This window comes from Caulobacter sp. 05T431, assembly GCF_056665975.1.
Genome location: NZ_JBFTKU010000008.1, coordinates 1 through 56,138, shown reverse-complemented (window position 1 = coordinate 56,138; position 56,138 = coordinate 1). Strand labels below are relative to the sequence as shown.

The window sequence follows — 56,138 nt, the reverse complement described above, 5'->3', positions numbered from 1 at the left end:
AGGTGCTGGCGCGCCTGAGCCGAGAGGGGCGGATAAGGTCTCGCGTTTTCAGTAACTTATGGCGAAATGACAACGATGTCACGAGTTACTTGACAATTTACCTGACCAATGGCTCATTTTGGCCTTACCAAATTGAGCGCTCATAATTGACCGGATGAACCGGCTGGGCGCAGGCGAGGAAGCGAGGGGAGAGACCATGAGAACCATTCAACGCGCCCTGTTGGCGTCGACCGCCATGTTCGCCGTGGTGGCGGGCGCGGGCGTCGCCCAGGCCCAGTCCGATCCGTCGGTCCAGCTGGAAGAGATCATCGTCACCTCGACCAAGCGCGCCGAGCGCCTGCAGGACGTGCCGGTGTCGGTGACCGCCCTGACCCAGGACGTCATCGATCGCAACAACGTCCGCGAACTGGGCGACGTGGTGAAGCTGTCGCCGGCCATCTCGATCGACTACGGCAGCCAGCCTGGCAACTTCAGCATCAAGATGCGCGGCATCGGCACCTTCTCGAACGGCATCGCCGTCGAGTCCGATGTCGCGGTGGTCATCGACGACGTGCCGATCGGCTTCCAGGCCGCGGCCTTCAAGGACCTGATCGACGTCGAGCGGGTGGAAGTGCTGCGCGGCCCGCAGTCGACCCTGTTCGGCAAGAGCGCCATCGCCGGCGTGCTGAACATCGTCACCGCCGCGCCTTCCAGCACCTTCGGCGGCAAGGCCATGGCCCTGACCACCGACGACGGTGAAAAGCGCCTGGGCTTCACGGTCACCGGTCCGGTCAGCGACACCGTGCGGGCCCGCCTGACGGTGTCCAAGAGCGACTACGACGGCAACCTCAAGAACCTGACCACCGGCAAGAACGTCAACGGCAGCTCGGGCCTGACCGTCACGGCCAAGGTCGAGTGGACCCCGACCGAGAACCTCAAGTTCAGCCTGGCGCCGCGCTTCAACCACAACGTCTCCAGCTGCTGCGCCAGCGCGATCACGGAGCTGACGCCGGGCCTCAACTACCAGGGCGAGCCGGCCTTCCCGGCGACCCTGACCCTGCGCGGCATCACCATCGACAAGAACAACCACTTCATCCGGGCCGACGACCGCATCGGCGGCGGCAATTCCGAGGTGTTCGGCACGACCGCCCGCATGGACTACGACTTCGGCGAAGGCTCGATCCTGAAGGGCCACACCTTCTCGTCGATCACCTCGCACGACCGCTGGAAGATGCGCGACTTCCAGGACATCGACGGCACCGACCAGCCGTTCCTGCTGGGCTTCCCGGTCGCCAGCCCCTCGGGCATCAACAGCGGCGCGGTGATCAACGGCTACTTCCACGCCTCGTCCTGGACGCAGGAGTTCCGCCTGACCTCGCCGGGCAGCGGCCCGCTGCGCTACGTGGCCGGCCTGTGGTACGCCAAGAACGACCTGGACCGGTTCCTGGACCGCGGCCCGGTGCTGCAGCTGGCCCGCTACCTGGCCGAAAGCACCAACGAGAACTACTCGGCCTACGCCAACGCCACCTACGACATCACCGACAAGCTCAGCCTGACCGGCGGCGCGCGTCTGAACCGTCAGAAGATCAGCTACAACTTCGACAAGACGATCTTCGCCAGCACCGCCCCCGGCGCGGCCACCACCCACCAGTACTTCGGCCAGTCCGACCAGGACGACGCCGTGACCGGCAAGATCGGTGTCCAGTACAAGGTCACGCCGGACATCATGACCTTCGCCACCTATTCGACGGGCTACAAGGGTCAGGCCTACGACCTGGTCAGCACCTTCGACGCCAAGATCGCGGCGAACATGCCGGTGCCGCCCGAGACGGCCAAGAACTACGAACTGGGCTTCAAGAGCAGCCTCTTGGACCGCCGCGTCTACTTCAACGCCACCCTGTTCAAGGCCGACTACCACGGCTTCCAGACCTCGGTGACGTCGTTCCTGCCGGACGGCACGTTCCTGACCTTCCTCAACAGCATCGGCCACCTGCGCACCCAGGGGCTGGAGCTGGACGCCGTGGCGCGGATCACCTCGAACTTCCGCCTGAACGGCGCCTTCGCCTACACCGACGCCACCGTCGTCGATTTCCCGAACGGCCCCTGCTACTCGGGCCAGCCGACCCTGGCCGGTTCGCCGCTGCCCGTCGGCGAGGTGGGGGCTCCCGGAACCTGCTACACCCAGCTGCAGCCCATCGTGGCCGGCAAGCCGCAGACCGTCAGCGGCCGCCAGCAGAACCTGCACGGCGCGCGCCTGAACAACGTGCCCAAATACAAGTTCAGCATCGGCGGCCAGTACGACATCGACTTCCCCGACAGCGTGCCGTTCAAGGGCTTCATCGGCGCCAACGTCCGCTGGCAGGACGACATCAACTTCGCCCTCAGCCAGGACCCGCGCACGATCCAGAAGGCCTACAGCATCACGGACCTGAACGTCGGCATCACCGATCGTGAGGGCAAGTACAAGCTGACCGCCTTCGCCAACAACCTGTTCGACAAGCGCTACGCCCAGGGCCTGGGCAACGGCACCTCGGGCTACAGCAACCCGGCGATCCCGACAGCCCAGGGCAAGACCTGGTTCCCCGGCCGCGACGCGTTCCGCTACTTCGGCGCGCGCCTGGACGTGAACTTCTAGACCTCCCCGTATTCATCCCCACTGTTGGCCGGTCCCGTTCGCGGGCCCGGCCAATTTTTTTGCGTGCTGCGACGCCTGGGGCGCGCCACGGGGGCGATCGGCTGTGCTATTGGCGCGCTCTTGCCGGCGAACTTCCGCCTGAACGAGTGCGACCCGAATGTCCGACGCCGCCGACGACCGCGACCCCATCGACCCGACGCCGATCCCGGAAGGGACGCCGGACGCGGTCGCCGACGGGCCGCCCGTGGCCGAGGTCCTGGAAGCGGCGACGCCCAAGCGCAAGCCGCGCACCCGCAAGGCCAAGCCGAAGCTCGTCGTCGCGCCGGCCGAAGCGGTCGAGCCGGAGGCCGGCGCCGCGCCCGACACCGCGATCGCCGAGCCGCCGTCGCCCGAGATTCCAGAAGCAACCGTCGAGGCCGTCGAGGAACCGGTCGAGGCGTCGGTTGAACCGGTCGAGGCCGAGGCGGTCGAGGCGCCCGAGCCCGAAGCGGCCGAACCGCCGCCGCCGTCGGCCAAGCCGCCGATCTGGAAGCGGCGACCCTGGCAGATCGGCGTCGCCGCCGCGGTGGCCCTCGTGATCGCCATCGTCGCGTCGCTGCTGTGGTCCCTGCCGCTGGGTCGGGCGCTGGAGCCCCTGGCCAATCCGACCCTGGTGATCGTCGCCTCGGACGGCTCGCCCATCGCCCGTCGCGGGTCCTACAAGGAGGCGCCGGTCGACGTCGCCAAGCTGCCCGCCTACGTGCCCGGCGCCTTCATCGCCATCGAGGACCGGCGCTTCTACAAGCACATCGGCGTGGACCCGAAGGCGATCCTGCGGGCCGTGGGGGCCAACGCCAAGGCCGGCGGGGTGTCGGAGGGCGGCTCGACGATCACCCAGCAGCTGGCCAAGAACGCCTTCCTGTCCAACAAGCGCACCTTCCGCCGCAAGATCCAGGAGGTGCTGATCGCCCTCTATCTGGACGCCCGCCTGTCCAAGGACGAGATCCTGTCGCGCTACCTGTCGTCGGTCTATTTCGGCGACGGCACCTTCGGCCTGGGCGCGGCGTCGCGGCACTATTTCGACAAGAGCCCCGAACAGCTGTCGGTGGGCGAGGCGGCGATGCTGGCCGGCCTGGTCAAGGCGCCGTCCCGCTGGGCCCCGACCGAGAACTTCGAGGGCGCCAAGACGCGGATGAAGACCGTGCTGGGGGCCATGGTCGACACCGGGGTGATCACCCAGGCCCAGGCCGATCGCGCCGAGCGGCAGGTCCACGTCCAGACCGGCCGACCCAAGCTGCCGACCGGCTCGTATTTCGCCGACTGGGTCTTCCCGCAAGCCAAGGCGGTGTTCGAGAACACCTATGGCGAGACCGTGGTCCGCACCACGCTGGACCCGCGCCTGCAGGCCCAGGCCGAGAAGATCCTGAACGACGCCATCGCCCGCGACGGCAAGGTGCTGAACGTCACCCAGGGCGCGATCGTGGCCATGCGCACCGACGGCCGGATCGTCGCCATGGTCGGCGGCCGMGACTACAAGGTCAGCCAGTTCAACCGCGCCGACGCCGAGCGTCCGCCGGGCTCGGCCTTCAAGCTGTTCGTCTATCTGGCGGCCATCCGTCAGGGCATGACCCCCACCAGCCCGATCCTCGACGCCCCGGTCCAGGTCAGCGGCTGGACGCCCAAGAACCACGAGGGCAAGTACGCCGGCCGCGAGGTGCCGCTGATCACCGCCTTCGCCGCCTCGTCCAACGTGGCCGCCGTGCGCCTGGCCCACGACATCGGCCGCGACCCGATCGTCAAGACGGCCCGGGACCTGGGCATCACCGACCCGATCCCGGACGACCTGACCCTGGCCCTGGGCACCGGTCCCATGAGCCTGGTGCGGCTGACGGCGGCCTATGCGGCCATCGACGCCGGCGAGGCGCCGATCATCCCGCACGGCCTGGCCGACTGGAAGAAGCCCGCCAACGTCCACCCGCTGACCAAGGCCGAGCTGGCCGGCATGCGCGACCTGCTGCGCTCGGCCACCCAGCGCGGCACGGGCATTGAGGCGGCCATCCCGGGCGCCTTCGGCAAGACCGGCACTAGCCAGGATTCCCGCGACGCCCTGTTCGTCGGCTATGTCGGCGACCTGGTGATCGGGGTCTGGGTGGGCAATGACGACAACAGCCCGATGAACGGCGTGGTCGGCGGCGGCCTGCCCGCCAAGATCTGGAAGAGCGTGGCCACCTACGCCGTCAACCGCGACGCGCCCAAGCCCGCCGAACCCGAGGGCGACGACGCCGTCTCGGCGGCCGAGGACGCGACCCTGCTGAACCCGGACGGGACGCCCGTGGAGGGCGCGGTTCCGGCGGACGGGGCGGTTCCGGTTGATCCGAACGCGCCGCCGGCTCCAGGGCCTGCGGCTCCCGCTGCTCCGGCCGCGCCTGTGGTCATAGCTCCGGCTGCGCCGACGACGGATCGCCCCGCGAACTAGCATCCAAAACCGTTGTCATCCCGGAAGCCTCGCAGAGGCTGTCCGGGACCCAGGGGACTGGGCAGAAGCGGTGCGGCTGCCCTGGGTCCCGGACAAGCGCTGCGCGCTTTCCGGGATGACAACAGTGAGTGGGGCGTGGCCCGTAAGGGCTACTTCGCCGCGCTGGCGGCCCGCAGCGCGATCTCCTCGCGCTTGCTGGCCAGGCGTTCGCGGGTCTGCTCCATGGCCTCCAGCTCGGCGGTCAGCAGCAGGTTCTCGATCAGTCCGCCCAGGTGGGTCTGCATGGCGGCGCGGGCGGCCTTGGGGTCGCGGGTGCGCAGGGATTCGATGATGTCCTGGTGCTCGTCGTTCAGCGGGCGCTTGCGCACGTGCCGGGCCTTTTCCAGCATCTGCATGCACAGGCGCGACTTGTAGCGCAGGTCCCAGGTGTTCTCGACCACGCGGACGATGGCGCTGTTGCGGGTGGCCTGGGCGATGGAGATGTGGAACTGGCGGTCGGCCAGTTCGGACTGTTCCTTGGTGGCCTTCTCGCTGTTCATCTCGACGACCAGGGTCTCAAGATAGGCCAGCTCCTCGTCGGTGATCAGGGTGGCGGCCAGGGCGGCGGCCTCGCCCTCGAACAGGCGGCGGGCCTCGGCCTGGTCGAAGGCCCCGATGTCCAGGTCGCGCGGCGGGGGCGGCGGCTGGCCGCCGGCCCGGACATAGACGCCCGAACCCTGGCGGGCCTCCAGCAGGCCACGCATCTCCAGGGCGATCACGGCCCGTCGGATGGTGGGACGGCTGACGCCGAACTCCTCGGCCAGGTYGCGTTCGGACGCCAGGCGTTGGCCGGGCTGATGACGGCCGTCGGCGATGGCCTGGCCGATGTCCGCGGCCACGCGCTGGTAGAGGCGCAGGGGATTGGCGGCGGCCGTCGTCGTCATCTTCGTCTCAACCCTCTCGACAGCGCTATCTTAGGCGGCGTCGCGGCGGAAGGGTAGGGTGGTCAGGCCAGTCCCTTCAGTCCGCCGGAGGAGGCGCGCCGCCGCCGCTCATCGCCTTGTTGGTCAGCCAGATGCAGGGGATCAGCAGCACCGCCAGCCAGGCCGAGGCGCGGAAGAAATCCACCGTGGCCAGAAGATAGGCCTGGTTGACCACCTGAGCGGTCGCCGCGCCCACCGCCTGAGCGTGGGAAAGTCCCACGGCCTGCATGCGCTCGATCGCCGCCAGCCAGGCCGGGTCGTTGGAGCCCATGGTCTCGGCCAGGCGCGTCTGGTGCAGCGACTCGCTGCGGTCCCAGATGGTGGTGACCAGCGAGGCGGCGAAGCTGCCCGCGGTGATCCGCGAGAAGTTCGACAGGCCCGAGGCCGAGGGCAGCTGGTGCGGCGCGATGCCGTTCAGCGAGATGGTCACCATCGACAGGAAGAAGGTGCTCATGGCCACGCCCTGCACCAGCATCGGCCAGACCAGGGCCCTGAAATCGACGTCGGGCGTGAACTCCGAGCGCATGAAGAACGACAGGGCGAAGGCGGCCATCGACAGGCTGGCGGTCCAGCGGGCGTCGACCTTCTGCATGATCCGGGCGGCGAACGGCGTCAGGATCACCGCGACCACGCCGCTGGGGGCGGCGACCAGGCCGGCCCAGGTGGCGATRTAGCCCATGCGGGTCTGCAGCCACAGCGGCTGCAGCAGGTTGCTGCCGAAGAACACCGCATAGCCCAGGCAGAAGGCCAGGGTGCCCAGCGCGAAGTTCTTGGACTTGAACAGCGACAGGTCGACGATCGGGTGCTTTTCGCCCAACTCCCAGATCACCCAGGCGATGAAGCCGACGATGGCCACCAGGGTCTCGACGACGATGGCCGGCGAGTTGAACCAGTCGGCTTCCTTGCCGGTGTCCAGCATCACCTGCAGGGCGCCGACCCAGATCAGCAGCAGCATGAAGCCGGTGGTGTCGATCGGCACCTTGCGGGTCGGGGTCTCGCGGCTGGCCAGCGGCCGCCAGCAGAAGAAGGCGCAGATCAGACCGACGGGCACGTTGATCAGGAAGATCCACGGCCAGGCGATGTTGTCGGAGATGTAGCCGCCCAGGATCGGCCCGCAGATCGGCGCCACCAGGGTGGTCATCGACCAGATGGCCAGGGCCGTGCCCCGTTTCTGGGGTGGGAAGATCATGATCAGCAGGGCTTGCGACCCGGGGATCATCGGGCCCGAGACCAGGCCCTGCAGCAGGCGGAAGCCGATCAGCGAGGTCAGGCTCCACGAGATTCCGCACAGGAACGAGGCGATGGTGAACAGCAGCACCGAGACCACGAAGGTCTTCACCACGCCGTAGCGGCCCATCAGCCAGCCGGTCAGCGGCACGGACACGCCGTTGGCCACGGCKAACGAGGTGATGACCCACGTGCCCTGGCTGGTGCTGACGCCCAGATTGCCGGAGATGGTGTTGATCGAGACGTTGGCGATGGTGCTGTCCAGCACCTGCATGAAGGTGCCCAGCGCCAGGGCGATGGCGGTCACGCCCAGCGTGACGCCCGTCAGGGGCGCGGGGCCCGCCGCGGCGGGGGGAGCCGCGGCGGAACCCGTTGTCGGGGAGGAGTCCTGGTCGGCCATGCGGCGCTTCCTTGAGGGACTTGGAGGGACGCGGACTACTTGGAGGTGTCGATCGTGGCCTTCATCGACAGGCCCACGCGCAGCGGATGATCCTTCAGCTCGGCCGGGTCCAGCTGGATGCGGACGGGCAGGCGCTGGACCACCTTGATCCAGTTGCCCGAGGCGTTCTGGGCCGGGATCAGCGAGAAGGCCGAGCCGGTGCCGCCCGACAAGCCCTTGACCCGGCCGTGGAACTTCACGCCGTGGCCGTAGAGGTCGGAGGTCAGGATCACCGGCTGTCCGATGCGGACCTTGTCCAGCTGCACTTCCTTGAAGTTGGCGTCGACATAGGCGTCGGTCGTCGGGACCACGGCCATCAGCGGCGCGCCGATCGTGACCTGCTGGCCGACCTGGACGTTCTTCTTGGAGACGACGCCGGCCAGGGGCGCGCGCAGGACGGTGCGGTCCAGGGCCAGCTGGGCGCTGGCCAGGCGGGCCTCGGCGGCGGCGACTTCGGGGTTCTTGTTGGCCGGCAGGCCAGAGATCAGGGCGGTGTTGACCTCGCGGCTGCCCTCGGCGGCGACGCGGCTGGCCTTGGCCTGGGCCAGGGCGGCGCGGGCCTCGGTCACGGCCGACTGGGCGTTGGTGAACCGGCTCTGGGCGATGGTCAGCTCCTCGCCCGAGACCGCGCCGGAGTCCGACAGGGCCTTGCGGCGCGACAGCTCCAGCCGGGCCTGTTCGAGGCTGGCCTGGGCCCCGGTCACGGCCGCCTCGGCGCGGGCGATGTCKGCGTCTCGGGCCGCGACCTGGCCGGCCAGGGCGTCGTCGCTGGCAAAGTAGCCCTGGACCTTGCGCTGGGCCTGGCCCAGGGCGGCCTGGGCGGCGAGCACCGCGATCCGGGCGTCGGAGTCGTCGATCACCACCAGCGGCTGGCCGGCGGCGACGGTCTGGGTCTCGGAGACCAGCACCTTGGCGACCGGCCCGCTGATCAGCGGCGTCACCTGGGCGACCTCGGCCCCGACATAGGCGTTGTCGGTCTCGACGTGATGCGAGCCGATCAGGACCTGATAGAGGCCCCAGCCGGCGACGCCCACCACGACCACGGCGGCGAGGCCGCTGAGGAGCTGGCGGCGATTGGCCTTGGGCTTGGCGGCGAACTGGGCGGGGGAGGCGGTGGTGTCGGCCATGGGGGGGGTCCTGGAGGCGCGAAAAGCGAAAGGGCGAAGAGAGGGGCGAGTTAGGTCAGGCCGGGGCGAAGCCGCCCCCCAGGGCGCGCACCAGGGCGACGTCCAGGGTCAGGGCGCGGCTTTCCAGGTCGGCGACGACCCGGCGCTGGGCCAGCACCGCCAGCTCGGCGATCAGCACGTTCTGATAGGTTGACAGGCCGCCCTTGTAGCGCAGCGTGGCGATGCGGAAGCCGTCCTCGTTGGCGGCCAGGGCGGCGCGGCTCTCGGTCAGGCGGGTGTTGAGGGCGCGTTCGCTGGCGGCCACGTCGGCCACGTCGCGCAGGGCCTGGGTGACCGCGCCGTCATAGGCGGCCACCGCGCCGTCGCGGTCGGCCTCGGCGGCGCGCAGATTGGCCTTCAGGCGTCCGCCCTCGAAGATCGGCAGGCTGACGGCCGGACCGACGCTGCCGATGTCCGAGCCGCTGTCGAACAGGTCGCTCAGGTGCAGGGCCTGCACGCCGATGCCGGCGGCCAGGTTGACGTTCGGATAGAAGGCCGCCTTGGCCTGGCCGATCCGCTTGCTGGCGGCTTCGGCGCGCCATTTTGCGGCGACCACGTCGGGGCGGCGGCCGATCAGGTCGGCGGCGAGGTTGGCGGGCAGGCCGAACGGCTTGAGCGTGGTGATCGAGGGACGGGCGATGGCCAGGCCGCGGTCCGGACCGGCGCCCAGCAGGGCGGCGATGCCGTTGCGGGTCTGGGCGATCTGCTCGTCGATGGCGGCCAGCTCGGCGCGGGCGTTGGGTGGTCCGGCCTCGGCCTGGCGCAGCTCGCCGCGGGTGTCGAGGCCGTTGGTCACCCGGTCGCTGACCAGGGTCAGGGTTTCCTGCCGCAGGGCCACCGACCGTTCGGCCACGTCGCGCTCGGCGTAGAGGCGGGCGAGGTCGGCATAGGCGGCGGCGACCGAGGTCGACAGCATCAGCCGGGCCTGGGCGGCGTCGGCCTGGGCGGCCTTGGCTTCGGAGGTGGCGGCGGCGACGGCCGCGCGGTTCTTGCCCCAGAAGTCCAGCTCCCAGGAGAAGTCCAGGCTCAGCCGGCCGTAGTCGTTGTAGCCCTGGGGCACGAAGTCGGCGGGGATGCCGTTGTTGTAGCTCTGCTTGGCGCGTTCGACGCTGCCGTTGGCGGCGATGCTGGGCAACTGGGCGGCCTTGGCCTGGTTGGCCAGGGCCTGGGCGCGGCGCAGGCGGGCCTCGGCCTGGGCCAGGGTCGGCGAGCCGGTCAGGGCCTCGTCGACCAAGCCGTCCAGCTGGGCGTCGCCATAGGCTTTCCACCAGGCGTCGGACGGCCAGGCGGCGGTCTCGGAGGCGGGGAGGGACTGGGCGGTGGCGTAGGCTTCCGGCGCCTTGGCGACCCGGGCGGGCGTCGCGGCCGGCATGGTCGCGCAGGCGCTGGTCAGCAAGGCCGCCATCAGGATCGAGACGGTGACGCCCACTTCGCGCGACCTCGGCGACTTGGCGACCCAGGGGGAGGCGAAGGGCTTGTCCAGGGCGTTGGAAGTCATGAGCGCCGACCTTGAATTGACCGTACTGTACGGTCATATGTGGCGCTGATATAAACGCGAGCTTGACGGGATCAAGGGGGACCCGGAAGGAAAAGAAATGATGCAGGACGTGAAGCCGCGTCTCGACCGAGACGCCCGCCGCGAAGCCATCCTGGACGTCGCCAGCGACGTCTTCCTGGAGGAGGGCTACGCCAACGCGTCCATGTCGACGATCGCGGCGCGGGTCGGCGGGTCCAAGGGCACGCTCTACAATTACTACAAGAACAAKGAAGAGCTGTTCGCCGCCTATGTGGTGCGCCACTGCGCCTGGCAGCGCGACGCCATGTTCGAGATCGAGTCCGACCTCAGCGACATCCGCGAGGCGCTGATCAAGACGGGGCGCATCTACCTGTCGATCGTGCTGAGTGACTTCAGCATGGCCAATTTCCGGGTGATCGTCGCCGAGGCCCAGCGCACGCCCGAGATCGGCCACGCCTTCTACGAGGCCGGCCCGCGCAGCGGCGCCAAGCGGCTGGGCGCGACCCTGCAGAAGGCGGTCGACAGCGGCCAGCTGAAGATCGACGACCCCGTCCACGCCGCCCACCAGTTCATCGGCCTTTGCCAGAACCGCCTGCTGAAGGCGCGGCTGTGCGGTGCCATGGCCGAGCCGACGGCCGAGGAGATCGACCGCGAAGTGCTGCCCGCCGTCCGGGTGTTCCTGGCCGCCTACGGCGCCTAGGTTCCCGCCCCGGGACGATTTCCGCTTGGCGGAAAGGCCTTGAGACGGCACTTGGTCCGGCGAGGGCCCGGCGCCCGTGAGAGGGAAACTTGGGTATGCAAGGCGTCACCGTCGTCGATCACCCCCTGGTCCGCCACAAGCTGACCCGGATGCGCGACAAGCAGACCTCGACCAAGACCTTCCGCGCCCTGATGCGCGAGACGGCGACTCTGCTCTGCTACGAGGTCACCCGCCATCTGCCGACCCACACGGTCGAGATCGAGACGCCGGTGGCGCCGACCCAGGCCGAGGAGATCTCGGGCAAGAAGCTGGTCTTCGCCCCCATCCTGCGCGCCGGCCTGGGCATGGCCGAGGGCATGCTGGACCTGGTGCCCTCGGCGCGGGTGGCGCACATCGGCCTGTTCCGCGACCCGGAGTCGCTGGAGGCGGTGGAGTACTACTACAAGACCCCCGAGGACATCGCCGACCGCCTGGTCATCGTGGTCGACCCGATGCTGGCCACCGGCCACACGGCCGTCGCGGCCCTGACCCTGCTGAAGCGGTCGGGCGTCACCGACCTGCGCTTCGTCTGCCTGGTGGCCTCGGTCCAGGGCGTGGAGACCCTGCKCGCGGCCCATCCCGACGTGCCGATCTGGACGGCGGCGGTGGACGCCGAGCTGAACGATCACGGCTACATSGTGCCCGGCCTGGGCGACGCCGGTGACCGGACTTTCGGCACCCGCTGACGAAAGACGGCCCGCCGTCTTCCTCTGGTCAAGCTCGGGCGTTAAGGCTTTGCCATGCCGTTCACGCCGCCCCTGATCTTCGCCGCCGACGACGACCCCGTCACCTTGGAGGTGATCCAGATCACGCTGGCCGGMGAGGGCTTCGTCGTGCGGACCTTTCCGGCCGTGGAGCCGATGCTGGAGGCCCTGGCCCGCGAGGCGCCGCTGCTGGTGCTGCTGGACGTGCGCATGCCGGGGCAGAGCGGGTTGGACGGCCTGAAGGCCATCAAGGACACGCCGGGCGGCGCGGCCTTGCCCGTGCTGATGCTGACCGGCGACGGGCGCCTGGACCGCATCGTCCAGGCCATGCAACTGGGCGCGGCCGGCTATGTGATGAAGCCCTTCGAGCCCAAGCAGCTGGCCGCCAAGGTGCGGGAGGTCCTGGCTGGGATCTAGGCCCGCAGGATCTTCTCCATCGCCTTGCCCTTGGCCAACTCGTCGACCAGCTTGTCCAGGTAGCGGATCTCGCGCATCAGCGGGTCCTCGACCTCCTCGACGCGGATACCGCAGATCAGGCCCTTGATCTGGTCGCGCGCGGGGTTGAGCCGGGGCGCCTGGGCGAAGAAGGTTTCGAAGTCCGTCTTCTCGGCCAGCTGGGCGGCGAAGCCCTCGGGGCTGAAGCCGGTCAGCCACAGGATGATCTGGTCGACCTCGGCCTGGGTGCGCCCCTTCCTCTCCACCTTGGCGATGTAGAGGGGGTACACGCTGGCGAAACTCATCTTGTAGATGCGGTGGGTCATCGCGCGCTGATCCGCTGAGGTCCGAGACCTCCAACGGTTAGCACGTTTCGACGCGTCCTAGGCGTCCAGGGTGATGTCGATCTTCATCTGGTCGTCGCCCGGATTGCCGACCACCTTGATGCTGACCCCCGACCATTTCGAGCGCGGCATGTTCAGCGCCGGCTTGGTCTTGCGCCCCAGCTCGGCGTTGCCCAGCGAGGGATAGAGGTCGTTGGAGTCGCCGCGATTGCCCTGGCCGAAGATCTTGGCCAGGTCGCGCCGGTTGTCGGCCTGCATCAGCTCGATGGCCAGCTTGCCCTCGTCGTTCACGTCCTSGACGGACTCGTCGACCACATAGACCGCGATGCCCTGGTCGGGGAGGAAGGCGTCCTGCTGCCGCTTTCGTCGGTACTCCACCAGCAGGTACTGGCTGTCGGTCATGAAGGCCGAGTTTCGGATCACCACCGGCGCGCCGCCCTCGGCGGCGGGCTTGAGCACCACGCCCTTCTTGCTTTCCATGATGATGTCCGGCTCGACCCAGCCGTGGAACATCCGCAGCATGCCGTTGGGATAGACCGGCGTCAGGCCGGAATTGCCCCACGAACCGGCCGCCATCAGGCAGTAGTTGCCAAGGCCGTTGGACTGGGTGCTCTGGGTGGCGCCGGTGTCGTAATAGTCGGCCCAGCGCGCGGCCAGGTGGCCCCATTCATGGGCGCAGACCCCCACGCGGCAATCCTCGGGCACGGTCAGGTAGGTGCTGACCGACAGGCCGTGGCCGACATCCACCCCGTCCGGGATGATCCACTTGTGGCTCCAGATGTCGTTGCGGTCGCCGGTGGTCTCGGCCCCGCCCCCGGCGTGGATCACGAACAGGGCCGTGACCGTGCCTTCGCCCAGGGCGTCGAAGCCGGCGAAGTCGACCCCCGCGAACTTGGCGGCCAGCACCGCGTCGCGGGCCAGGGCCGGCGCGTTGCGCGGGAAGTTGTCGCTCATCCCCGAATTGCCGTCGGCGTAGAAGGTGATCGGGTTGGGCATCCGGAACCAGCCGTGGACCTCGCCGGCGACGTCGATGCCGGGGCCTTCCTCGGCCGTGCTGTCCTTCGTCCAGCCGCTGACCTGCCGGTAGAAGTCGCGCATGCTGCCGGACGGGAAGGCCCCGACGCTGAACAGCATCTGCTCGTACATGCCGGGGCTGTGATCATCCCCATGCGGACGATCGGGGAAGTCGACCAGCAGCACCATGGTGCGGATCTGGCCGATCAGCTTCTTCGACGGCTGGTCGATCCGCAGCGGACCCTTGATCCCGCCCAGCCGGACCTGGCCGTCGTCCAGCCCCACATTGTTGGGCCCGCGCCGGCTGGCCCGCCAGACCTTGTAATAGGCTTCGAAGGTCATGTCCTTGTCGAGCCGGCCCTCGGCCAGCAGCGACAGGTACCGCGCATAGAGCTGCGAGATCAGGCCCGGCGAGGCCGGGACCTCGCACTGGGCGCGCCGGCAGGCGCATCCGGAAAACGGCTTGAACGCATAGCGCATGGAACCCTCCGCGAGACGCCCGACGCGGCCCGCACAGTGTCCTAAAAGTGCATATCAGGCAAACTCAACCAGAGAAGGTTGCGCCGCTAGAACGGCCACCAGCCGCGCCACCAGTTCACCAGTCCGTCCCAGAGCGCGGCCAGGCGTTCCAGCGGACCCGGCGCCGCCGGGGCGACGACGGGCTTGGGCGGCGGGGCGGGGACGAACCAGCTGGGCGCGGCCGGCGGCGCGCAGTTCATCCGCATGCCTACGCCCTTCAGATAGCCCCGGCGCACGTCGCCGGCCTTGATCGCCGCCTGCACCGCCTTGTCGTGCCGGCTGGCGCCGGTCAGCTTCCGCACCCAGCCGCGGAAGGGCAGGACGTGCCGGGTGGTGTTGCGCACCTCGCCCACGCCCGCGCCGTAGGCGGCGTCGGCGACCTTCTTGCCCCGCGAGCGGGTGTCCGGCGGAGGCGCTTCGTCCAGGTCGGGACCCAGGGCGGCGTCCAGGCGACCGATCTCGCCGGCGATGCCCTCGCAGCGGGTCAGGTCTGTCAGGTCGTAAGGATTGTCGACCGCCCGCAGCAGAACCGGCGGGATGGCGGTCTGCTTGAGGTTCAGGTCCTCCAGCGGCGCGGCCACGGCGTCGCGCAGGGTGTCCTTCTGCTGCAGCGTGCCGGGATCGGACGCATGGGCGGGACCGGCCGATGCGGCCAGCAGTGCGGGGATGAGAAATGAAGGAAGCGACCGGCGCATGGGAACGAGATCACCCAGCTTGGCCGTGGCGCGCAAGGGAAAACCCAAATCGTTGTCATCCCGGAAGCCCCGCAGGGGCTGTCCGGGACCCAGGGGACTGGGCCAAGGCGGTGCGGTTGCCCTGGGTCCCGGACAAGCGCTGCGCGCTTTCCGGGATGACAACGGAAACTTCCCCTCCAAGGCCTAGGTTCGGGGCCGCCGGACGATCGCGCCGTCCTTCATGACGAAGGTCACGGCCTTGGTCGCCTCGATGTCCTTGGTCGGATCGCCCGTGACGGCCACGATGTCGGCCAGGAAGCCGGGCTTCAGCCGGCCCAGGTCGTCCTGGCGGCGCAGGACCTTGGCGTCGACGGCCGTGGCGGCTAGCAGCGCCTGGACCGGGGTCATGCCGTCCCTGACCATCCAGATCAGCTCCCGGGCGTTGTMGCCGTGGCGGAACACGCCGACGTCGCTGCCCATGCCGATGGTCACGCCGTTCTTGAGCGCGAGTTTGAACGCCCGCTCGGCGGCCTGCATGGCCGGGGTCGGCGGGGTCTTGCCGGCGACATAGCCCTGGAAATAGGTCGAGGTCGCCTCGCTGGCCGTCAGGGTGGGGAAGAAGGCCACGCCCTTCTCGGCCATCAGCTTGAAGGTGGCGTCCGAGCCGCCGTAACCGTGCTCGACCGTGTCGACCCCCGCCAGGATCGCCCGCCGCATGCCTTCGTCGCTGGAGGCGTGGACCGAGACCGGGCGGCCGCTGGAATGGGCGGCCTCGACCATGGCCTTCAGCTCTTCCAGGCTGAACGTCGGCTGGGTCGAGCCGTCGGGGCCGACGCGATAGTCGGCGTAGATCTTGATCCAGTCGGCTCCGGCCCCCGCCTGCTGGCGCACGGCGCGGACGGCCTCGTCGATCCCGCTGGCTTCCTGGGCGCCCTGGGGCAGGTCGGCGTCGGGGTTGTAGTTCCTGCGGGCCGGGCCGTAGGCGCCGGTGGCGACGATGGCCCGCGTGGCCACGAACAGGCGCGGGCCGGGGATCAGCCCGTCCTTGATCGCCTTCTTCAGCGAGACGTCGGCCACGCCCGCGCCCTCGGTGCCCAGGTCGCGCAGGGTGGTGAAGCCGGCGTCCAGCGTCGCCTTGGCCTGCACCGTGGCGCGGACCACGCGATAGTCCGGCGCCTCCTTCAGCACCTGATCGTCCCACGAGGTCTCGTTGTAGGGATGCAGCAGCAGGTGGCTGTGCAGGTCCATCAGGCCCGGGATCACCGTGGCGCCGGGCAGGTCGACCACCTCGGCGCCGGTGGCGTCCAGGCCCGCCGCCGGGCCGACGGCGGCGATCCGGCCGTCCTTGACCAGCACGCCCCAGCCCTCGTGCGGCGGCCCGGCGTCCTCGGCCGTCCAGACGCGGGCGGGCTTGAGCAGGATCGGCTGGGCGGCCTGGGCGACGACGGGCGCCAGCAGCAGGACGAGGGCGGTGAGGAGAGGGCGCATGGAGGACTCGCGAAGGAGATGGGGCAGCTAAGCTGATTTTCGAGCTCGGCCCAACCTCGTAGGGAATGAGGCCGGGGACGCGCACTCACGACAGTGCGTCGACTAGGTTCGCGAGGCGTACGGGGTGAGTGCGTGTCGCCGGTTGGGCGATTTACGCTCGGTGGATAGCGAATAGAGTTCAGCGTTTTCAACGCCCTGCACTTTTTCAACCGAACTTGTCCTCACCCTTCCCGGCGCGCGTATCCTGATGCCACCTGAGAGCACGGGAAGGGCGCACGTACGGCGACCGATGCGGCCTTCGGGGGGCGATCGAGCGGGAAGCTCTGTCGGTGGTTCTCTTCGGAGGACAACCCTGTCCATCTGGTGCCGGCCGGGCCTCGAAAATAAACGGCGTTGGATAGGGACCGACTTGGCGGCAGGCGGGCGGTGACGCGCTCGCGGTCCGGGACTGGAGGCGTTGCTCCGGCCCCGCCCGTCGGAGGCTTAAGGCGGCGAGGCCCTAACAGGGCTCAGCGACGCGGGCTTTCGGATAACGGTCGCGCGAAGCGTCTGAACTTCGTCGAAACGGTACATACAACTGCAAATCTTCCGGGCGAGGCCCGGGCGCTTCGCACCCTTCCCATCACCCGCCGGGGTCCCTGGCCGGGGACATGCGCTCGCGCGTGTCCCCATCAGTCCGCGCCGAGCCAAGTCTTGGGGACACGCCGCAAGGGCATGTCCCCGGGCGCTCAGATCACCCCGGCCCGCAGCAGGTCGTGCACGTGCAGGATGCCCACCGGTCGTCCCTGATCGACCACGAACAGCACGGTGATGCGCCGCTCGTTCATCAGCTTCAGCGCCTCGGCCGCCAGGGCGCCGGGCGAGATGGTCAGGGGGGCGCGGGTCATGACCTCGCCGGCCACGTGGTCCATCAGCCCGTCCATGTGGCGGCGCAGGTCGCCGTCGGTGATCAGGCCGGCCAGGGTCCCGTCCGGGGCCACCACCCCGACCGCGCCGAAGCGTTTTTCGCTCATCTCGAGCAGCGCCTGGGGCATGGGCGCGTCCTCGCGGGTCAGGGGCAGTTCGCCCTCGCCATGCATCAGGTCGCCGACCGTGCGCAGCATGGCGCCCAGCTTGCCGCCCGGGTGGAAGACCCGGAAGTCGCTGGCCGTGAAGCCGCGCCGCTCCAGCAGGGCCACGGCCAGGGCGTCGCCCAGGGCCATCTGCAGCGTCGTCGAGGTGGTCGGGGCGCTGACCTCGGCCGTGGCCTCCGGCGCGTCGGGCAGCAGCAGCAGAATGTCGCCCGCCCGGCCCAGCTGGCTGTCGGCCACGGCGGTGACGGCGATGATCGGGATCGAGAACCGCTTGGCGTAGGCCAGGGTGTCGGACAGCTCGCGCGCCTCGCCCGACTTGGACAGGGCCAGGACCACGTCGCCCTGGCCGATCATGCCCAGGTCGCCGTGGCTGGCCTCGGCGGCGTGCACGAACATGGCCGGCGAGCCGGTCGAGGCCAGGGTGGCGGCGATCTTGCGGGCCACGTGGCCCGACTTGCCGATGCCGGTGCAGACCACGCGGCCCTTGGCGTCGAACAGCGCCTCGACGGCGCGGACGAACGACTCGTCCAGGGCGGCCGACAGGGCCGACAGGGCCTGGGCCTCGGTGCTCAGGACCCGTTGGCCGACGGCGATGGCGTTGAAAGCGGTCATGGGGCGCTCGCCGCCGCTTCGCGGGCGTCGCTCATCTGCTGGCGGGCCTGCTGGTCGCGCTGGGCCGCGGCGTCCTTCTCGCGCTGGATCTTCGCGCGCATCTCCGGCGTCTGCTGGATCGGCACCGTGCCGAACGGGGCCGGCGAACGGGCGCCGTAGCCCTGCGGCCAGACGAGCGACAACGCGATCAGCGCCAGGCCGATGAGCGCCAGGAAGGGCATGAGGATGCGATCGGGCATGGCCTGCCTATAGCACGCCGCCCGGAGGAGAGAAGGGCGGGAGAAGGGCAGGGCGCTTGACGCGGGGGCGGCCGGGGCTTAGCCCGCCCTCCACAAAACCTTGGAGGTCCGATGCCCGTTCTTGTCCTGCTCCGCCACGGCCAGAGCCAATGGAATCTCGAAAACCGCTTCACCGGCTGGGTGGACGTGGATCTGACGGCCGAGGGCGAGGCCCAGGCCCGCAAGGGCGGCGAGCTGATCAAGGCCGCCGGGATCGAGATCGACGACGCCTTCACCTCGGTTCAGACCCGCGCCATCCGCACCTGCAACCTGGCGCTGGATGCAGCTCAGCAGAGCTTCGTGCCGGTGACCAAGGACTGGCGCCTGAACGAGCGCCACTACGGCGGCCTGACCGGGCTGAACAAGGCCGAAACCGCCGAGAAGCACGGCGAGGAGCAGGTCACCATCTGGCGCCGGTCCTACGACATCCCGCCGCCGGAACTGGCGCCGGGCGGCGAGTACGACTTCAGCAAGGACCGTCGCTACGCCGGCAAGGACCTGCCCAGCACCGAAAGCCTGAAGACCACCCTGGTGCGCGTGCTGCCCTACTGGGAGGCGGCCATCGCCCCCAAGCTGAAGGCCGGCGAGACGATCCTGGTGGCCGCCCACGGCAATTCGCTGCGCGCCATCGTCAAGCACCTGTTCAACGTGCCGGACGCCGACATCGTCCACGTCGAGATCCCCACCGGCAATCCTCTGGTCATCGACCTGGACGCGGCCCTCAAGCCGACCGGCGCGCGCTATCTCGACGAGACCCGCGCCCAGCCGCTGCCGGCGGCCCGCTGACCTGTCCGGGACGTCGGGGCAAACGATGCCCCGGCGTCCCGAAATACTTGGAAACTCAGCGTTAATCCGGCATGACGCATTGTCGGGGTCCAGCCCTTCGGGGAGTCGATACGAGCAGCCATGAGCGCCCCTCCCGCGGCAGGCCAAGAGCACAAGCGCCTGACGCAGCACGATGTGGACGTGATCTGCGCCAAGCATGACCGTCTGTGGTCGGCTCGGATGGGCGGCGCTCGCGCCGTTTTCGCCTTTTGCGATCTCTCTGGCCTGTCGGTCGCCGGCCGCAATCTGTGCGACGCCGACTTCACCGGGGCCCTGATGGTCGGCTGCGACATGCGGCGGGCCAAGCTCGACAACGCCACCATGTACGGCGCCGACATGCAGGGCTCGGACCTGACCGACGCCTCGATGCGCCGCGCCGACCTGCGCGGCTCCAGCCTGCGCGGCGCCAACCTGACCGGCGCCGACATGTTCGAGGCCGACCTGCGCGAAGGCCAGATCGCCGCCGCCGACCGCAAGGAAGGCTACCGCATCATCGAGCCCGTCCAGCGCGAGGCCCAGGCCCACGGCGCGATCCTGGCCGGCGCCAACCTGGAACGCTCGCGCCTGTCGGGCATCATCGCCACCAAGGCCGACTTCAGCGACGCGATCCTCAAGGACGCCAAGCTGGTGCGCGCCAACCTCAAGCAGGCCAATTTCAACGGGGCCAACCTGGCCGGCGCCGACCTGTCGGGCGCCAACCTGGTCGGGGCCGATCTGCGCAACGCCGTGCTGGTCGGCGCCAAGACGATGTCCTGGAACATCAACGACACCAACATGGACGGCGCCCTGACCGACAAGGCGTCGGGCAAGGACGTGTCCGAGATGCCTTACGAGCAGATGATCGCCGACCACGCCAAGTGGTGCGAGACGGGCGGGGCCGAGGGCAAGCCGTCGGTGTTCGACAAGGCCGACCTGCGCAACCTGAAATCCGTGCGCGGCTTCAACCTGACGGCCCTGTCGGCCAAGGGGGCGGTGTTCTACGGCCTGGACATGGAAAGCGTGCAGATGCAGGGCGCGCAGCTGGAAGGCGCCGACCTGCGCTCGTGCAACCTGCGCCGGGCCGACCTGCGCGGGGCCCGATTGAAGGGCGCCAAGCTGGCCGGGTCGGACCTGCGCGAGGCCCAGCTGGGTCCGCTGCTGATCGGCCGCGACCGCCTGCTGCCCAGCGACCTGACCGGGGCCCTGCTGACCAACGCCGACCTGGCCCGGGCCGACCTGCGCCAGGCCTGCCTGAGCGGCGCCGACCTGTCGCGCGCCAACTTCACCAACGCCCTGCTCAAGGACATCGACGTCACCGGCGCCATCCGCCTGGGGGCCCGCGGCCTGGACGACGTGATCTAGCGCGGTAGCGCTAACGGCGAATTTTCCACGATCTTTCCGTGAAAGTTGCGGCAAAACGGCGCGGCCTTAACGCTTCGCTCGTCGATCGACGTTATTCCTCAACGGGATCAAGGGGCTCTTCGGGGGAAGTGCGTAAGACATGAGTGCGGCGCAGAGCATTGCGGGACGGCGGCGACTGAGCCAGGCCGAGCTCGACATGATCGTGGCGGCGCACGAGAAGTTCGTCACGGGCAAGCAGGGCGGCAAGCGGGCTTCGCTGCGCTTCATGAACTTGTCGGGCCTGGACCTGTCCTTCCGCAACCTCGCCGACGCCGATTTCTCCGCCTCCATCCTGGACGGTTGCCGCATGGTCCGCACGCGGCTGGAGCGGGCCAACCTGTTCGGCGCCGACCTGCGCAAGGCCGACTTGCGCCAGGCGGTGCTGGTCCGCGCCGACCTGCGCGGGGCCTGCCTGCGCGGCGCGAACCTGTCCCAGGCCGACCTGACCCAGGCCGACTTCCGGGAAGGGCAGGTAGCCATCCCGCATCCCCGCAAGGGGCTGGAGACGGTCCGCCACGAAAGCCGCAACGGCGAGGTCGACGAGGTCAACTTCTCGGGGGCGACGCTGGACGGCTCGCAGTTCACTGGGGTCTCGGCCTTCAAGGCCGACTTCAGCGACTGCTCGCTGCGCGGCGCCAAGCTGGCGGGGGCCAATCTCAAGGAAGCCAATCTGAGCGGGGCCATCCTGGACGGCGCCGACGTCAAGGGCGCGAACCTGGAAGGCGCCAACCTGACCGGCGCGGTGATGGCGGGGGTCGACACCTCCACCGCTCGCACCAGCGGCGCGGCGATGCAGGGCTGCCTGGCGGCCTCCACCGAGCGGGCCCTGTCGCGAGTCGAGGAGATCCACCAACGCTGCCTGGCCAACCAGGCCTGGTGCAAGACCGGCGGCAAGGAGGGCGAGCCCGCCCGGCTGGACGGCGAGGACCTGCGGCCGCTCGGCGATCGGCTCAAGGGCCTGCGGCTGACGGCGATGAGCGCGGCGGGGGCCTGCATGGTCGGGATCGACCTGTCCGGGACCCAGCTGCAGGGCGCGGACCTTCGCAACGCCGACCTGCGCATGGCCAACCTGCGCGGCGCCGACCTGCGCGGGGCCAAGCTGGCCGGGGCCAACCTGACCAAGGCCGACCTGCGCCAGGCCTTCCTGTCGCCCCTGCCTCTGGGGCCCGAGCGCAAGACTCTGGTCAATCTCAAGGCGGCGCGCCTGCGCTACGCCCTGATGCAGGCCGCCGATCTCAGCGAGGCGGTGCTCGACGGCGCCGACCTGCGCGGCGCGGACTTCACCGGCGCCCGGCTCGGCAAGACCAGCCTGCGCGACTGCGACCTCAGCCAGGTCCAGGGCCTGGACTTCGCGCCGGCCTGAGACGGATACGAGACCAGAAAAAAGGGCGGCGCCGGAGCGCCGCCCTGCAAAGTCTAGAGGGGAGATACGATAACGCGCGAAGGTAGAATTAGGCTGCCTTCTCGCCTTCGATCTTGTCGCCCTCGATCAGGGGCGCGGCGGACTTGATCTCGATCGTGCGGGGCTTGAGCGCCTCGGGCAGCTCGCGCTTCAGCGAGATCGACAGCAGGCCGTCGGAGAGGGCCGCGTCGGTCACGACCACGTAGTCGGCCAGCTGGAAGCGGCGCTCGAAGTTACGCTCGGCCAGGCCGCGATGGAGGTAGCGCTTGGTCTCGTCATTGGCCGGCTTGCGGCCGGTGACGGTGAGAAGGTTCTCCTTTACCTCGATGCCGAGCTCTTCCGACTTGAAGCCGGCGACGGCGATCTCGATGCGGTACGCGTTCTCGGCGGTGCGCTCGATATTGTAGGGGGGATAGCCCGAGGCGGCTTCGTTCGAGGCGGCGTCCAGCAGGGCGGCCAGGCGGTCGAAACCGACGACGGAGCGGTACAGGGGCGACAGGTCGATCGTACGCATGATGACATCCTTCTTTCAAAGCAAGGTTGTTCAATAGGTTCAGACCCTTGGCGACCCGGATTGGCGTCGCCGGCGATCTGGAAGGCCCGGGTTCCCAGCGCCTTCGAAACCAAGGTGGTGAGCCGTTTTTCGACTTCAAGGGGTTGAATGAGCAGCTTGACGGTGAATCGCTTGATCGCCGTTCGGCCGCCGCTAAGGTCGGCTCGCCCAGCCCCTGGCTAGCCTTGGAGAGCTCCGACGATGACCTGCCGCCGCCATCTCCTCCTGATCGCCGCCGCGACGCTTTGCCTCTCCGCCACGCCGGTCTTCGCGGCCGACGCGGCGCTGAAGGCGGCCATCACCTCGCCCGACCGCACGCCGGCCAACGCGGCCCGCGACGGCGCCCGCCATCCCTATGACAGCCTGACCTTCTGGGGGCTGAAGCCCAAGCAGACGGTGATCGAGGTGTCGCCCGGCGGCGGCTACTGGACCGAGATCCTGGCGCCCTACGCCAAGGCCACCGGCGGCGTCTATGTCGCGGGGCTGGCCGACCTGGCCAATCCGAAGATTTCCGACGGGGCCCGCAAGGGCAGGGCGAACTTCGAGATGCGCTTCATGGACCCGGCCAAGTACGGCGCCGTGCGGTTCGTGAACTTCGGCCCGGTCGCCGGTCCCCTGGGCGCGGCGGGCTCGGCCGACCTAGTGCTGACGGCGCGCAACGTCCACAACTGGACTGTCCAGCCCGGCGTGGCCGACAAGGTCTTCAAGGACTTCTTCGACGTGCTGAAGCCGGGCGGGATCCTGGCCGTCGAGGACCATCGCGCCGATCCCAAGTCGGAGACCGACAAGGGCGCGGACGGCTATCTGGCGACGGCCACGGTGGTGGCCCTGGCCGAGAAGGCCGGCTTCAAGCTGGACGCCAGCTCCGAGATCAACGCCAATCCCAAGGACACCAAGGACCACCCGTTCGGGGTCTGGACCTTGCCGCCGACCCGGCAGACCGCGCCCAGCGGCCAGCCGGCCGATCCGACCTTCGACCGGACCAAGTACGACGCCATCGGCGAGAGCGACCGCATGACGCTGCGCTTCCGCAAACCGGGCTGAGGACCGGCCGGGTCGAACTTTGACCGACCATGGCGCCGTTTCGCCAAGGTCGGGTGCATGATCGGGGGCGTGAAGTGATGGTGGGTGGCGGCATGGGTCCGAAAGTTCGATGGTCGCGACGGGGCTTGCTTGCGGGCGCGGCGGCGCTGAGCCTGGCGGGATGCGGCCGCAAGGCGGCCAAGCCCGAGGCCGCCAAGCCGGCGGCCAAGACCGGGACGATGACCCTGAAGGACGCGACCCAGGGCGACTGGCGCTCGCCCGCCGACAAGGCCCGCGACGCCTGGCGCCATCCCGTCGAGAGCCTGGAGTTCTGGGGCCTCAAGTCGGGCCAGACCGTGGTCGAATTCTGGCCGGGCGCGGGCTGGTACACCGACATCCTCGCGCCCTATCTGGCCGCGACCGGCGGCAAGCTGTACGCCGCCTCGCTGCAGACCGACCTGCCGGACGACCCCGCCGCCAAGGCGGCGGTCGAGGCCTATCAGCGCAAGCTGGCCGACAAGAAGAAGGTCTATGGCGACGTGACGATCACGGCGTTCGGACCCACCAGCGGCCCCGTCGCGCCGGCCGGTTCGGCCGACCTGGTGCTGTTCCTGCGCAACCTGCACAACTGGATGGCCGCGGGCCTGGCCGAGAAGGCGTTCCGGGAGGCCCTGACGGCCCTCAAGCCCGGCGGCGTGCTGGGGATCGAGGAGCATCGCGGCGAACCGGGCCGGGTGCAGGACGTGCTGGCCGCCGACGGCTACGTGCAGCAGGCCTATGTGATCGAGATGGCCAAGGAGGCCGGCTTCGTCCTGGCGGGCGAAAGCGAGATCAACGCCAATCCCAAGGACACCAAGGACCATCCGTTCGGTGTCTGGACCCTGCCGCCGACCCGGCTGTCCGCGCCGCGCGGCGAGCCGGCCGAGCCCGGTTTCGACCACGCCAAGTACGACGCCATCGGCGAGAGCGACCGCATGACCCTCAAGTTCGTGAAGCCGAAATGATCCTGCGCAGGCGCGCCGTCGCTTCGGCCCTCGTCACCCTGACCCTCGCGGCCGCGATCCCGTCCGCGGCGTCGGCCCAGGCCGGCAAGGTCGCGCCCGCCGGCAAGGTCTTCTCGTTCCTGGAGGCCTTCCTGAAGGTGCCGGCCGCCGAGCGGTCCAGGATCAAGGTGTCCTACGCCCTGATGCGCGACGGCAAGCGGGCGACCGGCGTCAAGGCGACCCTGATCGAGGCCAGCGGCGCGCGCACCCCGCTGCCGATCGACGGGGAAGGGCGCTTCGAGCGGACGCCCACCCTGGCCCAGCTGCAGGCCAAGGCCCAGGTCGGCTTCGACGTGCCGGCCGACGCCAAGCTGGGTTCCAGCATGCTGCTCGACCCCGTGCTCAAGCCGGCGGCCGACTACGACGCGCGGGAGCTGGTCGCCACGGTCGAGGAGTCCAACAAGGCCATCCGCAAGGCCGCCGGCCCCATGGCCCTAATGGCCCCGCAGATGGATGGGCTGACGTTCAAGGCTGTCGATTCCGGGGTGGCGATCTTCCCCAACGGAAGCTCCAAGCCGTTGCCCGCCGGCGCGGGCGGCGTCGTTTTCCAGCCCGGCCAGTTCAAGGGCGCGTCCCGCGTCCGTTTGGCCAAAACCCCGACGGCGGTGGATTATTACGTCGCGAAGAAATAGCCCGTCGCGCGTCTGAACAGTGTTTACTCGTCGCGATCCAGCGGCCAGTGTGCCGCCCAGAATCCACGCGCCACAGAGGGAGACGCGCACATGGCTACGTTGCAGGAAATCACCGATCGTATCAAAGGCGCCGTCGGCGACGACAGCGGCCTGGGCAAGAGCCTGAAGTTCGACCTGAAGGACGCCGGCGTCATCCACATCGATGGCGGCTCGGTGACCAACGAAGACAAGCCCGCCGACCTGACCATGACCCTGTCGATGGACGACCTGCTGGCCATCGGCGCCGGCTCGCTGGACCCGACCATGGCGGTCATGACCGGCAAGCTGAAGCTGTCGGACATGGGCACGGCCATGGCCCTGCAGTCGAAGATGGCGGCTCTCTTCGCGAAGATGCGCTGATCCATGGAGGGTACGGCGTCGCTGGTCTCGATTCCCGAGGCGCCCGTTCCCGATCATGGAAAGGCCGAGTGGTACAGCGGCGCGGACGGGGCGACCCTCCGCGCCGCCTTGTTCCGGCCCGAAGGCGGTCCCCGGGGATCAGTGGTGCTCAGTCCGGGGCGCAGCGAGCCGATCGAGAAGTATTTCGAGGTCATCGAGGACCTGCTGGCCCGCGGCTTCGTGGTGCTGGTCCACGACTGGCGCGGCCAAGGGCTGTCGGCCCGGGCCTTGCCCGACCGCCTGAAGGGCCACGCCCGGGGCTTCAAGACCTTCCTCGCAGACTACGCGGCCTTGCTCGACGCCTTCGAGGCGCGGCTGCCCAAGCCCTGGATCGCCATGGCCCATTCGATGGGCGGATGCCTGGCCATGCTGGGCCTGGCCCACGGCGAGGCGCGTTTCGCGGCGGCCGTCCTGTCCGCGCCGATGCTCGGCCTCAACACGGCCGGCGTGCCGCCCTGGGTGGCCACGCCCCTGTCCTGGATCCTGTCGCGCGTCGGCCTGTCCGGCGCCTATGTGCAGGGCGGGCGCTACGACCCGCTAGCCCAGACCTTCGTCGGCGACGCCCTGACCCACGACGAGGCGCGCTACGACCGCTACGTGGCCCAGCTGCGCGCCGATCCGCGCATCGCCCTGGGCGGCATGACCTGGGGCTGGGCGGACTTCGCCATCTCGGCCTGCGCCTGGCTGCGCGGGGCGGGAAGGGTGGAGACCGTCGCGATCCCGGTGACCATCGTCGGGGCCGAGCTGGACAACCGCGTGCTCAATGTCGACGAGCAACGGATCGCCGACCGGCTTCCGAACGGACGCTACGTGGAAGTCCCCGGGTCTTTCCACGAAATCCTGATCGAGACCGATCCACGCCGGGACGTCTTCTGGCGGGCCTTCGACGAGACCGTCGACAGGGTCGCGCCGCGCGAGCCGCTTATTTCGCCGAACGTCTCAGACTGACCAGGGCCTCGTCCAGGCAGCGGCGGTCGCCGGAGATCACCATTTGGCCGCCGTCCGGGCCGATCGGCTCGCCGCGCCAGTTGGTGACGACCCCGCCGGCGCCCTCGATCAACGGAATGGCCGCCTCGACGTCCCACGACTTCAGGCCGGCCTCGATGACCATGTCCATCTTGCCCATGGCGACCATGGCGTAGGCGTAGGCGTCGCAGCCCAGGCGGGCCAGCTTGGCGGCGGCGCGCACCTGGCGCCAGGCGCCCAGCTCGGCCCCGTCGAAACAGGCCTCGGGATCGGTGGTGGCGATGACGGCGTCGGTCAGGTCGGCGCACGCGCGCACCTGGATCGCCCGCTCGCCGCCCCGCGACATCAGGCGCGAGCCGGCGGCCGAGCCGATGAAGATCTCGCCGGTATAGGGCTGGCCGATCGAGCCCAGCACCGAGCGTCCCTGATGGCGCAGGCCGATCAGGGTGGTCCAAAGCGGCAGGCCCGAGATGAAGGCGCGCGTGCCGTCGATCGGGTCCAGGACCCAGACGAATTCCGCGTCCGGGCGGTCCTCGCCGTATTCCTCGCCGATCACGCCGTGATCGGGATAGCGCTCGGCGATCAGCTTGCGGATCGCCGCCTCGGCGCCGCGGTCGGCCTCGGTCACCGGATCGAAGGCGGCGTGGCTGTCGCGCGGCAGGTTCTTGCCCGCGCCCTTGTCCTCCAACCCGTGGTCGGCCCGGAACAGCGGCAGGATCGCCGCGGCCGAAGCGCGATTGAGGTCGACGACGAAGGCGTCGAGTTGAGCGAGGTGATCGGCGGCGAGGGTCATAAGGCGAGGATTTAGCCCGCCCTTCGACTCGACGCCACCGCTCCCACGCGAACTCAGGCTTCGATCGGCTCGCCGCCGTTCAGCGACTTGGCCAGGTCCAGCAGGCGACGACGCGGACGCTCGCCCAGCAGGTAGTAGGCGCGGACCAGGTCCAGCGTCTCCTTGCGGGCGAACATCTCGCCGCCTTCGGCTTCGGTCGCCGCTTCCTTCGCCGCACGGTCCGACAGGCCGTCGTAGAAGTAGCCGACCGGAACCTCCAGCGCCTCGGACAGCTGCCACAGGCGAGCTGCTGAGATGCGGTTGGCGCCGCATTCGTACTTCTGGATCTGCTGGAAGCGCACCCCGACGGTGCCGGCCAGCTGTTGTTGAGTCAGGCCCAGCAGACGGCGCCGACGCCGCAATCGCTTGCCCAGATAAACATCAATGTCGTTGCCCATGATGACGCCCCGATTTCATGTTCCCGTCCCAGAACGGAACGGCCTGGGTTGGCATCCGCAAGTCGCGTGCCGGGCGAACCATGCGGGTCGACACACGCCGCGAGTCCCACTCGTCCACGAAGCAGGCTACTAAGGGTTCATGTCGGATAAGCGTCGGCCGCTGGGCCAGGATCTTCTGTGGCGCGCTGAGGCGCTGGGTTTCGACCTCTTCATCGGCCTGGTGCGCCTGCTCGGCGTAGACGCCGCCTCGGCGTTCGGCGGCTGGCTGGGCCGCACGGTCGGGCCGTTGAGCGGCGCCCACAAGGTGGCGACGCGCAACCTGAAGCTGGCCTTCCCCGACAAGGACGACGCCTGGCGCGAAGCCATGCTCAAGGCGCAATGGGACGGCCTGGGCCGGACCTTCGCCGAGTTCCCGCTGATGGATAAAATCCTGCCGTCGACGGGCCGGGTCGAGGTGGTCAACCAGCAGCGCCTGTTCCAGATCGCCGCCGAGAAGGTCCCGGTGGTCTTCGTTTCGGGACACCTTTCGAACTGGGAGGTAATGCCCGCGGCGATCGTCGATTCCGGCGTCGTCTGCGAAATGACCTATCGCGCCGCCAACAATCCGTACGTCGACGAGCGCATCAAGGCCAGCCGCTTCCGCTACGGCGTGCGGCTGTTCGCGCCCAAGGGCGGCGACGGCGCGCGCGAGCTGTTGGAGGGCATGAAGCAGGGCAAGTCGGTCGCGCTGATGAACGACCAGAAGTTCAACACCGGCGTCGAAGGCCTGTTCTTCGGCCATCCGGTGCGCACGGCGCCCGGGCCTTCGCGCCTGGCGCTTCGTTTCGGAACGGTGCTGCAGCCGATGTCGGTGCAGCGCACCAAGGGCGCGCGCTTCCGGGCCGTGGTCCACGATCCGATCCACCTGCCCAACACGGGGGACCGCACCGCCGACATCGAGACGGGGGTCAAGCTGGTCAACGCCTTCATGGAAGAGCGCATCCGCGAGCGGCCCGAGGAATGGTTCTGGGTCCACCGCCGCTGGCCGAACGAGGTCTACGCCCAGCTGGCGGCGCAGGGCGACTAGAGCTCCAGCATCCGCTCGTTGCCCCGGCGGCGCGGGCCGTCATAGGTCGGGTCGTCGCGCCGGCGGCGGCAGGGGCCGAAATAGTCTTCGGTGCGGATGAACGGCCGGGGCTTGAAGATCACCGTGTTGATCCGGTCCAGCAGCGAGCGGGCGGTGACCGGCTTGACGACGATCTCGGTGACCCCGGCGTCGCGGGCCTCGAACACCCGGTGCCGCTCGGCGAAGCCGGTCAGCATGATGATCGGCAGGAACGGGTCGGAGCTGTCGGGCGACTGGCGCACCAGCTGGGTGAACTGCACGCCGTCCAGGGGCGACATGCGGAAGTCGACGATGGCGATGTCGATCTGGTGGTCGCGGACCACCTGCAGGGCCTCGGCGCCGTCCATGGCCTCGAAGACGTGCCGCACGCCGACGCCCTTGAGGATCGTCGAGACGATGGTCCGCATGTGATGGTTGTCGTCCACCAGCAGGAAGCGCAGCTGCTCAAGCGTCGCCGACATGCGAGTGAAGTCTCCATCGCGGAAAAGGGGATGGCGGGGGATACTGTACAGTTAACGGCCTGTCGATCCCCTGACAGGCGAATTTTGCAATCGGAAGTCTCCCTAGGCGTGTGGTTGCGCTAACCCCACCAGCAGGGACGGGTCCAGGTTCTGGTCGCGCCACTTCATGCGCCAGCAGAGGTGCGGGCCGGTGGCGCGGCCTTCCTGGCCGACCGCGCCGATCCGCTGGCCCTGGACCACGGCCTGGCCGGCGGCCACGTCGATGCGCGACAGGTGCAGATAGGCGGTGATCAGGCCCTGGCCGTGGTCGATCAGGATCAGCCCGCCCTCGAAGTGCAGGCCCGTCTCGGCGAAGCTGACGACCCCGGCGGCCGGGGCCACGACCGGCGTCCCGACCGGGGCGGCCAGGTCGACGCCGTAGTGCGGGCGCTTGGGTTCGCCGTTCAGGATGCGCTGGCCGCCGAAGCTGGACGAGCGCCGCGTGGCCTGGACCGGCCAGATGAAGCCGGTGCGGAAGTCGTCGCGGTCCTGCCGGCTGGCGAAGCCGACGGCCTTGCGCTGCCCCTCGGCCGCGATGCGGGCCAGCAGGGCCGGATCGCTGGGCGCCACCTGGTCCTGGGCCAGACCGTCGATGCGCTGGATGTCGAAGGTCCCGGGCGCGATGGTCGCCTGGTGGGTGGCCGAGCCGTCGGGGGTCTCGACCGTGATCAGGGCCGGCGGCGGGGCGTCGCGGTCGAAGCCGATCACGAACCAGCCGTCGGCCGAGGCCTGGGTGGCCGGCGCGCCGTTCAGCAGCACCGTGGCGCGGGGCGCGGTATGGCCCACGACCGCGCCGCCCTGCACGAAGCGGCCCGACAGGGTCAGGCCGGGCGCAGCGGCGCGGGCGATCGACGCCGAGACGGACGTGAAGAGCAGGCCGGTCGCGCCGGCCGTCAGGCGGACGAGCGCGGCGCGGCGGTTCAGCCCCGGCTCTCCTGCCAGCGCTTCAGGGCCTCGGCCGGACCCGCATAGGCTTCCTGCAGTTCGGGGCTCCAGTAGCGCAGGGCCTCCAGCGCCACCTTCGTACCGGTGACCGCGCACAGCACGTATTGGCCGGGGCTCATGACGGCGAATTCGCCGTCGCCGTAGTGCAGGGTGGCCGGACCGCCGGCCTTGCCGAGATTGGGATCGAACGCGTTCATGAGGCTCTTTTACGCCAGTTGGGGTCTGGGGAACAGGGAGGCGGTCCAGGGCGGGGTCAAAAGAGGCTCCCTTGATCGGACTGCGGCGGCGGGGCCTTGGGCTTGGGCGCCGGACGCGGCGGCGGTGCGGCGACAGGGGCGGGCGGGGCGAACGTTCCGCCTTCGCCGTCGATCACCGCGTCGCGGTCGCCGGCCTTGAACTTCAGGTTCACGCGCTCGCCGCTGGTCAGTTCGGCGGCCGAGCGGGCGATCGAGCCGTCGGCCTTGCGCACCAGGGCGAAGCCCAGCTCCAGCGGCCGCTCGGGGTTCAGCGACAGCCGCAACTTGTCCAGGGCGACCAGGCGGTCGGTCTCGCGCTCCAGCCGTCGCTTGGCCACGGCGTTCAACCGCTCCTGCAGGGCGGGCAGGCGGGCGTGCTGGGCCACCCGCTCCGGAACGCGGGCCGCCGCCAGGTCCAGCCGCCGGCCAAGGTCCTGGACCCGTCGGCCGCAGTCGGCGCGCTGGCGGTGCAGGGTGTCGGGCGACAGGCGGGCGGTGACCTTCAGGAGGTCGCGGGCGTGGATGTCGGTGTTGCGCTGCAGGGCCGCGTCCAGGCGGGCGGCGACGTCCTTGAAGCGGCGCTCGGCCGGGGCGGTCAGGTCGTCCAGGCGGGGCAGGCCGCGCACGGCCAGGTCCAGGCGCTGCTGGGCCAGGGCCAGCAGGTCGGCGGGGCGGGGCAGGCCGCGCGCGGCGCTGATCAGGCGGGTGCGGCGCTCCTCGATCACGCGGCCGCCGCAGGTGTTCAGGCGGCGGTCGTAGTCGCTGACCAGGGCCCGCAGTTCGGCCAGCACCGGCGTGGCCATCTCGGCGGCGGCGGTGGGCGTGGGGGCGCGACGGTCGGAGACGAAGTCGATCAGGGTGGTGTCGGTCTCGTGGCCGACGGCCGAGATCAGCGGGATGGTCCCCTCGGCCACGGCGCGGGCCAGGCCCTCGTCGTTGAAGGCCCACAGGTCCTCGACCGAGCCGCCGCCCCGGGCGACGATCAGGATGTCGGGGCGCGGCACCGGTCCGCCGGGCGTGATGGCGTTGAAGCCGCGGATGGCGGCGCTGACCTGGCCGGCGGCGGCGTCGCCCTGGACCACGCAGGGCCAGACCAGCACCTGGCAGGGCCAGCGGTCGCGGATGYGGTGCAGGATGTCGCGGATCACCGCCCCGGTCGGGCTGGTGATCACCCCGACCACGGCCGGCATCGAGGGCAGGGGGCGCTTGCGATCCGGCGCGAACAGGCCCTCGGCGTGCAGCTTGGCCTTCAGCCGCTCCAGCTGGGCGAGCAGGGCGCCGACCCCGGCGGCTTCCATGGTCTCGATGACGATCTGGTAGCGCGAGCCGGCCGGATAGGTGGTGATCTTGCCGGTGACGATGACCTCCAGCCCGTGCTCGGGCCGGATCTGAAGCTGGCGGACATTGCCCTTCCAGACCACGCCGTCGATGGCGGCCTTGTCGTCCTTGATGGTCAGGTAGACGTGGCCGTTGGAGTGGTGGGTGACCTTGGAAAGCTCGCCGCGCAGCCGCACGAAGCTGTAGCGGTCTTCCAGCGTGCGCTTCAGGGCGAAGGCCAGTTCCGAGACGGAATAGGCCTGGGCGTTGGAATCGGGCGCGGCGACGTCGGTCATGGGGGATTAGATAGGACGGTTTGGGGTTGGGTGGGAAATCCGGCCTGGTATGGCGTGATCAGCTTTGGCGTGTGAAAGTCGCTGATTGTTCGCTGGGGCGGTCCATGTTTCTGCGCTTTCGCCGGGTTTGCCTGTTGATGCTGGTGCTCGTGGGCTCGTCGACACCCACGCTCGCCGGAGCGCCCCGTGAGTTCAAGTTGGACGGCGCGACGGGCGTCTACAAGAAACGCTTTCCGAATAGCGACGTCTCGGGCGAGCGGTACATGTCGGAGAATGTCCTGACGATCGTCCGAAGCGGCCCCCGCGCCGCATTCATCTGGGTCGATCTTCGCTTCTACAACGGTCACATGTGTTCTCTGGTCGGCATCGCGCACGTCGAAGGCGACGCGCTGGTCTATCGTGAAGCTTTGGAGGACATGAAGTCCTGTACGCTTCGGATCACGTCGGACGGGAAGGCGATCCATTTCTCTGACCAGGGATCCTGCAACTACATGTGTGGAGCGCGAGGGGGTTTCGACGGCGAGACGTTCAGCGTCACGAGCCGGCGACCGATCCGCGACCTGGCGGGCCTGAAGGCCTCGGACGACTATCGCGACGCGATCGTGGCGGATCGGGAAGCCGCCGAAGGACGGTCCGCCAAACGCTGACGATGTGTCCAACTGCCTGGCGTCGTACGAAGCCTGAGGACACGCCCAAAGGCCTGTCCCCGTCAGTGGCGTGGGTCCTGGTTGGCGACCGGATCATCGCGGAACCGCCAGCCAACGTCGGGCGAGGCGACCAGCACGGCCTGTCGGCGCGTGACGCAGCGATTGATCGCCGAACCCATGTTGATGGTCAGGCCCGACAAGGGACGGACCTCCACGCCGTCGGGGTGGCTGAACGCCAGGGCGCCGCCGGCCTGGCCCGGCGCCAGGAAGGGCGCGTCGATCAGCTCGTCGAAAGCCCGTTCGTCCGGGCGAGGCTTCTCGTCGGGCATCATTTCCGAGGGGCGGGCTTCGCCGATGGCGCAGACCTGGGACCATGGGCCCGGCTCCAACCGGATGAGGTCGATGGGGCCTCCGTCCGCCATGGCCGCCGAGAAGGCCGCGTCGAAGGCGCGGTCGGCGTCCGACATCGCGATCTCGCCGCAGCCGGCCAGCACGACCGAGGCGACTGACAGAAGGGCCGCACGGGCGACACGGTTGGGCATGGGCGCGCTCCGTCCGGCCAAGCGGTCGCCGGGATCGGTCCAACGTGGGCGAGCGTGGTGCAGACCCGATGCAGGTGTTGTCGATCAACGCCCCCAGAACGCAAAAATCCCGGAGCGGCCCCTCAGCCGTCCGGGATCTTCTTCCAGTTCCTCGCCGTGAGGCCGAAATCCCCGCCGCGCTTTCCTCATGAGGACTTGGGCGCGTGGATATCTGCCGCCGACTTCGGCATCCCACGTCCGGAAGCCCGAGCTTCCAGGATCGCGGGCGGCCCCACGGAGGTGAGGACCTAGATGTAGCGGCGCAGCGAGCGGGCCAGTTCGGTGGCGCCGGCCTTCTTCTTGGTCTGCTGCGGCTGGTAGGCGATGCGGGCGTGTTCGCCGCAATAGGGACCTTCCGACGACCGGCGGCCGCAGAAGGTGAAGCCGTCGGCCGACGGATCGCCGATCGGCCACTTGCACATGTGGGCGCCCAGGGTCAGCACGGTGGCCGAACCCGGCTCCTCGGCGCGGAACGCCGGGACCGACGGCTGCTGGGCCACGGCCGGCAGCGGCGCGGGCTCGGCGGCGATCACCCGGCGCGGGGCCGAGGGCATCGTCGTGGCGGCCGGACGCGCGGGGCGCGGGGCCTTGAACGCCGGGCGCGCCGGCTGCGAGGGGGCCGCGCGGCCCGACAGGCCCAGGCGGTGCACCTTGCCGATCACGGCGTTGCGCGTGACCCCGCCCAGCTGTTTGGCGATCTGACTGGCCGAAAGGCCGTCCAGCCAAAGCTTCTTCAGGGTGGTGACGCGTTCGTCAGTCCAGCTCATAGCCCATCTCCGCCTAAAAGGGGCCACGACGGGTTTCCCCGACTCGCCATGGCCTCTATATCTGGTGTACAGACCGCCCCGCCGGCGGCTGACCTACTAGATAGTGTAAAGAATGCGTTAAAACGCACAATAGGCTGTAAGGCGTTCGTCCACAGGAACTATATCTTGATTCTTCCGGAACGCGCCTTGCGCTCCGGCGAGCCCGGGCGCACATGCTGGCGCGTGGCGGCCCCCGCGGACGCCTTCGAGGCGTTCTGGATCCGAGACCCCCCATGAAAGACATGACGTCCGACGTCATCCCGCCGCAGCCGCGCGACTATCACGGCTGGAACTGGAGCGGGTTCTTCACCCTGTACCAACGCGAGATCCGCCGGTTCTGGAAGGTGGGCACCCAGACGGTGGCCGCCCCGGTGGTGACGACGCTGCTCTACATGCTGGTGTTCGTGGTGGCGGTGGGCGGCAGCCGACCGGCGGTCGAGGGCGTGACCTTCGGCCATTTCGTGGCGCCGGGCCTGATCATGATGGCCATCCTCAACAACGCCTTCGCCAATTCGTCCTCGTCGCTGATCCAGGCCAAGATGATGGGCCTGACCCCGGACTTCCTGACCCCGCCGCTGACGCCGCTGGAGCAGGTCTCGGCCTTCGGCCTGGGCGCGGCGACCCGCGGCATCGTGGTCGGGGCGGTGACCGCCCTGGTGATCGGCGTGCTGCCGGGCGCGGGCCTGCAGATCAGCCACCTGTGGGCGATCGTTTATTTCTCGGTCGGCGCCTCGATCATCCTGGGCCTGGCCGGCGTGTTGGCGGGCCTGTGGGCCGAGAAGTTCGACCAGCTGGCGGCCGTGACCAACTTCCTGATCATGCCCATGACCTTCCTGTCGGGCACCTTCTACCTGGTCGACAAGCTGCCCGAGCCGTTCCGTTCGGCCAGCCACTTCAACCCGTTCTTCTATCTGATCGACGGCTTCCGCTACGGCTTCATCGGCCATGCCGACGGCTCGGTGGCGGTCGGGGCGGCGGTGACCGCCGCGCTGTCGATCGGCCTGTTCCTGTGGTGCTGGGGCCTGTTCCGGACCGGGTACCGGCTGAAGAGCTAGGTTTCGTCCTGATGGTTTGAAGCAAGCGGCCGCCTCGAAAGGGGCGGCCGTTTTTGCTTTCCTTGATCCGCTCATCCCGGCGAATGCCGGAACCCAGATCCTATGGCTTTGAGGTTGGCTGGACGGGCTCTGAGCTCAAGGAACCCACCATACCGCTATTCCATCTGGATCCCGGCATTCGCCGGGATGAGCGGATCAGAGTTCAGGGAACCTCCTTCACCAGCACCTCCACGCCCTCGGTCGGTCCGCCGTTGATCACCGGGATGTGGGTGTCGTTGATGAACCGAAGCCGGCCGTCCACCTCGACCCGCGCCGAAACCGCGATGCGGGCCGAGGGCGAGACCTTCGCCGGGTCGTAGCCCAGCGAGAAGGCGACCGGCGGCGTCTGGGCCGGGATCACCGCCTCGGCGATGACCTTGGCGGGTGCGTCGGCCAGGCTGACGTCCTGCAGGCGCACGATCACCTTGGTCTGGGGCGGCAGCATGATCCGTTCGCGCCAGACCACCTGGCCGGTGACCGCCGCGCTGGACGGACCCGTCGGCGGCGCGGCCGGCGCGCCGGCGCATCCGGCCAGGATCGTCAGGGAGAGGAGGGCGGGCGCGAAGGGCTTCATGGACGTCTCCTGGACAAGCTCCCCCGAGCCCTCAAGGCGTAAGGCCTGGATGTTGCGAGTTCAACCGGTCGACCCGACCCGACCCGCCATGGGACCGCGAACAGTGTGGCTTGGCGGTCCCTGACACCCAAAATTCACGGCCGCTTTGTTGACAGCGCCCGGTTACACGCCGACAACGCTTGGCCTTCCGGTCCCCGTGCTTTTGAGCACGGGGGCTTCTTTCCTTTTTGGGAGGCCGTCTTGAGCACGTCGACGTCGTCTAACCCCGCGCAACACCACATCATGGGCGTCTACAACCGCGCCCCGCTGGCGTTCGAGCGAGGCCGAGGCGCGCGCCTGTTCTCGACCACCGGCGAAGAGTACCTAGACTGCGTGGCGGGCATCGCCACCTGCGGCCTGGGCCACGCCCACCCGGTCCTGGTCGACGCGCTGAAGACCCAGGGCGAGAAGCTCTGGCACGTCTCCAACATCTACACGATCCCCGAGCAGGAAGTGCTGGCCGACCGGCTGTGCGCGGCCACCTTCGCCGACGTGGTGTTCTTCACCAACTCGGGCACCGAGGCGATCGAGTGCGCCCTGAAGGCCGCCCGCCGCTACCACGTGGTCAACGGCCAGCCCGAGCGGGTCGACATCATCGGCTTCGACGGCTCGTTCCACGGCCGCTCGTACGCGGCGGTCAACGCCTCGGGMAACGCCGGCTATCTGGACGGCTTCGGCCCGCGCCTGCCGGGCTACGTCCAGCTGCCGTTCGGCGACTGGGACGCCCTGAAGGCCGCCATCGGCCCGACCACGGCCGGCGTGATCATCGAGCCCGTCCAGGGCGAGGGCGGGGCCCGCGCCCTGACCGACGCCCAGCTGACCGAGCTGCGCCAGATCACCCGCGACGCCGGCGTCCTGCTGATCTTCGACGAGGTCCAGAGCGGCATGGGCCGGACCGGCAAGCTGTTCGCCCACGAGTGGGCGCCGGACGCCGCGCCGGACATCATGGCGGTGGCCAAGGCCCTGGGCGGCGGCTTCCCGGTCGGCGCGTGCCTCGCCTCGACCGAGGGCGCGCGCGGCATGACCCCGGGCGTCCACGGCTCGACCTACGGCGGCAACCCGCTGGCCATGGCCGTTGGCAAGGCGGCGTTCGACACGATMAACACGCCCGAGATCCTGGACAACGTGAAGACCGTCGCCGGCTTCTTCACCCAGCAGCTGAACGGCCTGAAGGATCGCTTCCCGGACGTCATCGTCGACATCCGCGGCAAGGGCCTGCTGATCGGCATCAAGGTCGTGCCGAACAATCGCGAGTTCATGGTCCTGGCCCGCGACGAGAAGCTGCTGATCGCCGGCGGCGGCGACAACTGCGTTCGCCTGCTGCCGCCGCTGAACCTGACGGTCGAGGAAGCGTCCGAGGCCATCGCCAAGCTCGAAAAGGCCTGCGAGGCCGCCCGGGCCAAGGCGGCCGCCTAAGGTCGCCCGACCCGACCTATGACACCGCTCGTTCCGGCCAGGCCGGAGCGGGCGGGCAGGGGGATTTCCTATGACCGAACCCAGACACTTCATCGACCTGTGGAAGCTGGACGGCGCCACGCTGCGGCTGATGCTCGAGGACGCCAAGGCCCGCAAGGCCGCCCGCGCCGGCTGGCCCAAGGGCCGCGTCGACGCCGACGCCCCGGCCAAGGACCGCGTCCTGGCGATGGTCTTCCAGAAGAACTCGACCCGCACCCGCTTCTCGTTCGACGCGGCGATCCGCCAGCTGGGCGGGTCGGGCATCATTTCGACCGCCGCCGACATGCAGCTGGGCCGCGGCGAGACCATCGAGGACACCGCCAAGGTGCTGTCGCGCATGGTCGACGCGGTGATGATCCGCGCCAACAACCACGCCGACGTCGAGCGCTTCGCCCAGGTCTCGGCCGTGCCGGTGATCAACGGCCTGACCGACAAGAGCCACCCGTGCCAGATCATGGCCGACCTGCTGACGATCGAGGAGCATCGCGGCGACGTGGGCGGCAAGACCATCGCCTGGGTCGGCGACGGCAACAACGTGTGCTCCAGCTTCATCCACGCCGCGCCGCTGCTGGGCTTCAAGCTGAAGATCGCCTGCCCGGCGGTCTATCACCCGGACCTGGTGGACCTGGCCCGCGCCCAGGAGCGCCAGGCCCAGATCACCCTGACAGACGATCCCAAGGAAGCCGTGCGCGGCGCCGACGTGGTCGTGGCCGACACCTGGGTGTCGATGGGCGACACCGATCATGACGAGCGCCTGGCGGCCCTGGAGCCCTACCAGGTCGACGACGCCCTGATGGACCTGTCCAAGCCAGACGGCGTCTTCCTGCACTGCCTGCCCGCCCACCGCGGCGAGGAGGTCACCGACAGCGTCCTGGACGGCCCGCGCTCGCTGGCCTGGGACGAGGCCGAGAACCGCATCCACGCCCAGAAGTCCGTCCTGGCCTGGTGCTTCGGGGCGATCGGCTAACCGTAAGATCGAGAGGGTCGTCGTGTCCAAGATCGAGTTCAGCAAGGCCGAACGCGACGACCTGATCGACAAGCTGGCGCGCTATCTGGATCGCGAGCTGGACTGCGAGGCCAGCGCCCTGCAGCTGGGCTTCCTGCTGGACTTCATCAGCGAGAAGATGGGGCCGCGCTTCTACAACCAGGGCGTCCGAGACGCCCAGACCCTGTTCCAGAGCAAGCTGGAGGACGTGGTCTACGAGATCGAGAAACCGTTCTCGGACTGAATCCTACAGATAGGCCTTGGGCGTGTAGGCGGCCTCGAAGGCCTGGCCGCCGCGCCGCAGCTTCAGCGTGACCGGGGGGCCGCCGATACGGCCGATCAGGGGCAGGGCGTCGCGCAACGCGGTCACGCCGTCGAGCATGTCGCCGGCCCGCACGCCGGCCTCGGCCGCGGGGCTGCCCACGCCCACCTCGGTGACCTGGACCCGGCCGTTCTCCGCATCGACCCAGAGGCCCGAGCCGCCATAGCGGGTCTCGCCCGGAGGCTGGCCGTTGCGCTTGACCCACACGGTCTTGGCCTGGTGGTCGATCGACAGGTTCAGGGTGCGGATCACCGGCAAGCCCAGGACCTCGCCCTTGCCGGAGTCGGGCGGGCGCACCACGACCAGCGACGGGCCGTACTCGGTGTCGCCGATCGTCAGGGACGGGCCCCGGACGAGGCGCGCCAGGGCCTTGCCGGGCCCGGTGATGCCGGCCAGGCGGACCGGGACGTAGGGCGTCGTGTCGCTCCACAGGCCCAGCCGGCGTCCGGTCTCGTGCTCCAGGGTCAGGACCCAGGGCATGCCGGTGTCCAGGACTGGGCGGAGCACGGTCTCGCCCAGCTTGACGTMGGCGTAGATCCGGCGCGAGCCGTTGGCGCCGGGCTCGTCGCGCAGCTCCGAGGCCAGGCGGGTGAAGCCCGTGCGGTCAGGCGATCCCGTCGGATAGACCCGCCACTCGCCGGCGGCGAAGTCCAGTTCGCTGTCGAGCGCGGTCATCAGCCCCGCCGCCAGCAGGCCGTCGCCGCCGAGGCGGGCGCCCTCCAGGCCGAACAGGGCCACGCCCTGCTGCCGCACCGCGCCGCCCAGCACCAGCTCGTCCACCGCATAGAGCGGAAACGACTTGCCCTCGTTCAGCCTGACGTCCCGCAGCTTGGGCAGGCCCAGTCCTCGGGCGACCTCCTCGCGGACGCCGCTGACCACCGAGCCGGTGTCCATGATGAATGCATAGGGACCCTTGCCGTTCAGCGTCACGTCGATCAGCACCCGCTGCTCGGTGAGCTTGATCTTCGCGACCACCGGCTGGCCTTGGGCGCGGGCCGCGCTGGCAAGGAGCTGGGAGAGGGGAAGGGCGAGGGCGGAGGCGGCGAGACGGCGACGCGTGAGCATTGGAACTCCAGTCCTCGGATGTGAGCGATACAACCGTGGCCTGTGGGAGCGGTCAATCGTCGTTTGATGACGGCGCACCCTGTCGCAGGGGGCTCGCATTTTTCGTGCAAGCGACTATCTAGCCTCCCCATGACCGACATCGCCGCCCAAACCCTCCCGGACACCGCTCCGGACGACCTCGTTTCCGCCTTCCAGATCGAGGGCCTGCMCGTGCGCGGCCGCGTGGTGCGCCTGGGCGCGGCGGTCGACGAGGTGCTGACCCGCCACGACTATCCCGAGCCCGTCGCCAACCTGCTGGGCGAGGCCTGCGCCCTGGCGGCCCTGGTCGGCTCCAGCCTGAAGTTCGAGGGCCGGCTGATCGTCCAGGCCCAGGGCGACGGCCCGGTGCGCTATGTCGTGGTCGACTACGACACCTCCGGCGCCCTGCGCGGCTACTGTCGGTTCGACCCCGAGGAGGTCGCGGCCGCCTCGGACGGCTTCGCGCGTCCCGGCGCCAAGACCCTGCTGGGCGGCGGCACCTTCGTGATGACCGTCGACCAGGGTCCGGACATGGACCGCTACCAGGGCATCACCCCGATCGAGGGCGAGACCCTGGCCCTGTGCGCCGAGCAATACTTCGCCCAGTCCGAACAGACCCCGACCCGGGTGCGCCTGGCCGTCGGCCAGGCCGACACGGGCGAGGGCGCCAAGTGGCGCGCGGGCGGCATCCTGATCCAGGCCATCGCCGGCGACGAGAGCCGCGGCGAGACCCAGGAAGCCTGGCAGCACGTCCAGGCCCTGTTCGAGACTACCGGCGAGGACGAACTGATCGACCCCACCGTCCCGACCACCACCCTGCTGTGGCGACTGTTCAACGAGGACGGCGTGCGCCTGCTCGAGGAAAAGCCGCTGCGCGCCTTCTGCCGCTGCTCGGAAGACCGCATCGGCGCGGTGCTGGGCTCGTTCACGGCCGAGGAAGTGGCCGAGATGGTCGAGCCCGACGGCAAGATCCACGTGACCTGCGAGTACTGCTCGCGCAAGTACGCGCTGGAACCGACGACGGCGGGGTGAGCGGAAGACTGTCCGCTCACGGCTTCAGGTTGGCGGCCTCCCAGGCGCGGACCCGAACCCGCCCGGCGTCGAACAGGCGCTCGTAGTTGCCCTTGCGGACCGCCAGGCTGGCCTGCGGCGTCAGCTGGCTGAAGACCGGGTCCCACAGGTGGAAGACGCGCAGCTGCGTCGCCTGGTCGGGCGGCGCCACGTTGTCGGTGCCGAACAGGAAGCGGTCGGAATGCTTGTTCAGCAGTTCGGCCGTGCGGCGCTCGGTCTCCGGCGAGGAGATGGCGTACTTGGCCACCTCGTCCCACGAGATGTCGAAATAGACGTGGCGGAGCGTGGGGTCGTCGAGCATGGCCTCGACGATCTCGAGGTGGTTGGGCGGCCGCTCGGCCGAGCCTTCGCTGGCGGCCACCTGGGTCGGGCGGACCACGCGTCCAAGACCGGTATGGGCCCAGATGATCGTCGTCTTCGGATGGCGGCGCAGCAGCGCCTTCATCTGCGCCAGATAGACCGGTTCGGCGTTGGTCTTGGCGAACGGGACGTCGATGTCGCTGTGGAGGATCACGACCAGTCCGACATCGCCCGCGAAATCCAGGATCCGGTCCAGGGCGGGGTTGGYCAGGCTGGCGCCCTCGCCGGCGACCTTGGGCGAGACGAACTCCTTGTGGATCGTGAACTCGCCGATGCCGGTGAACACGCCGGGATAGGTCTCCAGCACCCGCCGGATGTGGTCCGCGGCGTACATGTCGGCCGGGTTGAAGCCGGTGATCATCGGATCAAGGCGTTTGCGGGACTCCGGCGGCAGCGACAGATAGGCGTTGGCGATGAAAGCGTCCGTGAACGAGTAGTAGTAGAGCGGCGCGTCGGTCTGCAGGTAGTAGGTCGGCGCGTAGTCGCCGGAGTTCTGGTAGGACCAGGTCTGCTGAAGCGGAATGCCGAACAGGGTGGACCGGCCGACCTTGTCGCCCATGATGGCGATGTAGTCCTTTATCTTCGTTCCCTTCTGGACGTAGTTCGTCAGATGGAAATGGGAGTCGTCGAACAGATACGGGTCGGCGGCGGCGGMGCGCGTCTGGGCCCAGGCGGGCGGCGCGTAGGACGCGCTCGCCAGGCACAGGAGGGCCAGGCCCATGGCCGCGCCGGCGGGCGCGGATCGGAAGGTCACGGCTGAGGATGCACGGCCGGTCGGGACTTTCATGGGCGACTGCCTTTCCGTCTTCGGAGGCCTCGGGCGTGCAGAGACGGTCGGCCGACGCGCGCCGGTCGCGGCCCGTCGGCGATCTCCCGCCGCGCCATCTGTCGTCCGGGTTGGGTCACCGGCGCCTGACCACGCTGGCGTCTTCACTTAGGACCCGGCGGGATGGTTCGGAGTATCCGGCGAAGACCTGAGACGGCCTCGGGTGGACTTCTAGGCGACGATGCGTGTCGAGCGCGGTCGACGCCGCGCCTTGGGCGACGGCGTTTGGGCGGCCCAAGTCGGCCTGGCCGACGTCAGTTCACCCGCCGGGCGGCCCCCGGCAGGTGCAGCGAGAACTCGGGGATCTCGGCCTCGAACACCTCGCCGGCCTCGGTCATCATCTGGAAGTGGCCGGTCATGGTCCCCGACGAGGTCGGCAGGGGGCAGTTGGCGACATAGCGGAACGCCTCGCGCGGGCGCAGTTCCGGCTGTTCGCCGACCACGCCCGAGCCCTCGACCTCGGTGGCGCGGTTCATGCCGTCGGTGATCGTCCAGTAGCGCGAGACCAGCTGGACGGTCTCCACGCCGTGGTTCTCGATCTCGACCGTGTAGCCCCACATCCACAGCCCTTCCTCGGGCGCGGAATCCTCGGGCTGGTAGACGGGCGAGACGCGCACGACGATGTCGCGCGTGCGCGCTTCATAGATGCCCGTGTCGGCGCCGCGCCGGCGGCGGATCCGCTTCAGAGGAGGGGAGGATTCACGCCTGGTCGAGCGCACGGATCACGTCTCGGGTCAGGTCCGACAGGCTTTCCAGGCCGACCGACAGGCGCACGCCGCCCTCGACCACGCCCAGCGACGGGCGTTGCTCTTCGGGCACGGAGCGGTGGGTGGTGGTCGGCGGATGGGTGGCCATCGACTTGGCGTCGCCCAGATTGTTGGAGATGTCGACGATCTCCAGGGCGTTGAGGAATTTGAACGCCGCCTCGCGCGAGCCCAGGTCCAGGGCCAGCACCGTGCCGCCGCCGGTCATCTGCGACTTGGCGATGTTGTGGCCGGGGTGGTCGGCGCGGAAGGGATAGAGCACCTGCTTGACCGCCTTGTGCTCGGCCACCACGTCGGCCAGGGCCGCGGCGCTGTCGGTCTGGCGGCGCACGCGCAGGTCAAGGGTCTCCAGGCCCTTGACCAGGACCCAGGCGTTGAACGGCGACAGCGACGGGCCGGTATGGCGCAGGGCGTCGCGGTAGCATTCCTCGTTGATCGCCTCGCTGGTCAGGATCGCTCCGCCCAGCACGCGGCCCTGGCCGTCGATGTGCTTGGTGGCCGAATAGACCACGATGTCGGCGCCAAGCTTCAGCGGCTGCTGGAAGATCGGGGTGGCGAAGACGTTGTCTACGATGACCTTGGCGCCGACGGCGTGGGCCATTTCCGACACCGCGCGGATGTCGGTGATCTCCAGCACCGGGTTCGAGGGGGTCTCGATCAGCACGGCCTTGGTGTTGGGGCGGATCGCCGCCTCCCAGGCCTTCGGATCGGTGGCGTCGACGAAGGTGGTCTCGACCCCGAAGCGCGGCAGCCACTCGGCGATCAGCCAGCGGCACGAACCGAACAGGGCGCGGCCGGCCACCACGTGGTCGCCGGCGCGGACCAGGCCCATCAGGGCGGCGTGGATCGAGGCCATGCCCGTGGCCTGGGCGCGGCACACCTCGGCGCCTTCCAGCAGCGCTAGGCGATCCTCGAACATCTTCACGGTCGGGTTGTTGAAGCGCGAATAGACGAAGCCCGGGTCCTCGCCGGAGAACCGGCGGTCGGCGCCCTCGGCGCTGTCATAGGTGAAGCCCTGGGTCAGGTAGAGGGCCTCGGCCGTCTCCATGTACTGCGAACGCGCCAGACCGCCACGGATCAGCTTGGTGGCGATATCCCAGTCCTTCGGGTCCTCGGCCATGGCGGTTCCTTCCTTCGACGCTCTACGCGGAAACGGCCGGCATAAGGGGTTTCGCGGGCCGAACGGTCAAGGCGGACAAGTCTGATTTCAACATTAGAATTGTCACACGCGAGTAAGCGGTGGGCGGATGGACCGCGAGCCTTGCCTTCAAGGCCCGGTTTAGCGAGTGTCGCCCCGATGACCGACGCCCACGCAGCGGGGATTCTGCCCTGCCAATCCATCGAGGACCTGATCGCGCAAGAAGCGATCACCTCCCAGACACCGTTCGACACCGACCAGGTGCAGCCGGCCAGCCTGGACCTGCGCCTGGGCGCGCGGTGCTGGCGGGTGCGCGCCTCGTTCCTGCCCGGCGTGGCCCGCCGCGTGCCCGAGCGTCTTAAGGACGTGGCGATGCACGAGCTGGACCTGACCAAGGGCGCGGTGCTGGAGAAGGGCTGCGTCTACATCGCCGAGATTCAGGAGCGCCTGGCCCTGCCGGGCAACGTGGCCGCGCGCGGCAATCCCAAGAGCTCGACCGGGCGGGTCGACGTGTTCGTGCGTCTGCTCAGCGACCATTCCAAGGCCTTCGACGACATCGAGTCCGGCTATGAGGGGCCGCTCTATATCGAGATCGCGCCCCAGACCTTCTCGGTGCTGGTGCGGGCCGGCACGCGGCTGAACCAGCTGCGCCTCAAGCGCGGCGACCCGGCCAAGCTGGCGATCAAGAGCGTCGGGGTGGATTTGACGCCGGGCGAGGGCGGCATCGTCGGCTTCCGCGGCCGCCGCCACGCTGGGGTCGTCGACCTGGACCACGAGGACGGCCACGACCCGCGCGACTTCTGGGAACCGCTGGAGACCCGCCACGGCGAGTTGCTGCTGGACCCGGGCGAGTTCTACATCCTGGCGTCCAAGGACGATGTCGAGATCCCGGTGCTGGAAGCGGCCGAGATGACCCCGATCGATCCGTCGGTCGGCGAGTTCCGCGTGCACTACGCCGGCTTCTTCGATCCCGGCTTCGGCACCGAGGAGGCCGGCGCGGTCGGCTCCAAGGGCGTGCTGGAAGTGCGCAGCCACGAGACGCCGTTCCTGCTTGAGGACGGCCAGATCGTCGCCCGCCTGGTCTACGAGCCCCTGACCGCGCGGCCCCGACGCCTCTACGGCGAGGGCGGGTCGCACTACCAGCGCCAGGGCCTGAAACTGTCCAAGCACTTCAAGGCGTGGCGTTAGGTCGCAAGCGACGGCGCTTCCCCGGTTAACCGGGGTGTTCGTACCCTGACAGTCTGTTGAGTCCGGACGTCGGGGGACGTTGTGTCGAGTTTTGGCGCGTATCGCAGGCTTTTGGCCGCCGGTCTGGCGGTCTGCGCGCTCGCCTGCGCCCCGGTCGCGCGCGCCGCCCCGGCCATGTGGGAAGTGCGCGACAAGGACACGACCATCTACCTGTTCGGCGCCATGCACGTGCTGCAGCCGAACGTGAAGTGGCGCACCCGGACCTTCGACCGCGCCTACGCCCGCGCCGACAAGGTCTGGTTCGAGACCCGGGCCGACGCCGATCCGACCGAAGTCCAGGCCCTGGTCGACCGCTACGGCGTCGATCCCGAGCGTCCGCTCAGCGAAAAGCTGCCGCCGCGCACGGTGGCCACCCTGAAGGCGGCGCTGGAGCGGGACGGCGGCTCGCTGGACCGCGTGGACCGGCTGCGACCTTGGGCGGCGGCGATGATGCTGTCGGTCCTGCCCATGACCCAGCAGGGCGGTTCGCTCCAGGCCGGCGCAGACGCCACGGTCACCCGCCAGGCGCGGGCCGCCGACAAGCCGATCGCCACCTTCGAGACCCTGGAACAGCAGATCCGGTTGTTCGCCAGCCTGCCCGAGGCGGTCGAGGTCCAGTACCTGGACGACGTCGCCACCGAGACCCTGACCCCGCCGCGCAACGGCGTGGCTCTGCAATCCGCCTGGCTGCACGGCGACATGGCCAAGCTGGGTCCGCTGGTGGTGGACGTGATGAAGCGCGACCGCCCGGCGCTATACGACGCCCTGCTCAGGCGCCGCAACGAGGCCTGGGCGGAAGCGCTGGCGGCCGAGATGGACAAGCCCGGCGTCGAGCTGGTCGCGGTCGGGGCCCTGCACATGGCCGGCGCCGACGGCCTGCCGGCCCTGATGGCGGCGCGCGGGTTCCAGGTCCGGCGGGTGCAGTGATCCCGTCCTTCTCCCCTTGCGGGAGAAGGTGGCGCGCAGCGCCGGATGAGGGGTTTCTCAGAACCGTCCGGAAGGGCTTGTCCGCGGCGTCCACGCCGTGCGACCCCTCATCCGTCAGCTGCGCTGACACCTTCTCCCGCAAGGGGAGAAGGTGGGGGAATGTTGATGACCGCTATCGACCCTGACTGGCTCTCCGACTTCCTGCGCGACGAGAACCTGCCCGCCGACTTCGCCGCCGAGGTCGAGCGGCTGCATGCGCCCCTGGCCGACCGGATCGCGGCCGTGGCGATGGGGCCGGCCTTCGTGGTCGGGCTCTGCGGGCCGCAGGGGTCGGGCAAGTCGACGACGGTCCGGGTCGTGGCGGCTCTGCTGGAGGCCCGGGGGCTGAAGACGGCGACCCTGTCGCTGGACGACCTCTACCTGCCGCGGGCCGACCGCGAGGCCCTGGCCCGGGACGTCCATCCGTTGCTGCGCACGCGCGGCGTTCCCGGCACGCACGACGTCGCCCTGGGTCTGGCGGTGCTGGACGGTCTGGCCAGGGAGGGCGACACGGCCCTGCCGCGCTTCGACAAGGCCGCCGACGACCGCGCGCCGGTCGAGACCTGGCCGGTCGTCGAAGGTCCTGTCGACGTGGTGCTGCTGGAAGGCTGGAGCGTCGGCGCCCGCCCCGAGCCTGCCGAAGCCCTGGCCGCGCCGGTCAACGCCCTGGAGCGCGAGCGCGATCCCGACGGGACCTGGCGCGCCTACGTCAACGCCGCCCTGGCCGGACCCTATCGCGCGCTGTTCGGTCGCCTCGAYCTGCTGGTGCTGTTCACCGCGCCGGACTTCGCTGCGGTGCTGGCTTGGCGCCGGGAGCAGGAGGCCAAGCTGCGCGCGCGTCTGGCGCAGGCGGGGGAGGGGGCCGGCCGCGCCATGAGCGACGACGAGGTCGCCGTCTTCGTCCAGCACTACGAGCGCCTGACCCGGCACATCGCCCGCGAGATGCCCGCCCGCGCCGACATCGTGGTCGCCCTCGACGCCGACCGCCGTTCGTCGATCGTGTGACCGGCTATTCGGTCGCGCGGCACGGCGTCGCACTAGATGTGGTGTGGCCTCATTTCAGCTTCCACCAGTGCTAGCTTCCCTTTGTCGGCGAAACGACTCACCGAGTCGCCGGCCCAGTGGAGCTTCCGGACCATGAACGCACTCTTCGGCGGGACCTTTTCKACCCACGCCAAGCGCGTCGCCGTCTGGAACCGGGCGGCTCCGATCCCGGGTTGCGACAAGGCGATCTGGCGCTGCGACGACCAGGGCCGGATCATCCGCTGGTCCGACTACGAGGACCGCTTCTCGCGCTACGGCTGGACCATCCTGAGCCAGCGCCGGACTCTCGGGCGCCAAGTCTCCCGGCCCGTCCACGTCAGCCAGGCCGCCGACGCGGCGCCGTTGCGCAAGGCCGCCTGAGCAAGGCGGGCTGTCGCCCTTCCTTGATCTTTTGACAAGCTCGCTTGACATACCTTCAGTGATATAAGACAAGCATCCTTGTCATTAAGACAGGGAGACCCGACATGGCGTCGGAACGTGGCGACTGGCTCGCCCTCAAGAAGTTCATGCTGTTCGCCGGCTTCATGGCCGCGATCCTCGTCTGTGTCCGGGTCATCGGCCTGGGTGGCGTCTGGAGCTTTGTCGGCGGCCTGGGCACGGTCGCGGCTTCGCTGGCCTTCGCCCTCGGCTCTAACCGCCTGTTCAAGCGGGAGCCCCTGCGGCCCGCCATGCGGCGCTATATGTTGCGGTTCGGCGTCTCGATGTCGGCCTATGTCTTCCTGCTGATGGGCGCGATCATGCTGCATCGCCAGGGTCTGACCGCCGGGGCGCTGGGTTATGTGATCGCCCTGGCGCCCGCCTTGGCCATTCTGGGTGCGATAGCCGCCATGGGCTTCTATCTGGCCGAGGAAAAGGACGAGTTCGCCCGCGAGATCCTGATCCAAAGCCTGCTGTGGGGCATCGCCGTGACCCTGGGCGCAGCGAGTGTCTGGGGCTTCCTGGAGACCTTCGGCAAGGCGCCGCACGCTCCGGCCTGGGCCGCCGTTCCGATCTTCGCCCTCGCCATGGGCCTGTCCCAGCCCTTGATCGCCAGGAGGTATCGGTGAGGAACCGCCTCAAGGTCCTGCGGGCCGAGCGCGACTGGAGCCAGGCGGACCTCGCCGAGCGACTGGACGTCTCGCGCCAGACCATAAACGCCCTGGAGACGGGCAAGTACGACCCCAGCCTGCCGCTGGCCTTCAAGATCGCCCGTCTGTTCGGCCTGCCGATCGAGACGATCTTCCAGGACGAAGCCTGACCCGAAGCGGTCAGGATTTCCGACCCACCCGACCTTTGCCTTCACACCCGCCGGCTCGCCGCCGAACCCTGGCGCATGCCCGAAAATCAGGAGTTCCCGTCATGTCCTATCGTCAAAAGACCTTCCCCCTGTTCGTCATGGTGATGGCCATGCTGGCCGCCCTCGGCGTGTTCAACCACGCCCACGCCGCCCCGGTCGCGGTCCCGTCGGCCGCCGCGCCCCGCTTCACCGTCGAGGTCACGGGGCAGGGGCCCGACGTTATCCTGATCCCCGGCCTGGCCTCGTCCTCGGCCGTCTGGGACGACACGGTCAAGCAGCTGAAGGGGCGCTATCGCCTGCACGTGATCCAGGTGGCGGGCTTCGCCGGCGCCCCGGCCGGGGCCAACGCCGAGGGGGCGGTGATCCAGCCGACGGTCGACGCCCTGGACGACTACATCAAGTCGGCCGGGCTGAAGTCGCCCGCCGTGATCGGCCACTCCATGGGCGGGCTGATGGGCCTGATGCTGGCCCGCCAGCACCCGCAGGACGTCGGCCGGCTGATGGTGGTCGACAGCCTGCCCTTCTACGCCATGGTCTTCTCGCCCCAGGCCACCGTCGAGACGGCCAAGCCCCAGGCCGCCGCCATGCGCGACCGGACCATCGCCGCCACGCCCGAGGCCTGGGCCTCGATGGAGACCGCGATGATGGCCCGCCTGGTCAAGTCGCCCGAAGGGTTGAAGTCGGCCACGGCCGCCGCCATCGCCTCGGACCGCTCGGTGGTGGCCCGCGCCCTTTACGACGACCTGACCACCGACCTGCGCGGCGAGATCGCCTTGATCAAGACCCCCGTCACCATGCTCTATCCGTGGGATCCGGCCACCGCGCCCCAGGCCGTGTTCGACCAGCTGTACACCGGCGCCTACGCCCCGATTACCCAGGCCAAGGTCAAGCGGATCGACGGCTCGTACCACTTCATCATGCTGGACCAGCCGGCCGCCTTCGCCTTCGAGGTGGAGACCTTCCTGAAGTAGTCGGCTTGCACGGCGCCGCTCCGGCCGGAACAGTGGCGGGATGATGATTCTGCCCGCGTCCGTCCGCCGCTTCGCCTTCGCCCTCGTCGCCCCGGCCGTCATGGCGCTGGCGATGGGGGCGAGCCCCGTCCTGGCCGAACCCTCGCTGTGGGTGATCAAGGACAAGGACTCGACCATCTACCTGTTCGGCACGGTCCACGTGCTGCGGCCGGAAACCCAGTGGCGCACGGCCAGGATCGCCAAGGCCTTCGAGGCCGCCGACGACGTGGTCATGGAGATCGAGCAGCCCGAGAAGCCCGCCGACACCCAGGCCCTGATGCTGAAATACGGCATCGACCGGACCACGCCGCTGTCGGCCAAGCTGAAGCCCGAGACCTACGCCAAGCTGCAGACGGCCGGGCAGGGCATGGGCTTCCCGCCCCAGGCGCTGGACGTGATGCGGCCCTGGCTGGCCGCCCTGACCGTGTCGCTGACCCCGCTGCTGAAGGCCGGCTATGATCCGGAAAGCGGCGTCGAGAAGCTGCTGAACGCCCAGGCCAAGGCGGCGGGCAAGCCGGTCTCGGCCTTCGAGACCATGGAGCAGCAAGTCCGGTTCTTCGCCGACATGACCCCGGCCCAGGAGACCCAGCTGCTGGAATCCACCCTGGACGAGGTCGACGACGGCCCGGCCAAGATCGACGCCCTGGTCAACGCCTGGGCGAGCGGCGACCAGGCCGAGCTGAAGCGCCAGATGGTCGACGAGATGCAGGGCGACTATCCGGAGCTCTACAAGCTGCTGCTGGTCGACCGGAACGCCGACTGGGCCAAACAGCTGAAGACCAAGCTGGCCGGCTCGGGCGTCAGCTTCGTGGCCGTGGGCGCGGGACACCTGACGGGCCCGGACAGCGTCCAGGCCCAGCTGGCCAAGCTGGGGATCAAGGCGAAGGCGGTGAAGTAGGGTCTGCTTGCTGGGTCTAGATGCGTGACCGCCTTCGACCCAAGTCAGACCTACAGTCCTATCGGTCGAGAGTCGGAAGGCGCCCTGTGATCATGAGCCCGCGATCGACAGACTGTGGGGCCGACCAAGAGGCCCTCCGCGCTTTTTGGTGACCAATGACCGCGCGCGTTCTTTTCAAGCAGGCTAATGCCAAAGACACCGCAACGTTAGGGCCTCCGCCGGCTGGTTCGAGGGCGGGCCTTCTGGATTTCCTCGATGGCGTTCTCGGCGTCTAGCGCCGAAGCAAGTTCGCCGGATGGAGCCCGATCACTGCCATGACGCTGTAGGAGCTAGCTTCGTTCGTGCCGACGACGCAGGCGTGACAAGCCACTTTTCAGCGGCGGAGATGAATGCAACCCTTGATGCGGCATTGCCGGATTGGTCAACCGTTAGAGATTTGCCCTTGATGAGTTCATGTCGGTTGCGCTCGCCTGCGATTGCCGCGGTGATAGCGACAGCTTTAGCTTCGCATGCATCGGGACAGTCGGTGGGGCAGCCGTTTATTCGCAGGACGGTGCCAGCCTCGGGATGGGCCACAACGCCTACCGAGGCACAGTTGCGTGCCGCGGCGCCACCGGAACTCGCAGAGTCCATTGCCCGTCTTGAATGCCGCGCCGACAGCTCAGGCGCAATTTCTGGCTGCTCATATTATCCCGTCGTGGGCGGCGAAGCGACAATCAACGCAATCCGAGGCCTTCTTCCCAAATTCAAGCTACTTAGGCCGGAGCCGGACGTTACGGCGGGTAAGGCTTGGGTTGTGTTTTGGGTTTATCTTCGACGAGATCCTACGAGGTGTGACGAGACCTGCCTAGGCGTGACACCGCCGGCGCCTGAGCCGCAGAAACAGTGACGGCCGCGACGTTTCCGACGCGAACATCGAGGGCCGCCAAATGTCACCGTGACGTGCCCCTCAGCGGGCGAGCACACATGCGCCGAGAAGCAACTGACCCGGGTCCTGGCAGATGGGCGGACACTCTAATTCACATTTCCCGGCGGGACCCGGGCGCGGCGCTGTCGGGTGACCTCCCATGATGCCCAGATGGTTCTTCGCAGCATTAGCTTTTGTGACGCTTGCGGGCGCAAGCGCCCATGCCTCCCCCAAGCGGTATCTGACGCCATCCGAAGTTTTGGCGCAGGCCGTCACTCTTGACGGACAGAAGATCACCGTTGGCGGAGTAATCGATCTCGGTACCAACTCGCGCTGCATCTACGATTCCCTTGCGGCTATTCGCGAGCGAAAGGGAGACGGCGCAGCCGTGTTGACCCTGTCAGAAGGGGATCGATTGCTTCAACGCAAAGCCGAGCTGAACCATCGTTTCGCCATCGTCACCGGTACGTTCAAGCTCGTGTTCAATGAACCGGAGGCGTTGGATCTCTACCAATGCAATGTGGCCGGCATCGAACAGGAGACAATTCGCCGGTCATCTAGCGGCAGATAACCACCCATCTCGGACGTCGAGAAGGTCAGCTCCCGCTACGCCGTCGCCCCGCCGTCCTTGCGCAGATAAATCGACCGCTTGGGCGCTGACATCACCCGGTGGAGCATCGGCTCGAAGGCTTCTAGCGGCATCGACTTGTAGGCCGGGTCGAAGGCCTCCTGGTCGTAGATGTGGCAGAACTGGGCGGTGTATTCGAAGCTGGGATGGCCCCGGAACTGGTCGCGCATGTCGCGGTCCAGGCCCAGGTGGTGGAAGAAGTAGTAGCCCTGGAAGATGGCGTGGTGCGCCACCATCCAGTGGTTCTCCTCGGAGACGAAGGGCTGCAGGATCGCCGCGGCGATGTCGGCGTGATTGCGCGGGCCCAGGATGTCGCCGATGTCGTGCAGCAGGGCGCAGACCACGTATTCCTCGTCGCGGCCGTCCTGGAAGGCGCGGGTGGCGGTCTGCAGGCTGTGGTCCAGCCGGTCGATGGCGAAGCCGCCGCAGTCGCCTTGCAGCAGCTTCAGGTGCGAGACCAGGCGGCCCGGCAGGTCGCGGCCAAACTCCATCGAGGCGTTGGCGATGATCGCCCAGTCCTGCGGGGTGCCGTCGACCATGGCGTGGAACTTAGCCCGTTCTTGGGCCCGCTCATGGTCGTCCGGATGCTGGTGGCCGTCGGCCATGGCGTTCTCCTCCCGAACATCTGTTTGACCTGATCGTGCGCCGGTCCTGGCGGCGCGTCAACGCGAGCCCACGAAGTTCCGAAGACGCCCAAAGACCCATTGAGAAGCGGAGCCAGACCGGCTAGACGGGCTGGGCGCTTGGACGGCGCGAGTTTCTCCGTCCAATGCGGGCGTAGTTCAGAGGTAGAACGTCAGCTTCCCAAGCTGAATGTCGGGGGTTCGATTCCCCCCGCCCGCTCCAATCTCCCCCAAGTCTCACCTGGAAATTGCACAGCTGACCCCGAACGCCGGAGGTCTGTCTCGTTTCGAACCATGTCCGTTCATTACCGAACGGTGTTCGTTCATTGCGGGAAACGCCTCCGGAATTCGTTAAGAACGGTTAAGCTATCGCGCGCGCCAGCGGTCGGACGTCGGGCGCGCCGTATCGGGGGAAGACCATGGGCAAGGTGTCGACTGGCGCGGCGAAGGCCGCCGTTGCGGAATCCCCGCGCGTTGAACGCCTGGCGCGGTTCGCCGACGGACTGGAGCAACTGGCCGGACGCTGGGAGCGCGAAGCCCGCGACCCGCGCGTCGCCGCCGCCCTGAGCGAGCGCTTTGGCGCCTCGGCCCCGGAACTGCTGGCCACCCAGGACGCGGTCGCCCACCTGCTGGCCTCGTCGTTCGGGACGCCCGGCGCCCTGCCGCCCAAGCTGCTGCTGCGCCTGCACGACGCCCTGGCGAGCCTGGCCGTGCTGGCGGCCTACACGCCGCCGGCCGCCGAAGAGAACATTGTCCCGATCGTCGACGTGAAGAGCCGCGCCCAGGCGGTCCGCCTGGAAACCGCCACGCGCAAGCTGTTGAAGGGCCTGGGCCGCGCCCTGGCCGTCGGCGCCGTGGGCGCCACGGTGCTGGCCGCCCTGCCGGTCGCGGCGGCTGACTATCAATCGACGGCCGCCGACGGCTCAAGCGGCGGCACCGGGTCGTACGGCGCGGTCGGCGGTTCCGGCGGCGACGGCCATGACGGCCTTTCGACCAGCCAATCGATCAATGGAACCTTCACCTCCAGCACGGGCGAGGCGGTGTTCGTCACCGCCAATGGCGGCAATGGCGGCCGGGGCGGCTACGGCAACGTCGGCCTCTACGGCGAGGGCGGCAGAGGCGGCATCGGCGGGGCCGGCGGCTCCGTCTATCTGACCGTTGACGGCCTGGTGGCGACCACCGGCGTGGGTCATGCGGGGATCAAGGTCCAAGCCAATGCGGGGCGCGGCGGCGACGGCGGAGACGGCGACGGCGCCTACGGCGTGGGGGGCAACGGCGCGCACGGCGGGCCCGGCGGCACGGCGACCCTCATCAACAGCGCCCAGGTCTCGACCCAAGATTCGGACTCGTCGGGCCTGATGGCCCAGAGCGTCGGCGGGGCGGGCGGGGACGGCGGCAGCGGAGCGGGCGTCGTCGCCTCGGGCGGCACGGGCAGCGGCAGCGGTCCCGGCGGCGACGTCTGGGTCGAAAACTTCGGAGACGTCGAAACCTTCGGCGCCCGGTCGCACGGGATCCTGGCCCAGAGCGTCGGTGGTCTGTCGGGCGCGGGAGGTTCGGCCGGCGGCATCGGTGCGTTCGCGGGCGGCTCCAACGCCGCGGGCGCGGGCGGCCTGGTGATCGCGATCAACTACGACCAACTGATCACCCACGGCGACTTCTCGTACGGGATCCTCGCCCAGAGCATCGGCGGCGGCGGCGGCGCCGCCGGCGGCGCATCGGGGATCGCGGCCCTGGGCGGCGGCGGGTCCGGCGGCGGCGCAGGCGGCGCGGTCTCTGTCACCAACTATGGCCAGATCGAGACCGGCGGCGTGGCGTCGATCGGCCTGTTCGCCCAGAGCGTGGGCGGCAGCGGCGGCGTCGGCGGCGGGGCCGGCGGCCTGGTCGGCATCGGCGGCGGCGGCGGTTCGTCGGGCGACGGCGGCGCGGTGACAGCCGCCAACGAAGGCCGGATCTTCACTCACAACGACGAGGCCACGGGCGTGTTCGCCCAGAGCATCGGCGGCGGCGGCGGCAACGGCGCGGGCGGCGGCGGCCTGGTCGGCATCGGCGGCGACGGCGGCGCGTCGGGCAAGGGCGGCGCCGTCACGGTMACCAACAGCGGCGTCGGCGAGATCGAGACCGACGGCAAGCTGGCCGCGGCCGTGTTCGCCCAGAGCGTGGGCGGCGGCGGCGGCAACGGCGCGGGGGCCGGCGGCCTGGCGGCGATCGGCGGCAAGGGCGGGGCGGGCGGCGACGCCGGCGTCGTCACGGTCGTCAACGACGGCAAGCTGACGACCCACGGCTACGACTCCTACGCCGTGTTCGCCCAGAGCGTGGGCGGCGGCGGCGGTAACGGCGGCGGCGCGGGCGGACAGTTCGCGATCGGCGGCGGCGGTTCGGGCGGCGGGATCGGCGAGGCCGTCAACGTCACCAACCACGGCCAGATCTTCACCGACCTCGACGGCTCGGGCGGCGTGTTCGCCCAGAGCGTGGGCGGCGGCGGCGGCAACGGCGGCGACTCCACCAGCGCGGGCCTGTTCGTCAACCTGTCGATCGGCGGCGACGCCGGCACGGGCAGCAAGGGCGGCGACGTCACGGTGATCAACACCGGCCGGATCGAGACCGGCGGCGACCGCGCTTCGGCCGTCTACGCCCAGAGCGTGGGCGGCGGCGGCGGCAACGGCGGCTTCGGGGCCGGCGGCGCGATCGGCGTCTACGGCGCGGTCAGCATCGGCGTCGGCGGCTCGGGCGGCGGCGGCGGCAACGGCGGGATCGTTCACGTCACGGCCGACGGGACCCTGATCACCAAGGGCGACGACTCGCGCGGCGTTTTCGCCCAGAGCGTGGGCGGCGGCGGCGGCGACGGCGGCTACACCGTGTCGGCGGCCCTGGCGGTCGGCGACGTCGGGGCGGCCTCGGGCGCGATCTCGGTCGGCGGCACGGGCGGCGCGGCCAGCAACGGCGGCGACGTCACCGTCGACCACGTCACGGGCGTGGACATCGACACCACCGGCGACCGCGCGATCGGCGTGTTCGCCCAGAGCGTGGGCGGCGGCGGCGGCAACGGCGGCTGGAGCGGCGCGATCGCCGCGGCGGCCTCGGGCGGCGGCAGCGCCTCGATCGGCGTGGCCGTGGGCGGCAGCGGCGGCAACGCCGGCGGCGGCGGCCTGGTCACGGTGGACACCGCCGGCCAGATTCACACCCGCGGCGTCGACGCCTCGGGCATCTACGCCCAGAGCATCGGCGGCGGCGGCGGCACGGGCGGCTTCGCTCTGTCCGGGGCCCTGTCCGGCGGCACGGCGGCCGGCTCGGCCTCGGTGGGCGTCGGCGGCTCGGGGGCCGGGGGCGGCGACGCCCAGAAGGTCACCGTGCTCAGCGTCACCGACATCCTCACAGAAGGCGACCGTTCGGCCGGCATCTACGCCCAGGCGGTGGGCGGCGGCGGCGGCAGCGGCGGCTGGAGCGGCGCGGTGGCCGGCGCGGGCGGCCAGGCCGGCGGCGCGGTCGGCGTCTCGATCGGCGGCGACGGCGACCACGGCGGCAAGGGCGGCGAGGTCAAGATCGACAGCAAGGGCCGGATCGAGACCCAGGGCGCGGACGCCGCGGGCATCTTCGGCCAGAGCGTTGGCGGCGGCGGCGGCAGCGGCGGCTTCTCGATCGCGGCGGGCGTCGCGGTCGGCGAGGG

Annotated in this window: 55 protein-coding genes and 1 tRNA gene; 31 read left to right on the top strand and 25 right to left on the bottom strand. The window is 69.4% G+C overall.

All coding sequences use genetic code 11. The annotated features are described in order from the left end of the window. The first annotated feature begins 196 nt into the window (after positions 1-196). The gene (locus AC1U89_RS09465; RefSeq protein WP_479899458.1) at positions 197-2,614 is read left to right on the top strand and encodes a TonB-dependent receptor; all 2,418 of its coding nucleotides are present in this window, start codon (positions 197-199) and stop codon (positions 2,612-2,614) included. Between the two features lie 157 nt (positions 2,615-2,771). Further along, positions 2,772-5,069 carry a transglycosylase domain-containing protein gene (locus AC1U89_RS09460; RefSeq protein WP_479899457.1) on the top strand — a complete coding sequence of 766 codons (2,298 nt, stop codon included), beginning with the start codon at positions 2,772-2,774 and terminating at the stop codon, positions 5,067-5,069. A gap of 149 nt (positions 5,070-5,218) precedes the next feature. Here the strand turns inward: AC1U89_RS09460 and AC1U89_RS09455 are convergent, their stop codons facing one another. The 4 genes from AC1U89_RS09455 to AC1U89_RS09440 form a co-directional block, all read right to left on the bottom strand. After that, positions 5,219-5,992 (bottom strand): FadR/GntR family transcriptional regulator, encoded by a 774-nt coding sequence (locus AC1U89_RS09455; protein ID WP_479899456.1) that lies wholly within the window; start codon positions 5,990-5,992, stop codon positions 5,219-5,221. Between the two features lie 76 nt (positions 5,993-6,068). After that, positions 6,069-7,658, bottom strand: a complete 1,590-nt coding sequence (locus AC1U89_RS09450) for a DHA2 family efflux MFS transporter permease subunit (RefSeq protein ID WP_479899455.1) — start codon at positions 7,656-7,658, stop codon at positions 6,069-6,071. 35 nt (positions 7,659-7,693) lie between these two features. Further along, positions 7,694-8,824, bottom strand: a complete 1,131-nt coding sequence (locus AC1U89_RS09445) for an EmrA/EmrK family multidrug efflux transporter periplasmic adaptor subunit (RefSeq protein ID WP_479899454.1) — start codon at positions 8,822-8,824, stop codon at positions 7,694-7,696. Between the two features lie 55 nt (positions 8,825-8,879). Beyond that, on the bottom strand, positions 8,880-10,361 hold the full coding sequence (locus AC1U89_RS09440; protein WP_479899453.1) for an efflux transporter outer membrane subunit: 1,482 nt from the start codon (positions 10,359-10,361) through the stop codon (positions 8,880-8,882). A 97-nt stretch (positions 10,362-10,458) separates the two neighbouring features. Here AC1U89_RS09440 and AC1U89_RS09435 point away from each other — a divergent pair, with 97 nt between their 5' ends. The 3 genes from AC1U89_RS09435 (at position 10,459) to AC1U89_RS09425 (ending at position 12,239) form a co-directional block, all read left to right on the top strand. Beyond that, positions 10,459-11,079 carry a TetR/AcrR family transcriptional regulator gene (locus AC1U89_RS09435; protein WP_479899452.1) on the top strand — a complete coding sequence of 207 codons (621 nt, stop codon included), beginning with the start codon at positions 10,459-10,461 and terminating at the stop codon, positions 11,077-11,079. A 95-nt stretch (positions 11,080-11,174) separates the two neighbouring features. Continuing rightward, positions 11,175-11,804, top strand: coding sequence for a uracil phosphoribosyltransferase (gene upp, locus AC1U89_RS09430; protein WP_479899451.1), 630 nt, complete (start codon positions 11,175-11,177; stop codon positions 11,802-11,804). A 54-nt stretch (positions 11,805-11,858) separates the two neighbouring features. Beyond that, a complete protein-coding gene (locus tag AC1U89_RS09425) occupies positions 11,859-12,239 on the top strand; it encodes a response regulator (RefSeq protein WP_479899450.1) in 381 nt (126 codons plus the stop codon). On the opposite strand, the gene AC1U89_RS09420 is transcribed toward AC1U89_RS09425, so the two are convergent. The 6 genes from AC1U89_RS09420 to AC1U89_RS09395 form a co-directional block, all read right to left on the bottom strand. Next, positions 12,236-12,583, bottom strand: a complete 348-nt coding sequence (locus AC1U89_RS09420; RefSeq protein WP_479899449.1) for a DUF2200 domain-containing protein — start codon at positions 12,581-12,583, stop codon at positions 12,236-12,238. The two genes, AC1U89_RS09425 and AC1U89_RS09420, sit on opposite strands and share 4 nt — an antisense overlap. Positions 12,584-12,640: 57 nt before the next feature. Further along, complete coding sequence (locus AC1U89_RS09415) at positions 12,641-14,095, bottom strand: M6 family metalloprotease domain-containing protein (protein WP_479899448.1); 1,455 nt, start codon at positions 14,093-14,095, stop codon at positions 12,641-12,643. Positions 14,096-14,181: 86 nt separating this feature from the next. Next, positions 14,182-14,829, bottom strand: coding sequence for a hypothetical protein (locus AC1U89_RS09410; protein ID WP_479899447.1), 648 nt, complete (start codon positions 14,827-14,829; stop codon positions 14,182-14,184). 183 nt (positions 14,830-15,012) lie between these two features. Then, positions 15,013-16,296: a metal-dependent hydrolase family protein gene (locus AC1U89_RS09405; RefSeq protein WP_479899446.1), complete on the bottom strand. Its 1,284-nt coding sequence runs from the start codon at positions 16,294-16,296 to the stop codon at positions 15,013-15,015. A 728-nt stretch (positions 16,297-17,024) separates the two neighbouring features. Continuing rightward, positions 17,025-17,981 (bottom strand): KpsF/GutQ family sugar-phosphate isomerase, encoded by a 957-nt coding sequence (locus tag AC1U89_RS09400; RefSeq protein ID WP_479899445.1) that lies wholly within the window; start codon positions 17,979-17,981, stop codon positions 17,025-17,027. Beyond that, complete coding sequence (locus AC1U89_RS09395) at positions 17,978-18,220, bottom strand: hypothetical protein (RefSeq protein ID WP_479899444.1); 243 nt, start codon at positions 18,218-18,220, stop codon at positions 17,978-17,980. The genes AC1U89_RS09400 and AC1U89_RS09395 overlap by 4 nt, the downstream gene beginning before the upstream one ends. Before the next feature lie 111 nt (positions 18,221-18,331). Here AC1U89_RS09395 and gpmA point away from each other — a divergent pair, with 111 nt between their 5' ends. From gpmA to AC1U89_RS09380, 3 genes are all read left to right on the top strand, one after another. Next, positions 18,332-19,045, top strand: a complete 714-nt coding sequence (gene gpmA, locus AC1U89_RS09390; RefSeq protein ID WP_479899443.1) for a 2,3-diphosphoglycerate-dependent phosphoglycerate mutase — start codon at positions 18,332-18,334, stop codon at positions 19,043-19,045. A 120-nt stretch (positions 19,046-19,165) separates the two neighbouring features. Continuing rightward, on the top strand, positions 19,166-20,425 hold the full coding sequence (locus tag AC1U89_RS09385; protein WP_479899442.1) for a pentapeptide repeat-containing protein: 1,260 nt from the start codon (positions 19,166-19,168) through the stop codon (positions 20,423-20,425). 139 nt (positions 20,426-20,564) lie between these two features. Beyond that, a complete protein-coding gene (locus tag AC1U89_RS09380; protein ID WP_479899441.1) occupies positions 20,565-21,827 on the top strand; it encodes a pentapeptide repeat-containing protein in 1,263 nt (420 codons plus the stop codon). Positions 21,828-21,915: 88 nt separating this feature from the next. On the opposite strand, the gene AC1U89_RS09375 is transcribed toward AC1U89_RS09380, so the two are convergent. Continuing rightward, positions 21,916-22,380: an Hsp20 family protein gene (locus AC1U89_RS09375; RefSeq protein WP_479899440.1), complete on the bottom strand. Its 465-nt coding sequence runs from the start codon at positions 22,378-22,380 to the stop codon at positions 21,916-21,918. Positions 22,381-22,620: 240 nt separating this feature from the next. Here AC1U89_RS09375 and AC1U89_RS09370 point away from each other — a divergent pair, with 240 nt between their 5' ends. From AC1U89_RS09370 to AC1U89_RS09350, 5 genes are all read left to right on the top strand, one after another. Further along, on the top strand, positions 22,621-23,463 hold the full coding sequence (locus tag AC1U89_RS09370; protein ID WP_479899439.1) for a class I SAM-dependent methyltransferase: 843 nt from the start codon (positions 22,621-22,623) through the stop codon (positions 23,461-23,463). A gap of 92 nt (positions 23,464-23,555) precedes the next feature. After that, positions 23,556-24,446, top strand: coding sequence for a class I SAM-dependent methyltransferase (locus AC1U89_RS09365; protein ID WP_479899438.1), 891 nt, complete (start codon positions 23,556-23,558; stop codon positions 24,444-24,446). Beyond that, positions 24,443-25,117 (top strand): hypothetical protein, encoded by a 675-nt coding sequence (locus AC1U89_RS09360; protein WP_479899437.1) that lies wholly within the window; start codon positions 24,443-24,445, stop codon positions 25,115-25,117. Before AC1U89_RS09365 ends, AC1U89_RS09360 begins: the two co-directional genes overlap by 4 nt. Before the next feature lie 90 nt (positions 25,118-25,207). After that, complete coding sequence (locus AC1U89_RS09355; RefSeq protein WP_029916823.1) at positions 25,208-25,516, top strand: SCP2 sterol-binding domain-containing protein; 309 nt, start codon at positions 25,208-25,210, stop codon at positions 25,514-25,516. Between the two features lie 3 nt (positions 25,517-25,519). Further along, positions 25,520-26,503, top strand: a complete 984-nt coding sequence (locus AC1U89_RS09350; protein WP_479899436.1) for an alpha/beta fold hydrolase — start codon at positions 25,520-25,522, stop codon at positions 26,501-26,503. On the opposite strand, the gene hisN is transcribed toward AC1U89_RS09350, so the two are convergent. Beyond that, positions 26,478-27,314, bottom strand: a complete 837-nt coding sequence (gene hisN, locus AC1U89_RS09345; RefSeq protein WP_479899435.1) for a histidinol-phosphatase — start codon at positions 27,312-27,314, stop codon at positions 26,478-26,480. The two genes, AC1U89_RS09350 and hisN, sit on opposite strands and share 26 nt — an antisense overlap. 53 nt (positions 27,315-27,367) lie before the next feature. Further along, positions 27,368-27,751 carry a helix-turn-helix domain-containing protein gene (locus AC1U89_RS09340; RefSeq protein ID WP_479899434.1) on the bottom strand — a complete coding sequence of 128 codons (384 nt, stop codon included), beginning with the start codon at positions 27,749-27,751 and terminating at the stop codon, positions 27,368-27,370. Positions 27,752-27,890: 139 nt separating this feature from the next. On the opposite strand from AC1U89_RS09340, the gene AC1U89_RS09335 reads away from it, so the two are divergent. Next, a complete protein-coding gene (locus AC1U89_RS09335) occupies positions 27,891-28,817 on the top strand; it encodes a lysophospholipid acyltransferase family protein (protein ID WP_479899433.1) in 927 nt (308 codons plus the stop codon). On the opposite strand, the gene AC1U89_RS09330 is transcribed toward AC1U89_RS09335, so the two are convergent. The 4 genes from AC1U89_RS09330 to xseA all read right to left on the bottom strand — a co-directional run bounded on the left by AC1U89_RS09330 (position 28,814) and on the right by xseA (position 32,150). Beyond that, entirely contained in the window at positions 28,814-29,317 is a 504-nt protein-coding gene (locus AC1U89_RS09330) for a response regulator (RefSeq protein WP_337687519.1), read from the bottom strand. The genes AC1U89_RS09335 and AC1U89_RS09330 overlap by 4 nt on opposite strands. A 102-nt stretch (positions 29,318-29,419) precedes the next feature. Next, positions 29,420-30,142: a M23 family metallopeptidase gene (locus tag AC1U89_RS09325; protein ID WP_479899432.1), complete on the bottom strand. Its 723-nt coding sequence runs from the start codon at positions 30,140-30,142 to the stop codon at positions 29,420-29,422. 134 nt (positions 30,143-30,276) lie between these two features. Beyond that, the gene (locus AC1U89_RS09320) at positions 30,277-30,498 is read right to left on the bottom strand and encodes a DUF2093 domain-containing protein (protein ID WP_479899431.1); all 222 of its coding nucleotides are present in this window, start codon (positions 30,496-30,498) and stop codon (positions 30,277-30,279) included. A gap of 56 nt (positions 30,499-30,554) precedes the next feature. Then, positions 30,555-32,150, bottom strand: a complete 1,596-nt coding sequence (gene xseA, locus AC1U89_RS09315) for an exodeoxyribonuclease VII large subunit (protein ID WP_479899430.1) — start codon at positions 32,148-32,150, stop codon at positions 30,555-30,557. A 104-nt stretch (positions 32,151-32,254) separates the two neighbouring features. Here xseA and AC1U89_RS09310 point away from each other — a divergent pair, with 104 nt between their 5' ends. Then, the gene (locus tag AC1U89_RS09310; RefSeq protein ID WP_479899429.1) at positions 32,255-32,797 is read left to right on the top strand and encodes a hypothetical protein; all 543 of its coding nucleotides are present in this window, start codon (positions 32,255-32,257) and stop codon (positions 32,795-32,797) included. Between the two features lie 62 nt (positions 32,798-32,859). Here AC1U89_RS09310 and AC1U89_RS09305 read toward each other — a convergent pair whose 3' ends face one another. Both AC1U89_RS09305 and gcrA read right to left on the bottom strand, forming a co-directional pair. Continuing rightward, positions 32,860-33,339 (bottom strand): hypothetical protein, encoded by a 480-nt coding sequence (locus AC1U89_RS09305; protein WP_479899428.1) that lies wholly within the window; start codon positions 33,337-33,339, stop codon positions 32,860-32,862. A gap of 287 nt (positions 33,340-33,626) precedes the next feature. Further along, positions 33,627-34,145 carry a cell cycle sigma 70 cofactor GcrA gene (gene gcrA, locus AC1U89_RS09300; protein WP_029916805.1) on the bottom strand — a complete coding sequence of 173 codons (519 nt, stop codon included), beginning with the start codon at positions 34,143-34,145 and terminating at the stop codon, positions 33,627-33,629. Positions 34,146-34,417: 272 nt separating this feature from the next. On the opposite strand from gcrA, the gene AC1U89_RS09295 reads away from it, so the two are divergent. Further along, positions 34,418-35,239 (top strand): ABC transporter permease, encoded by an 822-nt coding sequence (locus AC1U89_RS09295; RefSeq protein WP_479899427.1) that lies wholly within the window; start codon positions 34,418-34,420, stop codon positions 35,237-35,239. A 202-nt stretch (positions 35,240-35,441) separates the two neighbouring features. Here AC1U89_RS09295 and AC1U89_RS09290 read toward each other — a convergent pair whose 3' ends face one another. Further along, positions 35,442-35,852 (bottom strand): YbaY family lipoprotein, encoded by a 411-nt coding sequence (locus AC1U89_RS09290; protein ID WP_479899426.1) that lies wholly within the window; start codon positions 35,850-35,852, stop codon positions 35,442-35,444. Positions 35,853-36,092: 240 nt separating this feature from the next. Here AC1U89_RS09290 and AC1U89_RS09285 point away from each other — a divergent pair, with 240 nt between their 5' ends. The 3 genes from AC1U89_RS09285 to AC1U89_RS09275 all read left to right on the top strand — a co-directional run bounded on the left by AC1U89_RS09285 (position 36,093) and on the right by AC1U89_RS09275 (position 38,575). Next, positions 36,093-37,307, top strand: a complete 1,215-nt coding sequence (locus tag AC1U89_RS09285; RefSeq protein ID WP_479899425.1) for an acetylornithine transaminase — start codon at positions 36,093-36,095, stop codon at positions 37,305-37,307. Between the two features lie 70 nt (positions 37,308-37,377). Then, the gene (gene argF, locus AC1U89_RS09280) at positions 37,378-38,313 is read left to right on the top strand and encodes an ornithine carbamoyltransferase (RefSeq protein WP_479899424.1); all 936 of its coding nucleotides are present in this window, start codon (positions 37,378-37,380) and stop codon (positions 38,311-38,313) included. Between the two features lie 22 nt (positions 38,314-38,335). Continuing rightward, complete coding sequence (locus AC1U89_RS09275; protein WP_479899423.1) at positions 38,336-38,575, top strand: DUF2164 domain-containing protein; 240 nt, start codon at positions 38,336-38,338, stop codon at positions 38,573-38,575. Positions 38,576-38,578: 3 nt separating this feature from the next. On the opposite strand, the gene AC1U89_RS09270 is transcribed toward AC1U89_RS09275, so the two are convergent. After that, a complete protein-coding gene (locus AC1U89_RS09270; RefSeq protein ID WP_479899422.1) occupies positions 38,579-39,718 on the bottom strand; it encodes a pepsin/retropepsin-like aspartic protease family protein in 1,140 nt (379 codons plus the stop codon). A 129-nt stretch (positions 39,719-39,847) separates the two neighbouring features. On the opposite strand from AC1U89_RS09270, the gene AC1U89_RS09265 reads away from it, so the two are divergent. Continuing rightward, positions 39,848-40,768 carry an Hsp33 family molecular chaperone gene (locus AC1U89_RS09265; protein WP_479899421.1) on the top strand — a complete coding sequence of 307 codons (921 nt, stop codon included), beginning with the start codon at positions 39,848-39,850 and terminating at the stop codon, positions 40,766-40,768. Between the two features lie 16 nt (positions 40,769-40,784). On the opposite strand, the gene AC1U89_RS09260 is transcribed toward AC1U89_RS09265, so the two are convergent. The 3 genes from AC1U89_RS09260 to metZ form a co-directional block, all read right to left on the bottom strand. Beyond that, positions 40,785-41,954 carry an amidohydrolase family protein gene (locus tag AC1U89_RS09260; protein ID WP_479899420.1) on the bottom strand — a complete coding sequence of 390 codons (1,170 nt, stop codon included), beginning with the start codon at positions 41,952-41,954 and terminating at the stop codon, positions 40,785-40,787. 293 nt (positions 41,955-42,247) lie between these two features. Beyond that, positions 42,248-42,712 (bottom strand): Co2+/Mg2+ efflux protein ApaG, encoded by a 465-nt coding sequence (gene apaG, locus AC1U89_RS09255; protein ID WP_479899419.1) that lies wholly within the window; start codon positions 42,710-42,712, stop codon positions 42,248-42,250. Next, the gene (metZ, locus tag AC1U89_RS09250) at positions 42,693-43,877 is read right to left on the bottom strand and encodes an O-succinylhomoserine sulfhydrylase (RefSeq protein ID WP_479899418.1); all 1,185 of its coding nucleotides are present in this window, start codon (positions 43,875-43,877) and stop codon (positions 42,693-42,695) included. The genes apaG and metZ overlap by 20 nt, the downstream gene beginning before the upstream one ends. A gap of 177 nt (positions 43,878-44,054) precedes the next feature. Between metZ and AC1U89_RS09245 the strand changes: the two genes are divergently transcribed. The 9 genes from AC1U89_RS09245 (at position 44,055) to AC1U89_RS09205 (ending at position 51,794) form a co-directional block, all read left to right on the top strand. After that, the gene (locus tag AC1U89_RS09245; protein WP_479899417.1) at positions 44,055-45,083 is read left to right on the top strand and encodes a 2'-deoxycytidine 5'-triphosphate deaminase; all 1,029 of its coding nucleotides are present in this window, start codon (positions 44,055-44,057) and stop codon (positions 45,081-45,083) included. A gap of 111 nt (positions 45,084-45,194) precedes the next feature. Further along, entirely contained in the window at positions 45,195-46,049 is an 855-nt protein-coding gene (locus AC1U89_RS09240) for a TraB/GumN family protein (RefSeq protein WP_479899416.1), read from the top strand. A 165-nt stretch (positions 46,050-46,214) separates the two neighbouring features. Next, a complete protein-coding gene (locus AC1U89_RS09235; RefSeq protein WP_479899415.1) occupies positions 46,215-47,093 on the top strand; it encodes a kinase in 879 nt (292 codons plus the stop codon). 132 nt (positions 47,094-47,225) lie between these two features. Then, the gene (locus AC1U89_RS09230) at positions 47,226-47,492 is read left to right on the top strand and encodes a hypothetical protein (protein WP_479899414.1); all 267 of its coding nucleotides are present in this window, start codon (positions 47,226-47,228) and stop codon (positions 47,490-47,492) included. 104 nt (positions 47,493-47,596) lie between these two features. Continuing rightward, positions 47,597-48,178: a hypothetical protein gene (locus tag AC1U89_RS09225; protein ID WP_479899413.1), complete on the top strand. Its 582-nt coding sequence runs from the start codon at positions 47,597-47,599 to the stop codon at positions 48,176-48,178. Then, on the top strand, positions 48,175-48,369 hold the full coding sequence (locus AC1U89_RS09220; protein WP_029916774.1) for a helix-turn-helix transcriptional regulator: 195 nt from the start codon (positions 48,175-48,177) through the stop codon (positions 48,367-48,369). Before AC1U89_RS09225 ends, AC1U89_RS09220 begins: the two co-directional genes overlap by 4 nt. Before the next feature lie 101 nt (positions 48,370-48,470). Continuing rightward, positions 48,471-49,379 (top strand): alpha/beta fold hydrolase, encoded by a 909-nt coding sequence (locus AC1U89_RS09215; RefSeq protein WP_479899412.1) that lies wholly within the window; start codon positions 48,471-48,473, stop codon positions 49,377-49,379. A gap of 40 nt (positions 49,380-49,419) precedes the next feature. Further along, on the top strand, positions 49,420-50,316 hold the full coding sequence (locus AC1U89_RS09210) for a TraB/GumN family protein (RefSeq protein ID WP_479899411.1): 897 nt from the start codon (positions 49,420-49,422) through the stop codon (positions 50,314-50,316). A 1,067-nt stretch (positions 50,317-51,383) separates the two neighbouring features. Then, positions 51,384-51,794, top strand: coding sequence for a hypothetical protein (locus AC1U89_RS09205; protein WP_479899410.1), 411 nt, complete (start codon positions 51,384-51,386; stop codon positions 51,792-51,794). A 35-nt stretch (positions 51,795-51,829) separates the two neighbouring features. On the opposite strand, the gene AC1U89_RS09200 is transcribed toward AC1U89_RS09205, so the two are convergent. Further along, positions 51,830-52,456: an HD domain-containing protein gene (locus tag AC1U89_RS09200; RefSeq protein WP_479899409.1), complete on the bottom strand. Its 627-nt coding sequence runs from the start codon at positions 52,454-52,456 to the stop codon at positions 51,830-51,832. A 166-nt stretch (positions 52,457-52,622) separates the two neighbouring features. On the opposite strand from AC1U89_RS09200, the gene AC1U89_RS09195 reads away from it, so the two are divergent. Beyond that, a tRNA-Gly gene (locus AC1U89_RS09195) sits at positions 52,623-52,697 on the top strand. Between the two features lie 196 nt (positions 52,698-52,893). Then, positions 52,894-56,138, top strand: a 3,245-nt coding sequence (locus AC1U89_RS09190) for a hypothetical protein (RefSeq protein WP_479899408.1), incomplete at its 3' end; no start/stop codon positions are given.

Coding starts and splice junctions, on each gene's coding strand:
- AC1U89_RS09420 (WP_479899449.1), bottom strand. CDS start 12,583: ATGACCCACCGCATCTACAAGATGAGTTTCGCCAGCGTGTACCCCCTC.
- AC1U89_RS09370 (WP_479899439.1), top strand. CDS start 22,621: ATGACCTGCCGCCGCCATCTCCTCCTGATCGCCGCCGCGACGCTTTGC.
- AC1U89_RS09295 (WP_479899427.1), top strand. CDS start 34,418: ATGAAAGACATGACGTCCGACGTCATCCCGCCGCAGCCGCGCGACTAT.
- AC1U89_RS09305 (WP_479899428.1), bottom strand. CDS start 33,339: ATGCCCAACCGTGTCGCCCGTGCGGCCCTTCTGTCAGTCGCCTCGGTC.
- AC1U89_RS09335 (WP_479899433.1), top strand. CDS start 27,891: ATGTCGGATAAGCGTCGGCCGCTGGGCCAGGATCTTCTGTGGCGCGCT.
- AC1U89_RS09350 (WP_479899436.1), top strand. CDS start 25,520: ATGGAGGGTACGGCGTCGCTGGTCTCGATTCCCGAGGCGCCCGTTCCC.
- AC1U89_RS09400 (WP_479899445.1), bottom strand. CDS start 17,981: ATGACCGCTTTCAACGCCATCGCCGTCGGCCAACGGGTCCTGAGCACC.
- AC1U89_RS09395 (WP_479899444.1), bottom strand. CDS start 18,220: ATGCCCGATCGCATCCTCATGCCCTTCCTGGCGCTCATCGGCCTGGCG.
- AC1U89_RS09200 (WP_479899409.1), bottom strand. CDS start 52,456: ATGGCCGACGGCCACCAGCATCCGGACGACCATGAGCGGGCCCAAGAA.
- AC1U89_RS09225 (WP_479899413.1), top strand. CDS start 47,597: ATGGCGTCGGAACGTGGCGACTGGCTCGCCCTCAAGAAGTTCATGCTG.
- AC1U89_RS09360 (WP_479899437.1), top strand. CDS start 24,443: ATGATCCTGCGCAGGCGCGCCGTCGCTTCGGCCCTCGTCACCCTGACC.
- AC1U89_RS09410 (WP_479899447.1), bottom strand. CDS start 14,829: ATGCGCCGGTCGCTTCCTTCATTTCTCATCCCCGCACTGCTGGCCGCA.
- AC1U89_RS09205 (WP_479899410.1), top strand. CDS start 51,384: ATGATGCCCAGATGGTTCTTCGCAGCATTAGCTTTTGTGACGCTTGCG.
- AC1U89_RS09385 (WP_479899442.1), top strand. CDS start 19,166: ATGAGCGCCCCTCCCGCGGCAGGCCAAGAGCACAAGCGCCTGACGCAG.
- AC1U89_RS09210 (WP_479899411.1), top strand. CDS start 49,420: ATGATGATTCTGCCCGCGTCCGTCCGCCGCTTCGCCTTCGCCCTCGTC.
- AC1U89_RS09290 (WP_479899426.1), bottom strand. CDS start 35,852: ATGAAGCCCTTCGCGCCCGCCCTCCTCTCCCTGACGATCCTGGCCGGA.
- AC1U89_RS09355 (WP_029916823.1), top strand. CDS start 25,208: ATGGCTACGTTGCAGGAAATCACCGATCGTATCAAAGGCGCCGTCGGC.
- AC1U89_RS09340 (WP_479899434.1), bottom strand. CDS start 27,751: ATGGGCAACGACATTGATGTTTATCTGGGCAAGCGATTGCGGCGTCGG.
- argF (WP_479899424.1), top strand. CDS start 37,378: ATGACCGAACCCAGACACTTCATCGACCTGTGGAAGCTGGACGGCGCC.
- AC1U89_RS09215 (WP_479899412.1), top strand. CDS start 48,471: ATGTCCTATCGTCAAAAGACCTTCCCCCTGTTCGTCATGGTGATGGCC.
- AC1U89_RS09380 (WP_479899441.1), top strand. CDS start 20,565: ATGAGTGCGGCGCAGAGCATTGCGGGACGGCGGCGACTGAGCCAGGCC.
- AC1U89_RS09330 (WP_337687519.1), bottom strand. CDS start 29,317: ATGTCGGCGACGCTTGAGCAGCTGCGCTTCCTGCTGGTGGACGACAAC.
- AC1U89_RS09245 (WP_479899417.1), top strand. CDS start 44,055: ATGACCGACGCCCACGCAGCGGGGATTCTGCCCTGCCAATCCATCGAG.
- AC1U89_RS09440 (WP_479899453.1), bottom strand. CDS start 10,361: ATGACTTCCAACGCCCTGGACAAGCCCTTCGCCTCCCCCTGGGTCGCC.
- gcrA (WP_029916805.1), bottom strand. CDS start 34,145: ATGAGCTGGACTGACGAACGCGTCACCACCCTGAAGAAGCTTTGGCTG.
- gpmA (WP_479899443.1), top strand. CDS start 18,332: ATGCCCGTTCTTGTCCTGCTCCGCCACGGCCAGAGCCAATGGAATCTC.
- metZ (WP_479899418.1), bottom strand. CDS start 43,877: ATGGCCGAGGACCCGAAGGACTGGGATATCGCCACCAAGCTGATCCGT.
- hisN (WP_479899435.1), bottom strand. CDS start 27,314: ATGACCCTCGCCGCCGATCACCTCGCTCAACTCGACGCCTTCGTCGTC.
- AC1U89_RS09365 (WP_479899438.1), top strand. CDS start 23,556: ATGGGTCCGAAAGTTCGATGGTCGCGACGGGGCTTGCTTGCGGGCGCG.
- AC1U89_RS09375 (WP_479899440.1), bottom strand. CDS start 22,380: ATGCGTACGATCGACCTGTCGCCCCTGTACCGCTCCGTCGTCGGTTTC.
- AC1U89_RS09320 (WP_479899431.1), bottom strand. CDS start 30,498: ATGAACGCGTTCGATCCCAATCTCGGCAAGGCCGGCGGTCCGGCCACC.
- AC1U89_RS09310 (WP_479899429.1), top strand. CDS start 32,255: ATGTTTCTGCGCTTTCGCCGGGTTTGCCTGTTGATGCTGGTGCTCGTG.
- AC1U89_RS09465 (WP_479899458.1), top strand. CDS start 197: ATGAGAACCATTCAACGCGCCCTGTTGGCGTCGACCGCCATGTTCGCC.